This is a genomic window from Paenibacillus sp. sgz302148 (genome assembly GCF_056120465.1).
Genome location: NZ_JBVYOJ010000012.1, coordinates 1 through 57,671, shown reverse-complemented (window position 1 = coordinate 57,671; position 57,671 = coordinate 1). Strand labels below are relative to the sequence as shown.

Below are 57,671 nucleotides of genomic sequence, written 5' to 3'. Positions count from 1 at the left end.
TTCGAACTTGATCGTGTCTTTTTCCTTCAGACCGGCAACCGTCTCGCTCAGCTTATCGTCGATTTGGAACGCCTTGGGACCATCGGCGGTTTCGATTTCGATCGAATGCGTATCGATTTGGCCGTTGTACGTTCCGGTTCCCTGAATGACGTTGTTCTGACCGTTGTCTTTCCCGGTGTCTTGCCCGTCTTTTTGCCCGTTTTCTTGCATATCTGTCGGCGTCGTCGTTTCGCCGGTGCCTTCCGGTTTCGTTTGATTGTCTTCCGTTAACGTCGTTGGTTCTTGAATGCCGTTGTTTTCCGATTTGGCCGCAGGCTGCTCTTTCGTGCATGCCGTGAGTGATAAAGCTAGCGCCAGTGCGAGAGCTGCGTTGATGCCGAGTTTGAATTTTTTCATAGTCTAGCCCCTCCCTTATTTATTTAAACGCCGGAGAAGGGCCAAAAGTTTCGATCCGCCGCGAATTTGTCCGGAATTTGATGCGGGACGCCCGGGATTATGACTCGGGAAACCGCCTCGGACGGCGGGATTACGGACGGGAAAAGCTTCGTTATTTATTCAATAAATTGCGGTACGGCGAGTAGTCGATCTCGTTTTTCTCCAAGAAGGAAACCAAGCTGCGGTAATCGCGTTTTGGCGTCGCCATAATATATCCTTTGATGCAATGATCGCGGGTCACTTCGCTTTCGCCGCTTTCGATGGCGACTTGGCCGATTTTGGCCGCGATGGAATGGCGGGCGATGTCTCGAAACGGGCCCGGTACCGGGGCGACCAATTTCTCCAGGAAGCTCTTGGCATCCTCCGTCCACATGTGACGGCTGGAGTCGACCCAATGATTTTGCCAGTCGAGCTTCGATTTGCCGTCGCTTTTCGGCAGCACTTTTAGAAATTTACGGAACATGAAATACCCGCCGATGGCCATCAGCCCGACGAGCACGAAGCCCCAAAACAAAATAAAATACATGAACCAGTCTGGAGTCATTGTAACGTTCACCTCATTTGTTAAAATATAAGACTTTATAAGTGTGCACCATAATGATCTTATATTTCATCAATAAACGAATGCGCCGGTGAAGACGACGCAAGCCTTTTATTTTAGATTATATCGGATTTGTAGCATTATTTCGAGTTTCAAGTTAAAATAGGGAGTATGTTGAAAATAAGGAGGAAATCGAAGTGTTAAAGATTGGGTCTCACGTATCGTTTTCCGATAAAGGATTGCTTAATGCGGCCAAGGAAGCTATTTCCTACGGCTCCAGCTCATTCATGATTTATACAGGTGCGCCGCAAAATACCCGCCGCAAGCCGGTGGAAGACTTATATATTGCCGAAGGCCGGGACGTCATGGCACAGAACGGGATCGACGAAATCGTCGTTCATGCTCCTTACATTATTAATCTCGGATCCTACAAAGAGGATACGTTCGACCTTGCCGTCAACTTCCTGCAAGAAGAGATTCGCAGAACGAACCATATCGGCGTGAAAAACATCGTTCTCCATCCGGGTGCCTATACGGATAAAGACGCCGAATACGGGATCGCGCGAATTGCCGAAGGATTAAACGAGGTGCTGCGCGGAACCAAAGAAACCGACGTCAATATCGCCCTCGAAACAATGGCCGGCAAAGGCACGGAAATCGGCCGCAGCTTCGAGGAGCTGGCGCAAATTATCGAGAAGGTCGAAGATAACCACCGTTTGACGATTTGCATGGATACATGCCACATCCACGACGCGGGTTACGATATCGTTAACGATTTCGACGGCGTCATCGCCGAATTCGACCGCATCATCGGGCTGGACAAGCTGGCCGTCATCCACATGAACGACAGCAAAAATCCGCGCGGTGCGGGCAAAGACCGCCACGCTCCGGTGGGAGCGGGCTGGATCGGATACAAAGCGATGCGCAATATCGTTCATCACGAAGCGCTGAGCGGCCGTCCGTTCATCCTCGAAACGCCATGGATCGGCAAGGACGACAAAACTCAGCGTCCGATGTACGAGGCGGAAATCGCGCTGCTGCGCGGCGATGCTGCAAGCAGGTTCGGCGACGGCTTCTTCGATCATGTGGAGCGGCTGCATCACTTCTTCGGCAAGCAGGAAATCGATCCTCGCGATTATGTGCTGCAAGTATGGGACGTGCTCAAGAACGACGCCAAAGCGAAGAAGGCCGATCCGCGCGAGCCGATGGACAGGCTGTTCGACCTTGTGGCCGAAGGCGGCGTGTTCACCGACCTGAGCGAGGAGCAAATCAACCACCGGATTACCGCTTGGTTCGCGGGCAAAGAGCTGCTTGTGACGGTATAATCCGCGCGTTAAACCGCAATCGACGAAGATGAATGAATGTTGGGAGCCATAGAATCATGAATTTATCGAACTATCAGTCTACGCATAAAAGAGACGATCGCTCCAGCCGGGCACGTATGCTCATTTCTTGTCCGGACCAGCCGGGAATCGTTGCCGCCGTATCGCAATTTCTGTACGAATACGGTGCGAATATCGTTCAATCCGATCAATATACGATGGATCCTGAGGGCGGAATGTTCTTCATCCGCATCGAATTCGACCTAAGCGAGCTGGCGGACCGCCTTCTTTCACTGGAAAAAGACTTTGGGAAGATCGCGGACAAGTTCTCGATGCAGTATCGCATCTCTAGCGCCGATCAGAAGAAACGTCTGGCCATCTTCGTATCGAAGGAAGACCATTGCTTGCTGGAGCTGCTGTGGCAGTGGCAAGCCGGCGATCTGGACGCCGACATCGCGATGGTAGTTAGCAACCACCCCGACATGAAGGAGCTTGTCGAGTCGTTCGGCATTCCGTACCACCATATTCCGGTTACTGCGGACACGAAGCAAGAAGCCGAACGCAAGCAGATCGAAATCGTGAACGGCCACGCCGACCTGATCGTACTTGCGCGGTATATGCAGATCGTATCGCCGAAGTTTATTGAATTTTATCCAAACCGGATCATTAATATCCATCACTCGTTCCTTCCGGCGTTTGTCGGCGGCAAGCCTTACGCGCAAGCGTACAATCGCGGCGTCAAAATCATCGGCGCCACGGCGCACTACGTCACGGAGGAGCTGGACGGCGGCCCGATCATCGAGCAGGACGTGCAGCGGGTCAGCCACCGCGACAACGTCGACGACCTGAAACGGATCGGCCGACATATCGAACGGATCGTTCTGGCCCGTGCGGTAGCATGGCATGTCGAAGACCGTATTCTTGTTCATCAGAACAAGACGGTCGTGTTCAACTAGCAGCACGTTCGGTATGAACGGCGGGGTTGATTAGCTCGAATACTGTTCTCAGCGGGGGGACGCCGTGAGGCTCCCCTACGGCTGATGTAATACCGCGTAACTTGAGTCAAGATCAAGTCCTTGCGGGTAAGGGCGAGTCAACGGAATAACAGTAATACTGCAGTTAATTCCCACCATTTTGTCTGTTTTGGGCCATTTTGATGGAAAACCTGTAGTTATTTTTACGAATTTCCGGATTTCATGGCGAAATCGAACGATTTACATGGAGTTTTTCCAGTTAATTGTCTTCTAGTCCTGGCTTCCCGTTTATTAACTGTATATTTTCCAGTTAAAAATAGGCGTGGCCCCATAGAACCGACGGAAATTAGGTAAATATCGATAGAAAGAGATTGAGCGTCAGCACGAACTGGCATTCAGTCTCTTTTTTCAAAAATGAGAATAATGAAGTGGCTGCATGGGCTACAGCGCAAGGGCAAAGCGCAGGATTGGGATGCAGCTCGAAGGAGGCGTCAACGATGGCCAGACTATACGGAAACCGCATCATGCTGCGGGAATACCAATACTCCGATTTGGCGGAAATCCGCCGGTGGTGCAACGATCCGGAGATCGTCGACAACCTGTCGGACATCTTCCTGTATCCCCACACGATGCAAGCGAGCGAGCAGTATGTGAACAGCATCCTAGAGGGGACGACGGAGCAAAAAGGATTCGTCATCGCCCACCGCGAAACGGAGCAATATATCGGGCAAATCGATTTGTTCCGCATCGACTGGAAAAACCGCGCGGCGGAAATGGGCATCGTCATCGGCGTAAAGGAGCTGCTCGGCATCGGCTTCGGTTCCGAGGCGATCAAGCTGCTGCAGTCGTTTGTGTTTAACCGGATGAATTTGAATCGGTTGCAGTTGGAAGTGCATGATTACAACGAGCGGGCCATCCGCTGTTATACGAAATGCGGCTTTAAGGAAGAAGGCCGGCTGCGGCAGAAGCATTTCATGAACGGCCGGTATACGGATACAATATTTATGAGTATTTTGAAAAGCGAATACGAGGAATTAACGGCCGCATCGCAACAGTGAATACTGTAAGGCTTAAATAAGCGAATGTCATTCTTTATTGCGAAAATGTTGTATGCAATACAACATGAATGCATGGATCGTCCGATGGAAGCGTAATTGCTGCATGAACTACAACATTTTTCGCCGAAAACATGTTGGATAGCTGAAATTGTTGTATGCAGTGCAACATTCTCGCTCAAAACTGCCGATTTATTTTAAAATGCTGTATGAAATACAACAACACTTTTGTTCAAATATAAGACTTTATAAGTTTGCACCATAATAATCTTATATTTCATCAGTAAACGAATGCGACGATGAAGACGGCGCAAGCCGTTTATCCTCTTGGTTGCTCTTTAAGGTGAATTTCATATGAAAAGAGGCTCACTATGATACTGGAAGTAGCGATGCTGCAGGTGAAGCCGGGCATGTCCGAGGACTTCGAGCGCAGCTTCAAGCAAGCGTCGTCGATCATTTCCCAGATGGCGGGATACCTCGGCCACGAACTGCAAAAATGCATGGAAGTCGACAATAAATACGTGCTGCTCGTCCGCTGGGAGAAGCTCGAAGATCACACGATCGGATTCCGCGGCTCGGCGCAGTATCAGGAATGGAAGCGGCTGCTGCATCATTTTTATGATCCGTTCCCGACCGTGGAACATTTTACCTCCGTCGATTTGACATGATTTCTAGGTAAAATGTGTGTGCCAGGTGTGGAAATGTGTCCGTCTGAGTGGTACAATAATTCAATATATTTGTTTAGGGGGAAATCAACTATGACGGTTTCGAACAAAACGATTGATCAGTTGTCGATCGATACGATCCGCACGCTGGCGATCGATGCGATTGAAAAAGCAAAATCCGGCCACCCGGGCATGCCGATGGGCGCCGCTCCGATGGCTTATGAATTGTATGCCAAAGCGATGAAGCATAACCCTGCCGATCCGACCTGGATCGACCGCGACCGTTTCGTATTGTCCGCGGGCCACGGCTCGATGCTCCTCTATAGCGTACTGCACCTTAGCGGCTACGATCTGCCTCTTGAAGAGATCAAGAACTTCCGCCAATGGGGCAGCTTGACGCCGGGACATCCGGAGTTCGGCCATACGGCGGGCGTTGACGCCACGACGGGGCCGCTTGGACAAGGCGTTGCGATGGCGGTCGGCATGGCCATGGCGGAAGCTCAGCTTGCCGCAACTTACAATCGCGACAATTTCGAAATCATCAACCACTTCACGTATTCGATTTGCGGCGACGGCGACCTGATGGAAGGCGTATCCGGAGAAGCGGCATCGCTGGCCGGCCACTTGAAGCTGGGCAAGCTGATCGTGCTGTACGATTCCAACGACATTTCGCTGGACGGCGAACTGAACTTGGCGTTTTCGGAAAATGTACAGAAGCGTTTCGAAGCGTACAACTGGCAAGTGCTGCGCGTTGAAGACGGCAACGATCTTGCCGCCATTGCGGCCGCGGTGCAAGCTGCGCAAGCGGAAACGTCGAAGCCGACACTCATCGAAGTGAAAACGGTCATCGGTTACGGCAGCCCGAACAAAGGCGGCAAAGGCGGACATGCCGGCCCGCACGGTTCCCCGCTCGGTACGGATGAAGCGAAGCTGACGAAGCAAGTATACGGCTGGCCGGAGGAAGAGCATTTCCTCGTGCCGGAAGAAGTGAAAGCTCATTTTGCCGCGGTAAAACAAAAAGGCGCAGACGCGCAAGCGACCTGGGAGAAGCTCGTTGCGGAATACCGCCAAGCGTATCCGGAACTCGGCAAGCAATTCGACGCTGCGGTTGCAGGCGAATTGCCTGAAGGTTGGGACGCTGATCTGCCTGCGTATACTTCGGCGGACAAACCGCTGTCGACGCGCGTTGCATCGGGCAATGCATTGAACGGATTGGCGAAGAACGTATTTAACCTCGTTGGCGGCTCCGCCGACCTGGAAAGCTCGACGATGACGCACCTGAAAGGGCATAGCGTTTACCGCGCGGGCGAATACGCCGGCCGGAACATCTATTTCGGCGTTCGCGAGTTCGCGATGGCGGCCGCGATGAACGGCATTATGCTGCATGGCGGCTTGAAAGTGTACGGCGGCACGTTCTTCGTCTTCACCGATTACCTGCGTCCGGCAGTACGCCTTGCGGCGCTGATGAAGCTGTCGCCGGTTTACGTGCTGACGCATGACAGCATCGCCGTTGGCGAAGACGGCCCTACGCATGAACCGATCGAGCAGCTCGCTTCGCTGCGCATCATTCCGGACCTGACGGTTATTCGTCCGGGCGATGCTAACGAAACGTCCGCGGCATGGCGTTATGCGGTGGCGAACAAGTCGAACCCGGTCGCGCTCGTCCTGACGCGCCAAAACCTGCCGGTGCTGGAAGGCTCCGCGGAGCTGGCGGCCGAAGGCATCGCGCGCGGCGCGTACGTATTATCCGATGCGCCGAACGGCAAGCCGCAAGCGCAAATCATCGCGACGGGCTCCGAGGTGCAGCTGGCTATTCAAGCGCAAGCGGCACTCGCCGAAAGCGGCATCCATGTTCGCGTCATCAGCATGCCGAGCTGGGATATGTTCGACAAGCAGCCGCAATCGTACAAGGATTCGGTGATCCTGCCTGAGGTGAAAGCCCGCCTCGCGATCGAAATGGCTCATCCGTTCGGATGGGAGCGTTATGTAGGCGATAAAGGCGCCGTACTCGGCATCTCCACATTCGGCGCTTCGGCTCCTGGCGACCGCGTCATCAAGGAGTACGGCTTCACGGTTGAGAACGTCGTAAGCAAAGTGAAAGAACTGCTGTAATCTATAATCTGGTGCGGGCGGGGGCGATCAACGAGCCTCCGCCCTTCATAAAGGGAGAACACGACCGATGTCGCAATTTGCCAATGTATCCGTAGTTACGAAAGCCAACATTTATTTTGACGGCAAAGTTACAAGCCGTACCGTCCTGTTCGCCGACGGAACGAAAAAAACGCTGGGCATCATGCTGCCGGGCGAATACGAGTTCGGAACGGATACGAAAGAAATTATGGAAATTCAAGCCGGCGAGCTGAAAGTGCTGCTGCCCGGCGCAACCGAATGGCTTGAAATCAAAGGCGAGGGCGAGTTCACTGTTCCGGCTAATGCAAAATTCAAGCTTGAAGTAAAAACGACGGCGGACTACATCTGCTCGTATATCGCGGAATAATAGAAACAGTCAAAGAGCCTTTTGCCGGATATTACCGGGCGAAAGGCTCTTTTTTGCGCAATATGGATCGCAAATATGCATTGAACTCTTTCCATCTGTTATATTATAACTATAACAGTAATCAGAGGTGCAGCAATGTTATCTTATTACTTTCAAAAATACAAGCTATGGAATTGGTTGTTACTTTTCGTCGTGTTCGAATCGGGGGCGGTTTCCAAATCGTTTTATCTTGAAAAAAGAGTGATGCAGCCGGCCAAAATATAATATTATTCCAAGGGAGAATGACCGAAGGTTAAAGGGGGGGAGAATCGCATGACGAAGCAGTGGCAGGCCGACTGGCTGACGGACCGCGCTTTCCTGCCGATGCCGAAGCCGTACCTGTTTCATAAGGAGCTGGAGGAGAACAAGGCGGCGGCGCATTTGCCCGAACTGCAGCACCATCATTGGTATGCAAGAACGACATTTACGGTGAATGCAGACGAGCTAGGGGAGATTCCGGTACGCCTCGAGATCACGGCTGACGATTATTACAAAGTATATGCCAACGGTGTATTTGTGGCGCAGGGACCGGCTCAGAGCGACGTTGGCCATTATTATTACAACCGACTGGACGTTCGGGACGTGGTACGGCCCGGTAAAAATTCGATCGCCGTGCATGTATATTATCAAGGACTGCTCAACCGCGCTTACAATAGCGCCGACTACAGGCAAGGCTTCATAGCCGAGCTATGGGCCGGCGATCGGCTACTGGCGAAGAGTGACGAATCGTGGAAAGCGATACGCTCGGAGGAGAACCTGCCCGGCAAGGTCTTTGGCTACCAGACGCAGTTTACGGAACATCTGGATTCCCGCGTTGCGAAAGGAAACTGGAAGGACATCGATTACGACGACACCGATTGGCCTTATGCAACGGTAAACCCGCAAGCCGGATATACGTTTGCGCTTCAACCGACACCTGTGGTCACTGTGTACGAGAAGAAGCCCGCACAGGTTGAACAACTTGCCGCCGGACATTATTTTATCGATTTCGGCGAAGAACTGACCGGTCAATTTTCCATGAAGGCGAAGGGGAAAGCGGGCGAAGAGGTGGAGATCTTGTCGGGCGAGGAGTTGCTTGGGGAGCGGAAGGCCGTTCGTTATGAGCTGCGCTGCAACTGCCTGTATCGGGATACGTGGGTGTTATCCGGACGGGAAGACGTCTTCGAAACGTTCGATTACAAAGGCTTTCGTTATGTGGAAGTGCGTGGGCCGGAGAAGGCGCTGCAGCCTGAATCGTTCCATGCGGTGGTCCGGCATTATCCGCTAAACGAGGACAACTGTCGATTCTCTTGCTCGGACGAGAGGATGAATCGGATTTTCGACATATGCAAGAACGGCGTCAAATACGGCTCGCAGGAAAATTACGTCGATTGCCCAACCCGGGAGAAAGGACAGTATCTCGGAGACAACACAATCATCGGGCATTCACATATGCTGCTTAGCGGCGATCCGAGATTGTACCGCAAAGCCATCGAGCAATTCGCGCACAGCTCCGCCGTTTGCGAGGGACTCATGGCTGTCGTGCCCGGGCACTTCATGCAGGAAATCGCCGACTTTTCGTTGCAATGGCCCATGCAGCTCCTGGAATATTACCGATACAGCGGGGACCGGGCGTTCCTGCACAAAATGTATCCGTACGCTGAGCGGCTGTTGCGTTATTTCCGGCGATACGAGCGGGAAGACGGCTTGCTTCATCATGTCGCAGACAAATGGAATCTCGTCGATTGGCCTCAGGAATTGCGGGACGGGTACGATTTCGAGCTGACCCGGCCGATCGGTCCGGGATGTCACAACGTAGTGAACGCTTTTTACCTGGGGTGCGTGCGCACGGTGGGGGAAATCCGCAATGAGCTCGGAGTCGCTGGCGACGATCGGCTTCCCGAGCTGATGAGAAGCTATATCGCGGCTTTCTACGATGAAACGAGCGGCTTGTTCATCGATGCCGAGCGGAGTACGCACCATGCGCTGCACTCGAATGTGCTCCCTCTTCTGTTCGGCCTGGCACCGGAGGAAGCCGTGCCAAACATCGTCAGCCTCATTCGGTCGAAGAGGTTCTCTTGTGGCGTTTATTTCTCGTATTTCGTGCTGAAGGCGTTGGCGCGGTTAGGTGAACATGCGTTGATCTACGAACTCATATCGTCGGAGGAGGAACATTCCTGGGGAAACATGTTGAAGGAAGGAGCGACAACCTGCTTCGAAGCATGGGGGAAGGATCAGAAATGGAACACGAGCCTATGTCATCCTTGGGCCAGCGCCCCGGTTCCGCTATTGATCGAGGAGATCGTTGGTCTGAAGCCGGCACAGCCCGGATGGTCCGAGATCGCGTTTTCGCCTAGGCTGCCCGCATCTTGGACCTATTGCAAGTTGGAGGTGCAAGTACCTTCCGGTGCGATTCGTCTGGAATACCGAAACGGCGCGTGGGAGAAGAGCTTCCCTCCGGGGGTGAAGGTGACCCTGAAATAAATTTCTTTAAAACCCGATCATGCAACGATACGGACCGTCAGGTAATGCCTGGCGGTTTTTTCTTGCCATAATAAAATTTATAGATGCTTTTCTTATGGAACATCGGATATTACGGTAATGTCGCAAATGTAAAAATCCTCGGAGTCATGTAAAGATCTTCTGTTTCCATGAGCCGCCGCCTTCCTTATGATGGAAGTACGCCGCAAGACGAACGGCGAATCATGACGAAAAGGGGAAACAACGGATGAAGAAGCTAATCAGCCTTCTGCTGTGCGGCATCCTTCTTATCGGGCTGACCGCGGCATGCGGATCCAAGTCCGAGGAATCGCAGCAGAAAGACTCGCAGCAGAACGACTCGAAACAAACGGACACGGATAACACGAAACAACCGGACAACCAAGGCGGACAAACGGACCAAGCGGACCCGGTCGAAGTGACGATGGCTTATTGGGCCAATGCGTCGGAGCAAAAAAACTTCGAATTCATGGTTCAGGGCATCGAGCAAAAATATCCGGGCATCAAAGTGAAAATGCAGCAGTACCCGACAAGCGACGAGTTCTGGAAAGCGGTGCCGGCGGCGATCGCGGCGGGGACGGGTCCGGATATTATCGCCATGTCCGACGAAGGCAACTACGAATATATCGCCAAGCAAATTCTCGAGCCGCTCGATGAATGGATCGGCAAAGTCGGCTTCGACAAAAACCGCATTTCGGCATCGCTGTACAAGGGCTGGAGCGACAAAGATCAGCTGTACGGCATTCCGTACGACTCGTCCACGTCGATGCTGGCCATCAACAAAGACTTGTTCGACAAATCGGGAATAACGAAATACCCGGAAACGATGGACGAATTGGTCGAATTGGCCAAAGCGATGACAAAGGACGGCATGAAAGGCATCGTCGGCAGCATCGATCCGTTCCATATTACGCAATACGTGCATGCGTTCGGAGGAAACTGGAATTTCGGCAAAACGATCAACTCGGCGGAAAATAAAAAAGGCGTGCAGTTTTTCGTCGACCTCTTCTTGACGCATAAGGCAGCGATAGCGCCGATCGAAGTCGGGGCGCCGTGGGACGGCGAAGTGTTCGCCAAGGAGAAAGGCGCGATGTCTACGGGAGGCCCGTGGTATGTCGGATACTTAAAGGAAGCGAACCCGAACCTGAAGCTGGTGGCTCTGCCGATGCCGAAAGGAACGGTGGACGCACAAAGCGCGTATTCGCACGGGTTGTCGATCCTCAAAGGCAGCAAAAACAAAGAAGCGGCGATGAAGGTGATCAACTACGCGCTGCGGGACGAGGCGCAGCTGAACGCGATCGAGGTGGTCGGTTATTCGCCGGCGGTATCGTCATTGCTGCCGAAATATTTGGAGAAATATCCGGAGCTGAAGCCGGTATTCGACAACATGGAAAAAGCGGGCATGCCGTTCGCCTATCCGGAGCAGACAAAAAGCTTCAATGCCGATCTGGTGAAAGGCGTGGAGGAAATCATTTTCAAAGGCGGCAAAAAGACCGTCGAAGAACTGCTGAACGAGCTGCAGGACAAATACGGGCAGAAATAAGTTTGCAGATAGGCGGGGGAGAGCTGCTTTTTGACGGGGCTCTCCCTTTTACGGAGGGAAGCCGCTATGAATCAACGAAAACGACTGAAAGCCGGATTGGCGTCATCGCCTATATTTGTCGGTTATTTGTTTGTCGCCCCGATTTTGTTGCTGATGGGCTTTTGGTTTTATTACCCGCTGCTGAAATCGTTTTTTTACAGCTTCCAGGACATCAGCTTTTTGAATCCGGAGGACGCCCGATTTATCGGGTTCGGCAATTACGCGGAAATTTTGCGCGATCCCGATTTTTGGGACGCATTTAAAAACTCGGCGATATTGACGCTCGTAGCCGTGCCGCTTCAATCGATCGTCGCGCTGGTCATCGCCGTGAACCTGAACCGGATTTTCCGGATGAAAAGCGTGTTTCGTACGCTTTATTATTTACCGTACATTACGTCGACGGTTGCGGTCACGACCGTATTCATGTATTTGTTCATGCAGCGCGATGGCATCGCCACACGATTTTTCGCCTGGCTCGGCTTCGAGGATGTTTCCTGGTATGCGAGCACGACGTATGCGCTTCCGTTCCTCATTCTGATCACGGTTTGGACGTACGTCGGCTTTTATGTCGTCGTTTATTTAGCCGGCCTTCAGACAATTCCCGTTGACGTTTATGAGTCAAGCACCGTCGATGGGGCGGGTGCTTGGCAGCGATTTTGGCACATCACGGTGCCGATGCTCAAGCCAACAACGTTCCTCGTGCTCACGTCGGGCATCATCTATGCGATGCAGCTGTTCGACCAGCCGTATGCGCTGGCGAGAAACGGCAATTTGGGCAGTCCCGCCGGTGCGACGAGTACGATCGTCATTTATTTTTACAGCCAAGCCTTCAACTTTAACCGCGCGGGGTACGGCAGCGCCGCAGCTTTTATTATCTTTGCGGTCATTATCATCTTAACGCTCATCCAGAAGCGGTTTACGAAGGAGGACGCCTAGGTATGGACAACCGGAAGACGCAGTGGCTGCGCTACCTCGTACTCGCGTTTTGTTCGATCGTATTCGTTGTGCCGTTTGGTTACGCCGTATATACGTCGTTATTAAGCAAGGCGGATATCGACCGACTCGTTCCGCTCGGCCGATTGACATTCGAAAATTACCGGGATGTGCTCGTCAATTCCGACATCCCGATCTGGTATATGAATTCGCTCGTCGTCACGCTCGGCATATTGGCCGGCAATTTGCTGATCAACACGATGGCCGCTTATTCGCTCGCCCGCTTGAATTACCCGGGCAAGGGGCTCATCTTCTTCATCATTATCGGGATGATGATGGTTCCTTACCAGGTGACGATCATTCCGATTTACTCCATGATCGTGAAGCTCGGGTGGATGAACAGCTATCAGGGACTGATCCTGCCGTTTTTGTTCCAAGGCTTTTTGGTTTTCCTGATGAGGCAATTTTACATTACGATTCCGAAAGAGCTGGAAGAAGCGGCGGAAATGGACGGCTTAACGAAAATCGGCGTTTTTTACCGCATTATCCTGCCTTTGTCCAAAGGAGCGCTCGGCACGCAAATCATTTTCAGCTTTACCGGCACGTGGAATTCGTTCGTCTGGCCCGTCACGCTTGTTAACGACAGCCGGTGGTATGTGCTGACGGTCGGACTCAACACGTTAAAAAACCGGTATTTCGAATGGCCGAATGTCACGATGACCGGCGTCATTTTACTTACGCTCCCGATCATTGTCGTCTTTCTTATTTTCCAGCGCCAGCTGGTTCAAGGCATTGCGACGACAGGCCTAAAAGGATAAGCGGAAAAAGGGACTACCTGCCTTCTTGATTGTTTGTTAAACTTTTCCTTGGGGACAAAACGATTTGGGGAGCATGCCGATGCGGTGGAAGCGATTCAAGGACCGAAGCATTAGACAAAAGCTGTTTTTGACCTACGTTCTTCTCATCATGATTCCGCTCATTTTCATCAGCTACATTTCCTACTCCTATTCGATGTCGTTTTTGGAAGCGAGGATCGTCAATTCGTTCAAGGAATTGAACCGCCAAATCATCACGAACACGGACGCTTTTTTGACGAATATGATTCATATTTCGGAAAAGCCGTTTTACGATCAAGAAATGCTTACCGTGCTTGAGAAAGACTACTCTTCCTACGAATACCCGGTGTATGAACGAAACAAGGACTACAAGTACGTCACCGAATCGTTTTTTAAAGATATTTTGTTGTTCAATAAAGACATCGATTCCCTTGTCATCTATCCGACCAATCACAGCGTCGTTTACCGTAGAGGGTATGAGGTCGTATTCAACTACAATTACAAGCCGGATGACGAAGCCTGGTTTCGGCAAATCTTGGGTCAAAAGGGCGCTCCCGTCGTTGTCGGGCTGCATCCGGAGCATCAGGTCAGCCTGCCGGGAAAACACGTGGTGACGGTCGGCAGGGTCGTCGTGGATCCCAATTCGTATACGTACAAGAAGCTGGGCGTGTTCGTCATCAATATACGCAGCGAAGTGCTCGGCAAGCTGTATCAAGGAATCAAGCTCGCCCCGGAAGCCAAACAAATCATCGTCGACGAGAACAATATCGTACTGTTCAGCACGAACGAAAACGAGATCGGCGGGCCGTTCGACGCCGCGCTGGGCCGCACATCCGGCGGCGATGCACGTTCGGCTGGACTCGGTTCAAGCGAGGATAACTATGTGAACGTATCGAACGAGTCCAAATTGAGCGGCTGGAAGTTTTACACTGTCATTCATAAGGAGCAATTGTTCCGCGAGCTTGATCAGGTTCGCGATTTTCTCGTTCTCGTCGTCGTTTTATTGGTCGTGGCGGCGTTTTTCGTCGCTTATGCGTTGTCGCGCAGCATTTCGAATCCGATCTTGAAGCTCAGCAGCCTGATGAAACGGGTGGAGAAAGGGAATTTCGACGTGACCGTGGCGATAAGCAGCAACGACGAAATCGGGCATTTAGGCAAAACGTTTAATGCGATGACCCAGGAAATCAAAATATTGATCGAGCGCATCCAGGAGGAAGGCCGGAAGAAGCGAAGGGCGGAGCTCAACGCGCTTCAGGCTCAAATCAATCCGCATTTTATTTACAACACGCTGTCGGTCGTCAAATGGATGGCCGCCGCTCAAATGGCCGACAACATTACGGAGGCGCTGGAATCGTTTATTCGGGTGCTAACGTTTTCGACAAAAAATACGAAGGAATACGTTTCGATCGGGGAAGAAATGACGTTTATCCAGCATTACGTTCAATTGCTGCAGCTGCGCTATTTTAACGCGTTCGAATTTGAATGCGCCATGGACGAGCAGGTTGTTTCTTATCCGACGTTAAAATTTATTTTGCAGCCGTTTGTGGAAAATGCCGTGTTTCACGGTTTTATCGACGAGAAGCGCAAATACCGCCTGCATATCGCAGTCGAACGCTTGGACGATATCGTCCGGTTTACGATCCAAGACGACGGCGTCGGCATGAGCGGGGAGCGTCTCAAGGAAGTGCTCAGCCATGCCAGCGGCGGCGGGGAAGGGATGAATTCCATCGGCATCCGCAACGTGATGGAACGCATTCAGCTGCATTACGGCGACCGATACGGCGCGGAGATCCGCAGCGAGCCCGGGGTCGGGACGACGGTCGATATTTATATTCCGATACTTTCGCCCGTTCAGGAAATAGACCAAGAGGGAGGCATGCCGGCATGAACGTTATGGTCGTTGACGACGAAGCTTTCGTCAGAGTCAATTTTAAGCTTGCCATCGATTGGGAAGGAAACGGTTACCGGTTGATCGGAGAAGCGCGCCACGGGCAGGAAGCGCTCGAGAAGATCGCCGAGCTGAAGCCCGACATTGTGTTTTTGGATATCCGGATGCCCGTCCTGGACGGGATCGAGGTGATGCGGAAGCTGCGGGAGCAAGGCAGCCCATGCAAAGTGATCGTCTTGAGCAACCATAACGAGTTCGAATACGTGAGAGAAGCGATGCGTCTCGGGGCGCTGGATTACATTCATAAGCTGAATATGAACCAGGAAGGCGTTCTCGATACGCTTGGCCGCATTCGGGAAGTCATTATGCGGGAGAGGGAGCAGTCCAACCGGATCGAGCATTTGAGCAAAAACGTGGAAATCGGCAAAAGCAGCATGAAGGAAACGTTTTGCAAGGAATGGGTGGAAGGAGCCGTTCGGCATCCGTGGGAAATCGAAAGCAAAATCGAGCTGTACGGCATCGGCGTCAAGCAACCGAACGTCGCTTGCTTGCTGATGGTCATCGACCAATTCGCTCACGTCAAGAAGCGGTACAAGGACAACATGAAGCATTTGCTCGGATTTTCCATTCAGAACGTTACGCGGGAAGTCATTCGGAAATACGACGAAATCGAATTTTTCCAAATCGACGAAAAAACGTATTGCATCATCAAATCTTATTCCGGGCTCCGCAGCATGAGCGACATGTACGCCGCGAACTGGGAGCTGATCCGCACGATGAAAACGACGCTGAAGCAGTTTCTGAACATCGGCGTCAGCTTCGGGGTAAGCGGGCTGCACGAGCGGTTGTTGAAGGTGCCGGCCGCTTACGCCGAGGCGATGCAGGCGGTTCAATCGCTGTTTTTCGAAGGGGCGGATCGGGTCGCTACGTACGGACAGCAACCGGCGGGAAGCGGGCAGCCTGGCGGCGCGTCTTTGCAAACTTATCGGGAAACGCTTACACAGGTGCGGCTGAAATTGGAGCAGGAGCAATATGAAGGGCTCGAATCGGCCATCGACCGGTTGTTTGTTGGCTTCAAGGAATATCGGGATGTTTGCAGGCACGATATGTTGGACATGACCTTGAACCTCCATCATCTGCTGCATGACCGGAACGTGCACCAAGCGGGGACATCCGCGTCCCCGACGATCGAGCAGTTCATGGAAGCGGAAAATGTGGACCAGCTTCGGCAACTGCTGCTGAGCGAAGTCGAGCCGCTGCGCGGCAAGCCCAAGGATTCAGGCCCTGCGATGAACTACAAGGTCAAAATGGTCCTCGACTATATTCACCGGCATTACGACCGGGATTTGACGCTGGAGGACTTGTCGCGCCATGTCGAGCTGAACGGCAGCTATTTGAGCCGATTGTTCAAGGAGCAGACAGGCATGATGCTCGTTCCATACATCAACCAATACCGGGTCAAAAAATCGGTCGAATATTTAAAAAACAGCAGCATGAAAACGTACGAAATCGCCGAAAAGGTCGGCTTCCGAAGCATCGACAACTATTACGTCGCGTTCAAAAAAATATACGGGCAGCCTCCAAACGAGTATCGAAAAAAATGGGTTTGAGCGGCAGAAAGTAAAAATCCTCGGAATCATGTAAAGATCTTCTGTTTTATCGGGAAATGCCTTTCCTTATGATGGAGTTATGCCGTGAAAGGCCAGCGTAGCGGAGGAAAGGGGGAAACCGATGGACCATCGATGATCGGTTTGTATCGCAAGCAGTTTGCAAGGGCGGCCTGCCGCTCCCATGGAGCTAACGGAAAGGGCGGCTCTCGTTTGTTTTGATGAAAGCGCTTCAACCCTTATGAGAAGGAGGCAATGAAAAGTGGTTCATGCAGTCAAATCGAAAGTTAGCGCAATGCTTGTGCTTCTGCTGCTGGTCGGCTTCCTGACGCCGATCGGCGTTCCGCGTGAAGTTCAAGCCGCACCGGGGTACCTGCAATACCCCGATATGAACGGCGTGTTCGGCTGGGACGGCGACAAGGACGCGCCGATCGCTTACGTCGACGGAAGCTTCAAAATCCGGGACGGCAAAAACATCACCGTTTCGTTCGGCATTCATGATGGGGAGCCCGTGAAGTGGTACAACGACTCGGGTTACCTTCCCAACTTGGTCAGCGAATTCGACAAAAACGGCCTGCTCGTTAAGATCATGAATTTTGCCGACAAAGTTACGCTGAACGGCAAAGATTATGTCGTTGCTTATTCCAGAGTGTCCATCACGAACAACGCCTCGGACATCAAAGAACTTTCCCCAAATCCCTCACCTCAATTGATACCGTTACACACAGCGAACAAACAGATACAACCGGGAGAGACGGTTCATTACGATTACGCAATAGCCGTAGACCGATTCGGAAACAATTACGATTGGCCTTCTATTGAGGATATTAAAATTGCCGGCAGTTGGGACGATCACTACGCTCGCATGAAAGCGTATTGGGAAGATCGAGTATCCGATATCGCCCAAATTCAATCGCTGCCCGATCCTAGGCTGATTGACGCCTACAAAACCGGTTTTATTTATACGCATATTATCAAAGACGGTTACGGGCTCCATGTCGGCGAAAACGGGTATGACGAAATGTGGGACCACGATACGATCGGAATTGTGTCCACATTGCTGACGATCGGCGATTTTAAAGACGCCAAAGCGTTTTTGTCTACCTTGCCTGCCCAACTGCAATACGACGACGCCAAGTGGAAGTATAGCTGGCCTTGGGCGCTGTACCTCATTCGCACCGGCGATATTGATTTCGTGAAGCAAAATTTTGCCGAGATCAAAAAAAATACGCACTACATCGAAAGCGACCGAACCGGCCCGGACGGCATTATGAAAAAAACGATGGCAATCGACAGTCTCGGTTATTGGACGATCGATAACTGGGCGGGACTGATGGGACTGCTCTCGTATAAATACCTTTGCAAACAGCTGGGGGAGACGAACGAAGAAAAATGGGCAGCCGATTTATACGACGAGTTTCTCGGCACGGTGAACAAAAAACTGACGGAAACGATCGTCAAATACGACCTCGACTACATTCCGGTTTCGATGGTGGAACCAAACGACGCGAACCGAACCAGCGAACCGCGGGACGGCAACTGGGCATCGATGTTCCTGTTCGGCCGTTGGGCGTGGGACGGTTATTTGTTCGGCGGCAAGCAAGAAGGCATTATGCTGGACTGGATCGATAAAACGTACGATTACGGATTCGACAGGCTGAAAGGGCTGCTGCCTCCGCATAACTTTGGCGGTTACCCGCATGGCATTTTCAGCTCCTCTTACAACGCAGGTTACGGCAGCGCCGGATTGCGGGGTGAAAAATACCGTTCCGAAGGGATCAAAGCATATCAGTTCATGATCGATCAAACGATGAGCGCGCCGTTTTCCTGGTGGGAGGGCATTTATTACCCGGATCCGAGCAGTATTTGGAACATTCCGCACACGCCGGGCGGAGGCGGCTCGGGTCCGCACATGTGGGGGCAGTCGACCGCGACGAAAGTATTGTTCGACTCGCTGATCGCGGAGAAAATCGACGGCAGCGTCATCATCGGACGCGGCGTGCCCGATGAATGGCTCGTCCCATCGGCTAAGCCGATCGAAATCGGCAATTATCCGATCAGCAACAACCGGAGAATGGGCTATGAGATGAAGATGGATCAAACGGGAAAAGTCGTCACCTTGACGTTGACGGGCGATAAGCCGTCCGGCGACGTAGGGTTCAACCTGCCGTTTTTCAAGAACAATATTCAGTCGGCAACTGTCGGCAAAGTAGACAATAACGAAGGCATGGTCATTCTCCCGGCGGGAACGACAAGCGTGACGGTTCAACTGAAAACTGCGGCGCAGTCCGTCCAGACTCCGAAATTAACGAAAGCGGAGGCGCAGGGGAACAAGGCCAACCTGGAATGGACGCCCGTCGACCAAGCGGAAGGATACACGGTGAAATACGGCATGAAACCGGGCGAATACCCGAACGAAAAAGATGCCAAAACGGCAACAGCTTTTACGGTCGACGGTTTGGAGCCGTTGCAGGACTATTATTTTGTCGTAACGGCCAGGAAAGGCGGGAAAGAAAGCGAATATTCGAATTTTCTCGGGATTCGAACGGATCTGCCCGCGCCGGTAGAGGGCGGCAAGCTGGAGGCCGGTGCCCAGCAGCTGGACAGCCAGCTATCGGTCAATCTAACGGCGGAAGGAACGACAGACTGGATTCAGGCCGGGGGCATCGGGGTCAATAACGAAGTTCGGTTCAACCGCAAATCGAGCGGAAACGGCCAGCTCGAGTTTAACGTCAAAGGGGCGTCTTCCGCCAGCGCCTTCGGCGACAGCCGGGTGGTCACCTCGTGGGTCGACGGGGCTCCCGGAGAAACGGCGGTTAACAACACGACGGGACTGTTCTACTCCGGAATCGGCAGCGGCTGGCAGCTGGTTGCTCCAGCGGGGACAACGGAACAGACGTTAAAAATTTATACGAGCGTATGGAATTCTAAAGCGAAGCTGGAAGCCTACCTTAGCGACAACAGCGCGGCCCTATATACCAATGACAACGAAGGCGTAGGCAATTCCTCTTACAAAGTATATACGATCAAGTTCAAAGCCGGCTCGGAAGGACAAACGTTAACCGTCAAAAATATAGCGCAAAGCGCAAGCGGCAACGTGACGTTTATTGCCGCAACCCTTGCGGCGGACGGACAAAATTCCGGCGTTACGGGCGTTACGCTGGATAAAGAGCAATTGACGATGAACGTTGGAGAGACGGCGGAGCTGGTGGCGACCGTGCATCCCGAAACGGCGCCGGTCAAAACCGTCCGCTGGCAATCGGATAACGAAGCCGTAGCGACCGTGAATAACGGCATCGTTCGCGCAACGGGCCCGGGAACGGCGAACATCGTGGCCACGATTCAAGGACATACGGCAACAAGCAAGGTCAGCGTCATGGATACGGTAGCGGACGGCAATGCTTCGGTGACTTGGTCGGATCCGGCCGACTCGGTTGATCTTACGAAGGAAGGGACCGTCGACTGGATTCACCTGGGAGGGACGAAACGCGCAAGCGGCACCGTGGACCAGGTTGAAATGAACCGCAAGGATATCTCTGAAGAGCAAATTGCTTACCGCAAAATCGGCGACGCGAAAAACGGCCTGCTGCCGAACAGTTCGGCGAGCATGTCCTGGTCGGACGGGAGACCTGCGGCAAGCGCATCCGGAACGCGGCAGGGTGCCGTATTCAACGGCGTAGGCGGCGGATGGCAGCTGGACATTCCGGCGGCGGAAACGGACAGAACGTTAACCGTTTATACCGGGGCATGGAGCGCGAAGTCGAAGCTGGAACTCGAGCTTGACGGAACTCCGGCCTATTCCGAGAACATCGACAATCGGGACGCTTTGCCGATCATGGGCTGGAGCAGCTGGAGCTCGATCCGGCGGGAGCCGACGGAGCAGAAGATCAAAGCGGCGGCGGACGTCATCGCGGAACAATTCAAACCTTACGGTTACGAGTACGTCAATCTTGACGACTTCTACCAGCTGGACTGGTCGACCCATGTCGACGCCTACGGCAGATGGGCGGTAGACCCCGTCAAATTCCCGAACGGCATGAAGGCGCTTGGCGATTATATTCACGGCAAAGGGTTAAAATTCGGCCTGTACGTCACTCCCGGCATTCCGAAAGCAGCCGTGGACCGCAATACGCCGATCGAGGGAACGCCGTATCATGCCGCGGATATCGCCGATACGACGCGCAAGGAAATCAGCTATAATTTCGGAAATATGTATTACATCGATTATTCGAAACCGGGCGCGCAGGAGTATATCGACTCGTGGGCCAAATTATTCGCTTCGTACGGCGTGGACTTCCTGAAAATCGACGGCGTCGGCGAGTGGGATATTCCGGATATCGAAGCATGGTCGAAGGCGCTGAAAAAAACCGACCGCATGATTCATCTGGGCTTGTCGAACAGCTTGAACGTCAATTACGCATCCACCTGGCAGCAGCTCGCCAAAGGCTGGAGAACGCAAGGCGACGTGGAATGCTACTGCTCCACGATTACCGATTGGGGCAAAGTCAGCGAGAGGTTCGTCACGGCGCATACGTGGTCCGAATACGCCGGTCCGCGCGGCTGGAACGATTTCGATTCGATCAATGTCGCGAACGGGGCGGCAGACGGATTGACCGCGGATGAAAAACAAACGCACGTGAGCCTTTGGGCTATCGCGGCGTCCCATTTCTATATCGGCAACGACCTGACGAAGCTGGACGAAGACGGCGTCAAATTGCTGACCAACCCGGAAATCATCGCCGTGAATCAGAGCGGCGTGACCGGCAAGCGGCTGACCATGACGCCGGACTCTCAAGTATTTTATCAGAAGCTGCCTGACGGCACGTATAACGTCGCTTTGTTCGCGACAGGATCTTCGGGCGCGAAAGTGGGCGTTTCGTGGTCGGAGCTCGGTTTCGAAGGAGGCGCCAAAGTCAGGGATTTATGGACGCATGACGACCTCGGCACATTGGACGGCGGATTTTCGGCCGATATCGCTTCACATGCCTCCAGAGTAATCAAGGTGACGCCTGTATCTCTGTTGTCCGATGGATCGAACAGTGAGCCTTCCGAGGGTGCGCTTGGCAACCGGAGCATGCCGGGTTCCGGCTTCCGTGTTTACAAATTTTTCGTCAAAGCGGGACACAAAGCGACGATCCGCAACGTCATCACGGAAAAATACTACGATTACGGCAACGTCAGCCTGATTGCCGCTGCCTTGTCCAACGCTTCCGATCACGAAGTGAAAGCGACGGGAATTCGTTTGTCCGACCAAGCGGTAACGCTCAAGAAAGGCGAAACGTACCGCGTGAAGGCCTACGTTCAACCGGCGGACGCCACGAATAAAGAAGTGACGTGGCAATCGGATCGCCCGCAGGTCGTCGCCGTAGCCAATGGCGTGCTGGAAGGGAAATCGCCGGGAACGGCAATCGTAACAGCCACGACGAAGGACGGAGGCTTCAGCGCGCAAGTCCGCGTTACCGTAACGGATGAAGAGCTGAACGGAGCGCTCACGATCCGTACCTCCTTTAACATGGATGCTCTGGAAGGCGGCAAGCTGCTTGCGGCGGAAGTGAAAATTACGAACGAGCTGCCGCATCCCCAGCAGGTGCTTGCAATAGCGGCGTTATATGACGGAAGCGGCAAAATGGTATCCGTATCGTATGCGTCGAGAAGCATCGCCGGCAGGGAAACGGATACGCTGACGCCGGGCTTCAAGCTGCCGCAGCAGGTCCATAACTACAAGGTGAAGGTCATGGTGTGGGACGGCAAAAACTTGAATGCGACGATGATGCAGCCATTGGCGGATGCAACCATAAAACCATAATGAGAATCGGGAGGAAACGTATGATGCGTTTGAACAGGGTTGGCGTCATCTCGCGGGTCTTGATGATCGTGCTGCTCGCTTACACGCTCTTGGGCAGTCTTCAGCCAACGGGATATGCCGAGCAAGCGGACGTTTCGGCTGGCCAGCCTGCTGCGGGCCAGCCGGACGCCGGGCAGCCGGCACCGGACGATGCGCCGGGGACTCCGATACAGGAAGGCGGCGAAATACCGGTACAAGAGGGCGGCCAGACGCCGGCGGCGCCGGATAGCGTCAATCAGCCGGTGCCCGGAAACACGGTGACGGATAACGCAAGCGGGCCGGAGCTTCAATTGCAGGCACAGGATTTAAGCAGCTCCGTTTCGGTTGATCTTACGCAGGAGGGAAGCATCGACTGGGTCAGCTTCGGCGGCAGCGGCGACATCGGAATCAGGACCAGAAAAAACATCGGCGTGCCGATGATCGGCTTCAGCAAAGTGATTCCTGGCGAAAATGCTTACAATTTCGGCGATTATATCGCCGGATTCAATTGGAATGACGGCAAACCGGTCGGCGCTGGTACCGACGATCATACAGGATCTTTTTTCAAGGAAATGAACGGAGGATGGCAGTTGACCGTCCCGGCTGGTTCCCGTGAAATGACGTTGAAGGTGTACGCGGTCGGTTGGTCTTCCAAAGGCAAGATCGAAGCTTATTTCAGCGACAATAGCGTGCCCGTAGCCGTGGACGAATACGATACGGAAGGCGAACGGCACAAATCGAAGGTATACACGATTACATTCAAAGGAGACGGTGCTGGCCGGTCGCTGATCGTCAAAGGGACGCAAACCGGGAAGCACCATGATTGGGGCAACATTGCCATAGCGGCGGCGACTTTATCGGCTCAAGCCGGCCAAAACGCGCCGAAGTGGCCTGCCGGAAGCACGCTGACGGCAGCAGACGTTACGGGCAGCAGCGCCGTATTGTCATGGACCCCGGCCTCCGATGGCGTCAAAAACTACGTCCTTTATAAGGACAACATAGAAGTTGCCACGGTGGACAGCGGCGTGAACTCGTATGAAGTGTCCGGGCTCGAACCCGGAAAAACATACGCCTTTAAGGTGGAAGCCGAAAACGAACTGGGCGGCCGAAGCGTGACGGGGCCGTCCGTATCCGTGCAAACGACGCGTTTTGCCTACATCGGCAAAGTGACCGGTTACGAGAAGCAAGGCGACAATACGATTATTTTTAACGCGGACCCTGCCAAAGTTTTGATCAAGGCGGTATCGCCGGAAATCGTCAAAGTGTGGGCCGAACCGGCCGGCACGTTCGATCGGAAATATGAATCCGCGGCCATCGTGAAGGACGATCTCGGCCAAGGCAGCTTAACTTTGGATGACAAAGGCGATTATTACGAACTAGGCACGGGCAAATTGCTCATCAAAATTTTCAAAGCTTCGTTCCGTCTGGAATATTACGACCTTCAAGGCAACCTTCTCATGAAAGGCATAGAAGGGAAAAGCATGGGCTGGAATGCGGGCAAGGAAGTCGGCGTATGGAACGAGCTGCAGGAAGGCGAGCATTTTTGGGGATTGGGCGAAAAAACCGAGTCCTTCGACCGAAAGGGCAACAAAATTTACCAATGGGGAGTCGACTTGGGAGGAGTGAACGCGGATCCTTTGGCCCCGGCTGTCGGAGAAGGCAGATGGTATGGCGCGAACCCTCATTTCATGAGCTCAAAAGGGTACTCCATTTATTTCGACAACACGAGCAGAACGTGCTTTGACCTTGGGAAAAGCGACCCGGGAACGTATTCTTTCAGTTCGCTGAACCCGGCTGCGGGAGGAGAGCTGCTATACTACTTCATTTACGGCCCTACGCCCAAAGAGATGGTCAAGAACTTTACGGATATCGCGGGCAAATCGTTTATGCCGCCGATGTGGGCGTTCGGCAACATGCAGAGCCATTGGGGCTACACCCAAGCGGATATCGAAAGAGTGGCCGTAACATATAGGCAAAAGCAAATCCCGCTTGACGTCATGTTTTCGGATATCGAATGGTATGACAAATACTCTTCGCCGGACAAATGGAACGATACGAACTTCCCGGACCGCCAAGGGATGATGAACAAGCTCAAAGCGCAAGGCGTCAGACTGGCGGTGATCGACGATCCGAACATCACGACTTCGGCCGGCACGTATGCGACTGCCGACGGCGCAGGATATTTTATCAAGGAATCGGCGGGCAAAACGAAAACCGTTTCTTGGCCTTGGGGCGACGAATCCGGCGTGATCGATTTCTTCAATCCGGAGGCTCGCGCGTGGTGGGGGCAACAGCACGACCATTTGGCCGATCTTGGCGTGCAGGCTTTTTGGACCGATATGAACGAACCGGCTAGATACAACACGGATTGGCGTTTCTGGAACGATAACGGCAAGGAGCAGGGCGATATCGACGAGCTGCATAACGCGTATGCGCTCATGCACAATAAGACGATGTTCGATTGGTACAAGGAATATACAAACAAGAGGCCGTTTATTTTAACCCGGTCGTTCTTTACGGGATCGCAGCGTTATGCATCTCCTTGGTCGGGCGACATCAACTCCGATTGGGAGAGCATGAGCCAGCAGATCCGGCTCGGCACCGGGCTTTCGTTGTCCGGCTTCAACATGTGGGGCTTCGACATCGGCGGATTCGCGGGTAATCCGACTTCGGAGCAATTCAAGCGCTGGATCGAGCTGGCCGCCTTTACGCCGACGCATCGATTCCATTACGCGAAATGGGGCAACCTCCAGGAAGCGTGGGAAAACGGTGCCGAAGAAGTGGCCAAAACGTATATTTCGCAGCGGCAGCGGTTAATTCCGTACTTCTACTCGTATACGGCGGACAGCGTGATCGGGACGGGAATGGAAGCGGCGCCGGGCGGCGGCGGTTCGGGCATTCCGCTCATGCGGGCGATGATGCTGGAGTACCCGGGCGACAGCAACACGTATAACATGGATACTCAATTTATGAGCGGGCAAAGCTTCCTGGTCGCTCCGGTGACCGATAGCGGCACGAGGAAAAAAGTATATTTCCCCGAAGGAGACTGGTATGACTATTCCGACGGGAAAACCTTATACCAAGGCGGCCAGTACATTACGTACGACGCGCCGGTAGATAAACTGCCTGTGTTCGTCAAAGCGGGCGCGATTATTCCGATGACCCCGCCGATGCAATATGTCGGGGAGAAGCCGGTTGACGTGATGACGCTGGACATCTATCCGCAGCGAAATAACGGGGTTTCGTCGTTTGTATTATACGAAGACGACGGCGAGAGCTTCGGCTTCGAGAACGGACAATACAGCACGACCAAGTTCGAGAACCAGGTCGAGCCGGCTGCGGAAGGCGCGAAACACACATTCACCATTCACGCAAGACAGCAGGGAGCGGCAGGATTTACGCCTGACGCGAGAAGCTACATGCTGCAATTCCGCGGTACGGCGATGCAGGATTCGGCCGTGCGCCTCGATGGCGCGGAGCTTCGAAAATATGAATCGCTGGCTGATCTGGAACAGGCGGCGTCCGGCTGGTTTGCCGACAGCCAGTCGTTGATTACGTACGTCAAGCTTCCGGACACCGGGAAGGAAACGAAGATCGAGCTGGCAGGAAAGTCGGACAACAGCGGGGTCGTTCGCTATTTGCCGGTATATGCGACGACCAAAATCGGCGTTCCGCCGGTATTGCCTCCGATGGTCACGGCCGTATATGACAACGGCTTGCAGCAAGCGCTCAACGTAAGGTGGGCATCCGTGGATAAAGAGAAATTCAGCCAAGTCGGCAGCTTTACCGTGGAAGGAACGGTGGAGGGCATCGACTTGAAAGTGACTGCTTACGTCGATGTTTACCAGACCATCGCTCATGTGGAAGCGGAAAACTATGCCGACAAAAAAGGATCGTTGTCCAAAGAGGTTTGCTCCGAAGGCGGCTTCAATCTGACCGCCATTTCCAACGGCGATTATGCCGTCTACAAAAACGTTGACCTGAAAGGCGGCGCAACGAAATTCGAAGCCAGAATCGCGGCCAAGAACCGGGGCGGCAAAATCGAAGTCCGATTGGATCGCCCCGACGGACCGCTTGCCGGAACATTGGATGTCCCTTCGACGGGAGGATGGAGAAACTGGGAAACCGTACGCACGAATCTTGCCGGCGCTTCGGGCGTGCATGACATCTACCTCGTATTTACGGCAGGATATAACTTGAATTGGTTCCGTTTCGTCGATTACCCGCTTGTCGTTCAATCGATTCCGCCGGTGGACGTCATTACGATAACGGGCGCCGCTCCGCAGCTGCCCGAACATACGGCTGTCGTGTATCGAGACGGCAGCACGGCGGAGCTTGAGGTAACCTGGAGTCCGGTTGATCCTTCTTCCTACGAAAAACCGGGCATGTTCACGGTTGAAGGAACGGTGCCGGGAACGGACCTGAAAGCGATCGCCCATGTCACTGTCGGGGATGCGAAAAATCAGTTTATCGTGGCGGCCGCCTTCAACTTGAACAAGCTGGAAGCGGGCAAAATGCTCAATGCGGACGTAACTGTCAAAAACAACAGCGTTTATTCCGATTCCGTATTGATCGTAACGGCGCTGTACAACCAGAACGATGAAATCGTGAATATATCGAGTCTTCCGAAGAAAATCGGGCAAGGCCAAACCGCCGTGTTCACGTCGGGCTTCAAGCTTCCCGATTCGATTCAGGGCTATCATGTGAAAGTATTCGTCTGGAGCGGCGACAGCCTTCGGACGACGCCGATGAAGCTTTTATCCAACGAGCTTGTACTGCAATAGCACGAAACTTTTGGTTAAAGTGAGATGATGAGATGAAAAAAAGGATACGATGGATCGCGGGCTTGACTGCGGCCGTCATGCTCATGCCTGCGGGCATGGGCATGGCGCATGCCGAAGGCCGTATCGGCATTTCAAAAACGGCGCTGGACCAAACGACGAAAAAGGTTGTGATCGAAGGAACGGTCCAAAGCGGCGCCGGCAAATATATTACGATCAAAGTGGTGGACCCGAAAGGCGACATCGACTACGTCGATCAGACGACAAGCGCGGGCGACGGAAAATTCAGCTTTTCGTTTACGCTAGCCGGCTCGGCCAAAGGAACCTACACGGCGTACTTCGGCGCGGAAGACGTCGTTGAACCGCAAACGGCGAAATTTGATTATAAGGATGACAACACCGGTGAACCCGAAAATCCCGGTCAAGGAAACGGCGGTGGAGGCGGTGCGTGGTCCGGCGGCAATCCGACCAATACCACCCCGGCCAGCACGATCGTATTCCAGCTCCAGACAGACGGCACCGTCAAAGCGGTCATTGCGGCGGAGCTCGAAAAGGACGGTTCAACCGCGGCGGCCGCGGTTACCGATGCAGATGCCAAAAACGCATTGTCCAAAGCGGTTGCGAACAAAGAGGGAATCAAGCGAATCGTTATCGAAATCCCGAAACTTCCAAGCGCCCGCAAATATGCGCTGGGGCTACCTGCCTCGATCGTGTCGGGCGACGCCCATATCGTCGTTGAAATCAGAACGGCGAAAGGTACGGTAGTTTTGCCAGGCAACATGCTGAAACCGGAAGATGCCGGGAAAGGACAAATTCGCTTCGTCATCGGAGACGCATCGCTGGACCCTGCAAAGAGCGAAGCGAAAAACAACATCGGCGTCAGGTCGGTCGTGGAGCTGTACCTGGAGAAGGACGGAAAGAGAATGGCGCCGGAGCTTGCGTTAACTACGATTCTCGTGAAGCTTCCGTATGCGCTGTCCTCCGGGGAATTTGCCGAAGCGATCAAAATTTTGGCTTTGAACGAGCAAGGCGAAGCGAGCATGCTGCCGCAAACAACGTACGACAAATCCGAAGGAACGGCGCAATTCAAGACGGATCGCATGGGCCGATACGCCGTTGCTTTCGCGAAGAAAACGTTCGAAGATATCGGCAAATACCCTTGGGCGCAAAAGGCGATTGAAACGTTGGCTACAAAAGGGATCATCCAAGGCACCTCCGCCACAACGTTTAGTCCGGCAAACAAGGTAACGAGGGCGGATTTTATCCTGATGCTCGTTCGGGCTTTGCAATTCAAAGCGCAAGTCAAGGAACCATTCGCGGATGTGAGCGAGGCGGATTATTATTACGAAGCGGTAGGGATCGCCGAGCAGCTCGGCATCGTCAAAGGGGTGAGCGGCGGCAAGTTTCATCCGAAAGCGGAAATTACCAGACAAGACATGATGGTGATGGCCGCAAGAGCGCTGCAAGCCGCCGGAATGCCGGATGCAAGCGGCTCGCCGGACGATCTGGTCCGGTATAAGGATGCGGGCGAAATATCGGAGTATGCGGCAGCAAGCGTCGCGGGACTAATTTCGAAAGGATTCATCCAAGGCGACGGGGGCCGCATTCATCCGCTTGCGAACGCCACCCGGGCGGAAACGGCAACGTTTATTTACCGAATATATAACGCGGTTGAAGCTGCCGTGAAGTAGTTGAACCGCCATATGGGACCGACTTGAAATGTCGGAGTTGGTTAAGGGGGAACGGCAAGATCGTTCCCTCTTTTCCATTCTCCAAATGTTGAATCCCGCTCACCGTTCCACAGATCGTACGGCTCACGTCCCCGCCTTTATTCTCAAGCAATTGCTTAACATTTGCTTCAACCCGAGCAGATCCTCCGTTTTACAGCAACTTTAAAATTTTTTGACGATAAAATTCCAACACTTCGGCAGGAGAAGCGTTTTGTAAAGTGAAATCAACAATATGATGGGAGCGTGAATGAGATGGAAAACGCGCAGCAAACTGCGAATCAGGAGAAAGTGTTGGAAAATATGGGGGTCCTCGATTTGACGGGGGTGAAGCCCGAGGATTTGGATAACGTTACCGCCATCTGCAACATCGGGGTCGTGATTGCTCCGGAATCACTGAACAAAGTACTGATTAATATTCGCCAAGTGAATGTCGGTGCAACCATTATGGTGCCGGCAACCGCCGGCAAGGTGAAGATCATGTCCGGACAACTCATTGTGGGCAGCGAGTTGTTTGAGAACAGTGCCGGCAAGCCGGAGGATATTCTCGTTATTGTAGGGCAGGTTGTCAGTACCTCGATGATTACGAAATGCGGTTTTAACGAAGTGATGATAGCCGGTCAGCTTATTGTGCCAAAAGGAAGCGAGGCCGCGCTCGGAAGTGCTCTATCGCGTATGATCGGTCAGGTCCTCTATTACAAGAACACAGACAACGTGCGGTATTTTATCGGCGAAGATACGTTTTCGAGCGAATTTTTTGAATTCATCGAAGACAAATTGAGCATGGTGTTCATCGGAGATATCACATTTGAAGACGATGTGACGATTGATGCGGTGAAAAGCAAAGTGTCCGAAATCGTGCTTATTGGAGATATTAGCGCACCCAAAGCGCTAGTTCCGCTGCTGCAATATCTGACAACGACCAAACTGGGAGAAATATCTCCACGAGAAAATGACTGACGAAAGACAACCTAAGGAGAAGCCGGAGATCCTGTTCCAGCGCTTATACCAGGAGCATTCCAGGCCATTGTATTCCTACTTGCTGGGCCGAACGGGAAATCCGGAAACGTCGGCGGACTTGCTGCAAGATGTTTATATGAAAATATGGAACCGCATCGATGCGGCTGAGCGCATTTTGCCGGATGAACGGCTGTACTGGATGTTCTCGATCGCCTCCAATCGGGTCAAGGATTATTATCGCAAAACGCAAAACCACAAGCATGCCGTAACGAAACTGCAGTCGTATGCGAGCGAAGGCGTATCGGGCGATTTGTCGCGAGTCGTAGCGGGCAAAGAGCAGCTTCGGGAACTCGAATCGCATATTCGCGATTTGCCGGAGGAGCTTCGTTCCGTATTGCTCATGAAAACCGTCGGAGGGATGAAGAGCGGCGACATCGGAGCGGCGCTTGGCATTCCTGCCGGAACGGTAAGATACCGGATTTCGCTGGCGCGCCGCCAGCTTGCCGACAAGCTCGGGTTGCTGCATAATGAGAAGCAGGAAAGGAAGGAGAAGGTATGAACAATCATGGGCCGGCGCCGTTGATGTCCGCCGAAGCAGACCGACAGCTGGATGAATTGCTGGATCAATGGGCAAGCTGCGTCAGACTTTCTCCGCAGCAGGAGAATCGCATCTATTCGAATGTGCTAGCCGCATCGGGAAGCCTGAGCTACGAATGGTGGCGTGCTTTATTCGACCGGCTGCCGTTGTATCAGCACCAAAAATTTAACGTCCTTCCAAAGCAGGAGACGCTCTGGGGAAATATAACTTGAAGATGATCATCATGTAAAAAGACCGGGCTGCCTCGAAAAATTCGAAGCAGCCCCTTATTCTTATATTGCTTACCCACGATTCTCCATCTCAATCCGCCTAGCGATATACTGCTCAAGCTGAATGCGCTGATACGGCGGAAGGCCGGACAACGTGCAGCCATAACGGAACAGCTCGCCGCGCGGCTCGATCCGGATGATCTTGCCCGTCATCGGCGGCAGACCGGAATCCTGCGGGAAATGAATGACGATGAACATGTCCCGGGCAAGCGGGTAAGACGATTCGATGAGCAGGCCGGTATCGGACAAATCGTACAGCGTGCCGTTGATCACTTGTCCGGAGAACGCGCCTTCCTGCTCCCACTGGTAAACGGACAGCTGAAGCTCGATGCCCATATGCAGCCTTGCGCTGCGGCGGCGATCCTGGCTGACGGCTTCGGCGCCAGCCGCCTGCTCGTTCTTCGCTTTCCGCTCCACCTTGGCGTTCATCCAATCTTCGTAGCACTGCACGACGGCGGACATGTCGAGATCGCCATAACCTTTGCCGATGCCGGTCTGGAACACGCTTTTGGCCGCTTCCAGCATCGGGGTCGATACCTGCAGATCGCCCGCAAGCGTGGAAGAAAGCTTCAGATCCTTCAGCATCAGCGCCAGCGAAAATTGGTTGCTGAAATCGTGCTCTATGATTTTGCGTCCTTTCAGCTCGGCGGCTTTGCTCTGGGCTCCGCCGGACAATACGAGCTCCAGGAACGGCTCGGGATCGATGCCGGCTTTGGCGGCGATGGCAAAGCCCTCCGCGAGCGCGGCGTTGTTGATGCCGACGATCGTGTTATGCGCGAGCTTCGCAATCGAACCGGATCCGTTAGGCCCGAGGTGGATAATTTTTCGGCCCATGGCAAGCAGCAATTCCGTATGCTCCTGCAGGATTTCCTCGGAGCCGCCGACCATGAACACCAGCGTACCGTCGATCGCCGCCGGTTTGCTGCCCGTTACCGGGGCGTCGAGGAAAGCGACGAAGTGATCGCCGAGATCACGGGCAAGCTTGCGGCTCAGGTCGGGCGATACCGTGCTGCAATCGATCACCGTCAGTCCGGGTTGAATGCCTGCAAAAATGCCGTTCGTACCGTAATACACCTCTTGCAGCGCGGCGTCGTTGCTGACCATCGTAATCAATACGTCGACGGACCGGGCGGTTTCCGCCGGAGTCGGCGCCGTTTCGGCCCCTCGCCGGACAAGCTGCTCCGTCTTTTCGATCGTTCGGTTATAAACCGTGACGGCATATCCATGCTTCAGCAAATTCGCCGCCATCGGCTCTCCCATCGTGCCAAGTCCAATAAACCCAACTGATTTCATTCCGATCACCTCTTATGTTAGGGTCCAAACGCTATAAACGTAGATATTGGTTAATTTTCCAGCCTGTCCATTATATTTTACCATGCTGGCGGCCGCGTGTGAATGAATACTCTTGTTTTCGCATCTAAATTCAAGTATTCTATCCTTAGACTGAAAGGCTGGAGGTAGTTATATCATGGCAAAAAACGTACATTTTGATTACAAGAAAGCGTTATCGTTCGTGCAGCAGCATGAGCTCGATTATTTTGCGGAGCCGGTAAAGCTGGCTCATGAGCAATTACATAACAAAACTGGCGCGGGTTCGGATTATGTAGGCTGGGTCGACCTGCCGACCGAATACGATAAAGAAGAATTCGCCCGCATCCAGCAAGCGGCGAAGCAAATCCAATCCGACTCCGACGTGCTGATCGTCATCGGCATCGGCGGCTCTTATCTCGGCGCGCGCGCGGCGATCGAAATGCTGTCGCATTCGTTCTACAACACGCTCTCCAAGGAGCAGCGCAAGACGCCGCAAATTTTCTACGCGGGCAACAATATCAGCTCCACGTACGTGAAGCATTTGCTCGACGTCCTGGAAGGCAAAGATTTCTCCGTCAACGTCATTTCCAAATCGGGCACGACGACCGAACCGGCGATTGCGTTCCGGATTTTCCGCGAGCTGCTTGAGCGCAAATACGGCAAGGAAGGCGCGCGCAAACGCATTTACGCGACGACCGACCAAGCGAAGGGCGCGCTGAAGAAGCTGGCGACGGAAGAAGGCTACGAAACGTTCGTCATTCCGGACGACGTCGGCGGACGTTATTCCGTGTTGACGGCGGTAGGGCTGCTGCCGATCGCTGCGGCAGGCATCGATATCGAAGCGATGATGAAGGGTGCGGCTGACGCTTCCCGCGAATACGCGAACCCGAATCTGCACGAGAACGAGTGCTACCAATATGCGGCGGCGCGCAACGCGTTGTACCGCAAAGGCAAAACGACGGAAATTCTCGTCAACTACGAGCCTTCGCTGCATTACGTTTCCGAATGGTGGAAGCAGCTGTACGGCGAAAGCGAAGGCAAAGACAATAAAGGCATTTACCCTGCGGCGGTCGACTTCTCGACGGACCTGCACTCCATGGGGCAATTCATCCAAGAAGGGACGCGCAACATTTTCGAAACGGTCATTCAGGTTGCCGACGTGGCGGAACATATTACGATCGAGTCCGACAAAGACAATTTGGACGGCCTCAACTTCCTGACCGGCAAAACGATGGACTTCGTGAACAAGAAGGCGTTCCAAGGCACGCTGCTTGCGCATACGGACGGCGGCGTACCGAACTTCGTCATCACGATTCCGGACATGACGGCGTATTCGTTCGGCTATCTCGTTTATTTCTTCGAGAAAGCCTGCGGCATCAGCGGCTACCTGCTTGGCGTTAACCCGTTCAACCAGGAAGGCGTCGAAGCCTACAAGAAGAACATGTTTGCCCTGCTCGGCAAGCCGGGCTACGAAAAAGAAAAAGCGGAGCTTGAATCCAGACTGTAAAATTTTAATTTTTTGCCTGTCCCATAAGACGAAGCAGCTCATTCCGATGGGCTGCTTTCTTGGCAATATATACGAGGCGAATCCATATGCTTGAACGTTTCCGAACCGTCCGTCAATTCGGCAGCAGCGAAATCGTCATTCGCAAGTCGCGGTTCATCGGTTTTGCGAAACCGGTTGCAACGGAAGATGAAGCGGTTCAATTTATTCAAGAAATTAAAAAACAACATGCGCAGGCGACCCATAACTGCTCCGCTTATATGATCGGCGAGCGGGACGAAATCCAGAAGCAGTCCGACGACGGCGAGCCTAGCGGCACGGCCGGCAAACCGATTCTTGAGGTCATCAAGAACCAAGGATTGAAGAATACGGCAATTGTCGTCACGCGGTACTTCGGCGGCATTATGCTCGGTGCGGGCGGGCTCATCCGTGCCTACACCGACGGTGCCGTCGCTGGAATCGACGCGGCAGGTCCGATCGAGAAGGTGCTTCACCAGGAAGTGTTCGTCGAGATTGATTATACATGGCTCGGCAAAGTGGAGAACGAGCTTCGCAACCGGCAGGTCCGCATGGGAGAAACCCAGTATACGGACAAGGTGATTGTGCATTGCATGCCTCTGTACGCGGGCGCCGATGCTTTCATCGATTGGATGACGGACCTGACGCAAGGCCAAGCGGCCATTCGCCGCGGGGATGCGATCTATCAGATTGAAGGGGATCCGGCGTGACGACATAAGGGGAAGAGGAGGTACTCATGGCTAGAAAAGCGGTCGAGCAGGAATTGACAAGAGAACGAATACTGGAAGTGGCCCGCGACCTGTTCGCGACGAAAGGATACCGCGCCGTTTCGATGCGGAGTATCGGCCAGGAGCTCGGCTACAGCCATGGTTCGTTGTATTATCATTTTAAAGATAAAGCGGAGCTCTTCTACGCGATTGTCGTAGAGGATTTCACGACATTGGACCAGCGCCTGAGCGATATATTGAAGCAGCAGCCGTCCGAAGGTTTCTCTACGCTCGAGAAAGTGATGCTGGAATTTATCCGGTTCGGTCTCGAGAGCCGCCATCATTACGAGATTATGTTTCTAATCAGCGATCCGGAGCTTCAACGTTATTCAAGGCCGGAGCAGACGCAATTATTCTCGCACTTCTCCTCTGTCGTGAGCGAAGCCGCCAGCCATGAGCTTTCGTCCTTTGCAAGCTACGCCAAATTGCCGCTGAGTCTATTCTTTTCGTTACACGGTTTTATTACCCATTATATCCATTCGAACAAATCGTTTATGGAAATTTCCGATGAAGCCCGGGAACATGTCCAATTTTTGTGCAGAGGCTTATGCTGATGCTTCAAAGCTTTAAAGTAACATATTGTTCGAATGCAAATAAAACACCGGAACATCCTCGGCGAGAATTTTTCTCTAATCGAGGACATTCCGGTGTTTTTGCGTAAAGGACTTAGATTAGAACGTGCTTGCCGGCGTCGTTGTCGGGCACCAGCGGGAAACGAGCAAATATTTGAACAATGCGTCGTGCGCTTCTTTGGTGCCGATTCGGTGCAAGGCATCGACGGCGTATGCGCGGACGTAACGGTCGGAATCTTCCAGCGCTTCGATCAGTGCCGGAACGGCTTTCTCCGCCGCGCTGCCGATCCGAAGAAGCGACAAGCAGACGTTGAAGCGAACTTGCTCGTTCTCGTCGCCGAGTGCGCTGACAAGCGCTTCGGTTACGAGCTCGGCCGGCTGTTTGATCAAGCCGAGCGCTTCAACCGCGTGATGGCGGACGCGCCCGGACGAATGCTTGAGCAGCGGCAGCAAAGCTTGAACGGAGTCGCGGACGTCGGCGACGGCGCCGATTTCGCCGAGGGCGAAGGCGGCGAACATTTGCGCCTGCGCGTTGTCGCCGGCCAGCTGCTTCTCGACGGCCGGAGCTGCGGCTCCGCCGATGGCGGCTAATGCGTAAGCGGCATTCCGCGCGATGTCGTCCGACTCGTTGGCGAGCTGGGCGGCCAGCGCTTCGGCTGCAGGCGCGCCGATCGCGGCAAGTTCATACGCCGCGTTGAGCGATACGGATTCCGGCTCGCCAAGCTTAGCGATGAGCGAATCAATCGTTTCCTGCGATGCGGATACAGGCGCGGCTTGTTCGCCTTTCAGCCAATTCCACATATGGCGCCAGATGACGTCGTGGCGTTCTTCCGGATTCTGGCCTTCATAACCCGGCCAATCGCCGCCGCCGTGATTCCAGCTTGGGGCGGTAGGCGCTTCCATGCGCACGAATTGAAATTTCAGCATCGCGCGGTCAAGACCGGACAGGTTGGCGGAGCCGCGATGCCATAGGTCGTATTGAATGAGCGCGAACGTACCGGCTTTGCCGTCGACCATAATGCCGCGTTCTTCCGTATTTGTCGGTAAGCCGTGCGTAAAGGACGAGCCCGGCACGATGCCGGAAGGTCCCATATCCAGCGTCGTATCTTGCGGGAAGTAGAAAATCATCGCCCACCACGGATGATGGTTGCGGATTTTGGCATAACCCCAATAGCTGTCCTTGTGCCAGCTTTGCGGGTTTTTCGCGTTGTGGTGGCAATGGCGGTGCGGATGCATTTTATAGTTTGGTCCCAGAACGCTTGTTAACGCGCCGCGGACAACCGGGTCGTCGAAAAACTTCTGGATTTCCGGAATGCGCGGAAGCACGTTGTTCCCCGGATTGCCTTCAGTCGGGAATACTTCGTTGATTTTGTTTTTAATGCTTTGATGGAAGCTTTCAGGCAGCCCGGATTTCAAAACGACGAAGCCGTCCGCGATAAATTTCTGCATCTGCTCGTCATTCAATAAATATTTGCTGTCGATCATTTTAGGATCACCTCATGAATGGGTTTTGGTTGTAAACTGTACCTTCATTGTAATGAGATCGGCCGCAAAGGAGAATGCAATATATTCACATCGTTTTGCAATATTCTCAGATTGCTGGCATGGACCTGAATCAGCTTCGAAGCCAAGCCCCACTTTGTGGGGCTTTTTTTGGGGGCTTGGATACTTTATTGAATCGTCCATGCATATGCATGTAGAGAAGGAAAGATTCTCTATCGATGAGGAGGAGTGAGGATTGAGCATGAAGTGGTTTGCGCGTTTGATCGGCGTCGCATTTTTGCTCGTCGGCATTTCAGGATTTTTCACCGAGCTATTATTCGGGCTGTTTCACCTCGGCACGTCTCATAACATTATTCATTTGGCGGTAGGCGTGCTTGGCATTTTATCGTCGCTGGAGCTGCGCAATGCGAAGCTGTTCGCTCAAGGTCTTGGGATTTTGTACATGCTGATCGGCGTCTTGGGCGTATTCGTGCCGGATTTGTTCGGTCTGATGCACGTCGGGCTGGAGGATAATTTGCTGCATCTGATCGTTGGCGCCATTGCGCTGTATTTCGGGTTTGTGATCGAGGAGGCTCCTACGCCGGTGCGGTCGGCGCCAAGATCGGCTTGAAGGGAAAAGGCATAGGCGGTTAAGGCAGGCTGTCGATAGGGTCGATAGCCTGCTTTTTTACGTTTCGATATGTAACCAATATTACTGCCCATAATAAATTTTTGCGGTGTACTTTGAGATTGCTTCGTCATAATCCGGATACGGGTATCCGAGACTCGCTGCCACAGCTTTAGAATATTTTCTAAATAACGCATAACAAGTAAATAATGACTTCCACATGTTGGGGTAGCCATTCCCGGAATAGGTCGACAGCAAATCTTCCCAATCTTCACGGGGAAGATAACGATTAATAAATTTATAGTTTTTCCCCACGCTAAACGTATAGCCTTGCGCCATTCCGATTTGCCAAGCCATCATTCGGAGCAAATTCGGCCGGGCAATTTCGTTCAAATGGTCGATCGCGAACAGGATTTCTTTTCTCGCTAATCCTTTGACGACGTAAGTCGAGACCATCCAGAATTCATTGCAGCAATCATCGAATTCGTTTGCAGTCGGCTTTTTAATCCAATACTGTCGGTCGTCTGCGAGCACTTCATCGCGGATAAGCGTGTCCTTATCAAGCAAAACCTGAACCAAACCGTCGCTATTGGTGAAATAATCGTTTGCTTCGTGAATTGGAATAAGGGTCAGGTCGAGTTTATTGCCGTCTTCAAAAAGAATGAGATAGGAAAACCAATTCCCTAATTCTGACGGAAAAAGCTCCATAGCTTCCGGTTTTTGCATCATCATCCGTTTTCCGAAAATGTCGAGCCATTGATCGTTTTCCTTGAAAGAATCCATATCCGTCACAAAATAAGATATATCGAAATCTTGGAATCGATCAGGGGGAATATTTCGGTTTGTTCGCGAACCTTCCAAAGTTACCAATCGGATTCGATGATCATGCATGGCAAAATCTACAAACATATTCATCATTTCTTGCTCGCTTCTCAACGGAACGATCCTCCCTTCATACTACCGGACATTCATCGCGTCAAGCGCATGCTTCAACCGGTCGATAAACAGTCTGGACGCGTTCGTAAAATGTTTTTCCTCCGCACGCAGCCATCCGAGATATATCGGCTTCTGACCTGGAAACTCCAGAGGAAGGGTGAGGATTTCACCGCCTTCGCGTGCCGGAAGGCCGATAAACGAAAAATCCAGTCCCACCGTAGCGGCTGCGCCTTCCATGACGACTTTGCGGATGACATCCGTGTTGTTCGTGGAGAACAGGATGTTAAAGGCGCCGAATTGCGATTGCAGCTCGTCCATATAGGATTGGACGGTTTCATCCTTATATAGGACGAGGGGGTGGCGACCCAACTCCGAAGGATGGACTGACGAGCTTAAAGCGAGCGGAGAGCGGCGGCCGACGGCGACGACCATATGCGCTTCCTTCAGCTTGCCGAACGACAAGCCCGATTGCCTGCTGAAGCCGTCTTCAATTTCTACCGTTAATGCAAGGTCGACCTTGTTGTGGCGGACATGCTCCAGTATTTCGGCGGTGCCCTCTTCGAGCAGTTCAAGGTTGATGCCGGGATAGTCTTTTTTGAAATCCATAATGACATCGATAACGAGGGACAGCGGTCCCGGTATCGTGGCAAGCGCAAGCTTGCCGGTCTGAACCTCGGCATATGCACCGGCCTCGTCTTTCAACTCCCGGACATGGGCTAGAATGTCGATCGCTTTTTTAATGATCCGTTTTCCTTCCGCCGTCGGCACGGATCCCGCTCGGGAGCGGGTGAACAGGACGATGCCAAGCTCCGCTTCGAGACTTGAGACGGACTGGCTGACCGCCGATAACGTAATGTGCAAATTTTGTGCTGCGCCGGTCAAAGAGCCTGTTTTGGCGACTTCGACGACGCACTCCAGTTGTTCCAGGTACATAGCATTTTTCTCCGTTCCATACCGACTCTTAAATGATTCAAACATATCATTTGTGATCGGCCGGGACAAGTTTGGAGGCTTGTAAATGCAAAAAAAGGCCATGACGCAAGCAGTTGGCTGCTCTTCTCACGGCCTTCATATCGTTTATTTTATCGTTTATTTAAATGAAGCATACCCTTGATCCGCCATGACGACACTGCCGTTGATCGCTTCCGCTTCTTCGAGCGAAACGAGGTATACGGTTTTGGCCACGGTTTCGGGTCTCGTTAATTCGCCGCCCATCACTTTCGCTCGCATGCTGTCGAGCATGCCTGCGTTTTTATAGCCTTGGATGATCGGCGTGTCCACCGCTCCCGGAGCGACGGCGACGACGCGAATGCCGTGAGGCGCCAAATCAAGCGCGGCCGATTTGGACATCATAATGACGGCGCCTTTGGTGGCATGATAAGCAAACGTGCCGGGCGAGGCAAGGAATCCGAATACGGAAGCCGTGTTGATAATGACGCCTTTAATGCCAAGCTCCTTCATCTTTCTTCCCGCTGCCATGATGCCGTAGGCTACTCCATGCTGGTTCACGCTAATCGTCCGGTAGTACAAATCCATATTTTGTTCCAAGACCGGACCGGCCCCGCCGATGCCCGCATTGTTGAACATGACGTCGATGCGTCCGTAAGCGGCAACCGCTTGCTCGACAAGCGATTCGACGCTTTCTTGCTTGGATACGTCCACTTGGACGAACATAGCTTCCCCGCCAAGTTGTTTTATCGTTTCAACGGTTTCCCGTCCGCCGGCTTCATTATAATCCGCAACGACGACCCGATCCCCTTTTTTCGCAAATTGCAAACACGTTTCTCTGCCGATTCCACTTGCTCCACCTGTAATGACTGCCACGCGTTTCGTTGTTGTAGACATGACAATTCCTCCTATGCGTGCAATTGATGTAACCACATCTATGATTATAGGCTTGACTATTAATTAAGTAAATTTAAACATAATTAATATTAGTTAAGTTATGTTTAACATTCAATCTTCGTTTGACGAAACAAAGCCCATCATGTTGACATATACCCATTATTTTATTAATATATAACTATGCAAAACATATGTTTTGTATATTAAACAACGTGAGGAAAGGGGATAACATGACAACCCATTATACTTCTATACAACAAATAGCAGATGAACTCAAAGACGAGCTGATTGAAATTCGCAGAGATTTGCATCGTTTTCCGGAGCTGAGCTTTCAGGAGTCCAGGACATCGGGTATCGTGGCGAAAGAGTTGGAGGCTTTGGGAATCGAGGTCCAAGCGGGGATTGGCGGATATGGTGTCGTCGGCGAATTAAAGGGAGCTAAGCCGGGGAAAACCATTGCTTTTCGAGCAGATATGGATGCGCTTCCAATCAAAGAGGAGACGGGATTGCCTTATTCGTCGGCAAGAGAAAACGTGATGCATGCTTGCGGGCACGATGCGCATACGGCGATTTTGATCGGCGCAGCGAAAATTTTGGCTCCATATCGAGAGCAGCTCCACGGAACCGTCCGGTTTATTTTTCAATCTGCGGAAGAAATATTGGCAGGCGCTAAAGCGATGATCGCTGAAGGCGTCATGGATGGCGTTGATGAAATATACGGGCTGCATAACCTCCCGTCACTCGCGGCGGGGAAAATCGCGGTGAAGCCGGGCGTATTGATGGCAGCCATAGATCGAATCGAGATTCAAATCGACGGCAAAGGAGGTCATGGAGGATATCCCGATACTTGCTGCGACCCGATTGTTGCAACTTCCGCCGTCGTTATGGGTTTGCAAACGCTGGTCAGCCGGGAAACGGCGCCGTTTCAGGCTGTAGTCGTTTCGATCGGTACCGTGCAAGGCGGAACGGCAAACAACGTCATCCCCGATCAAGTTTGTCTTACGGGAACGGTTAGAACGATTGATCCCGACGTAAGGAAATCGATGCCCGGCAAGCTCAACAGAATCATCGGCGGAATTGCCGAATCTTACAGGTGCCAGGGGTCCGTAACCTATATCCAACAGGTGAAAGAAGTATACAACCATTCCGACTGTGCGGAAACGGTTAGGGAAGTCGGCGCAAGCATGATTGGAGCCGACCGTTGCGAAACGCCGGTCCCCTTAATGTATGGCGAGGATTTCGCCGAATATTTGGAACATGGCAAAGGATGTTTTTTTTGGCTCGGCTCGGGATGGCAGCACGAAGACGGAACAGATTATGGGCTGCACAGCTCCAAATTTAATTTAAATGAAGATTGTCTTCCTCTTGGATCGGCGCTATTCGCCGGAATCGCAGTTCGACGACTATGTTTTTGATATCGAGACAGGAGGCATGCAGCCGATGAAATGGAACAAAACGATATTCGTTTGCCTAATCGTCATTCTGTTTTCCAGTCTTGCCGTGGCTTGCTCGAAAGAACAGAAGGAAAAGAGCGGCGAAACAGTCGTATTGTCTCTCTTGTACGCGGAGTCGCTGTTTGGCGATCATCCTGATGAATTATTTAAACAATTCGAAAGCAAATACCCGAATATTAAATTGAAGGTGGAGACGCTGCCGCCGAGCAGTATATTCGAGGCTTTGCGAACGCGAATTTCTACCGGAGAAGTTCCGGATCTGTACCAACTGAATATCGGCCATGTGACAACCGATTTGGCCGATGAGGAAGGTTTAATTTACGACTTGAGCGGCCTGGAGGCGAGCAAAAATTATTCGGACTCGATACGCAGCGCTACTTCGTTCCATGACAAACAGGCGATATTCACGCTCGGAGTCGCTATCCTCGGTTTGCCCTACGATAAGGCCATGCTGGCCGAAGTAGGCTACCGGCAACCGCCAAAAACATGGGATGAATTTATCGACGCAGGCAAAAAGCTGAAAGCCAAGGGCAAAGATTTGCTGGTCTACTCCTCAAAGTGGGAAACCGGGATCGGCAACGTATTTCATTGGACATTCGGGACGCACGCGATCAAGGATGAAGCATTTATACAAGCTTATTTGTCCAACTCGGTAGATTGGAGCAAACCGGAATATCGCGAAATATTGGCGGAGGGTTTTCAGCGTTTCAAGGAATTGAATGACTACGTACGCGTCGGGAGCTTTACGAATGAATATGCGATCGCCCAGCAATCGTTCGTAAACGGAGACAGCGCGGCAACTTTGGGAGGCACTTGGGAAGCGGGCACGCTTCGGAAGCTGAATCCGGAGCTGGATCTCGGTTTCATGAATTTGCCTTACGAGCGGGACGAAAGCAATGCCTATGTTTTTGTGCCGGAAGACGGGATCGCGATCAATGCCAAAGGGAAACACATTGAGGAGTCCAAAACTTTTTTGAACTGGCTGTTCAGCAAAGAGACGTATGCCAAAATCGTCGAATCGAAAGGTTCGTTTTCCGCACAGCCGGGTATCGGCCGACTCGACGATTCGTACAAGGAAGTTCCGAAATGGCTCGAAACGAACCGGCTCGTTCCATTTGCCAATACCGGACCGATCTCCAGTTCGACCTGGATTGCTCTAGGCAATGCGGCACAGGAGTATACTTTCAAAGGCGATCTGGATCAAGCGATAGATAAGTTCATTGTAGAATACAACAGGACGAAGGCGAAAGGATAGGAGAAATGCGCGATGAGGTTCGATATAGTAATTAAGGACGGATTGGTGATCGACGGCACCGGCGGCCCGGGGAAAATCGGCGATATCGGCATCGTCGCGGACCGGATCGAGGCGATAGGCGATCTCAACGGCGCGGAAGCGAAGACGGTTTTGGAGGCTGCAGGTAAGGTCGTTTGTCCGGGATTTATCGACGTTCACGTTCATTCGGAGCTTGCTTTGCTGGGCGGAATCGATCAATATGCTCCGCTCCGGATGGGAGTAACGACACAACTCGCCAGTCCCGACGGATTTTCCTGGGCTCCGATGACCAAGGCGAGACTGCGGGAGCAGAAGGCTTATCTTCATGTATTCTACGACGACGCACTCATTGATGAAAGCGGTGACATGCCGCTCGATCGATATTTGGGCATGTTTCGCGGCAAGCTGCTGTCCAACCTGGCGCTACAGGTTCCGCACGGTTCCATTCGAGTCGAAGTGATGGGATGGGAAGGCGGGACGGCTACGGAGGATGAACTCGTTCAAATGGAGCTTAAGGCCAGAGAATGGATGGAAGCCGGAGCCCTTGCCTTTTGCACCGGATTGGAATATGAACCGATGCGGCAGGCAAACTTGAACGAGCTTGTACGCCTTTCCAAAGTGGCTGCGGAATACGGCGGCATTTACGTAGCCCACCAGCGCGGATATGCCGATCGGGTGAGATTAGGCTGCCGGGAAACGTTTGCGATCGCCGAGCAAGCCGATATCCCCGTGCACATCTCCCATCTTGCCGTGGATGAAGCCGCAGCCGCACAGCTGGAAGAGGCGCATGCCCGGGGAATTGACGTCACCTTCGACATGTATCCTTATCCGGCAGGTTGTACCCATCTGCTGATGGGATTGCCGGAAGCGCTTCAGACCGGTTCTCCCGAGCAGGTGATGGAACGAATCGGCCGGAAGAGCATTCGCCGGGAATACGCCGATCAGCTTGCCCGTGCTTTTCCGCAGGACCGGGTTCGATTTGCCGCTGTCGGTACGGAAGAGCCTTCGGGTTGGGAGGGCAAATCGCTTGGCGAAGTCCAGCGGGAACTCGGCATGGATTTGCCGGATGCGATTTGCGAAATTCTGCTCAGAACAAAGCTTCAAGCGCTTATGGTGTACCATTGGCCGGAAGATCGTTATCCGTGCCTGGAAAGCACGTTCAAGCATAAGAGCCACATGATCGGCACAGATGGCGTTTATGTCGGCCGGAGACCTCATCCGCGGGGGTTCGGCACCTATCCGAAGGTGTTGGGGCAATTCGTACGGGAAGCCAAGTGGATCAGCCTGGAGCAAGCCATTTACAAAATGAGCGGATTCCCTGCCCAAACGTTCCATATTAAAAACAGGGGGGTATTGGCCAGCAATCATTATGCCGATATCGTAATCTTCGATCCTGCGGTAGTCGACGGTCCGGCTACGTTTGACGAACCCCGCCAAACGCCGGTCGGGATGGAAACGGTCATTGTCAATGGCCGTGTGGTCGTAAGCAGAGGAGAGATTCGACAGGGCTTATATGGACGGATCTTATAACTCTTTTCATGATCTTCTGCCGATACCGGTATATCCGAGCTGCCGGGATATGTTCAGCGCCGTCGCTTTCACTTGCTCCCCCAATTCACCGATGGCGGAATCCGGAAGGTCGGCCTTGATTGAAGTGGTGCTGATGGCCGCGATGACTTCAAGATCATGGTTGAAGATCGGAGCGCCGACGCAGCGAATTCCGTATTCGGCATCTTCATCATCGATAGCGAAGCCTGTTTTGCGGATCGTCTCCATCGCAGCTTTGAACTCGGCGATCGAAGTGATCGTATTGTCGGTGTAACGGGGCAAGCCGCTTTCTTCCAATATCGGATCGAGCTTGGATTCCGGCATAAAAGCAGCAATCGCTTTGCCGATCGCCGAAGCGTGTATCGGATTTCGCTGCCCGATATAAGTCGAAAATTTAATGAAGCCTTGTTTGTCCATTTTATCGATATAAACGGCTTCTCCTTTTTCGATAATCGCCAGATGAACGGTAAATCCGCATTGCTCCAGAAGCTGTTGCATATACGGTCTGGCCACGTTGCGAATGTCGAATTTATTGAGCATATTGATGCCGATGGAAATGAATTTCGTCCCCAGTTGGTATTTGCCTTCTTGATTTTTAACGATATAGCTCATTTGATCGAGCTTATTCAAAATAAAAAAAACGCTTGTTTTCGGAATATCGAGTTTTTTGCAAAGCTCCGTTATGCCAAGAGGCTGATCGTGCTGCGCGAGAGCTTCAATAATGGCAAACGCTTTATCGAGAGCCGGCACATTGTATTTTTTCGTCGATTCGCTCATTTGAACTACCTCCATGAAATGATGAAACAATTCTTTCGCAATACAAAACTAACGTTTAATATATAAAATATCAAAAATTCGAGGAGGAATCAATCCATGCGAAAAACAGCCATGCGAAGGAAGGTCGGCAAAGCCATCGCATTATTGCTCGCATCCGTACTCGTCTTGTCCGCATGCTCCCGTGGCGATTCGAAAGACGAAAGCCAAAGCAAATCTGTCACCATTTCGATGATGTTCCAGCAAACGCAATTCGGTGGCGCGCACGAGCAATTTATTAAGGAATTCGAGTCGCAGCATCCCGAGATCAAAGTGAAAATGGAAGTGATTCCGGATGCGGGTTACCCCGGAACGCTGCAAACGAGAATTTCGACAGGAGATTTACCGGACCTCTATCAGTTAAACGTTGGCGCAGACAGTGCAAAAATGGCCAGCGAGGCCGGATACATCTATGATCTGAACGAGCTTCAGGCAAGCAAAAACTTTACCCCGTCGATGAAAGCGGCGTCTGCTTTGGACGGCCGGTTCGCAAGCTTCCCGAATGGGGTAGCCGTATTGGGGTTGCTCTACAACAAAGATTTGCTGAAAGAAGTGGGTTACGCAAGCGCTCCCGCGACCTGGGAGGAGCTCCTCGATGCAGGCAAACAATTAAAAGCGAAAGGCAAAGACCTGCTTGTGTATTCGTCCAAATGGGAAACCGCCACGGCGTATTTGTTTCACTGGGTATTCGGCGATTATGCTTTGAAACAGGCTGATTTCAAAAAAGCTTATTTGGCCAGAACCGTCGATTTCGGCAATGCGGAATATGTGAAAATGCTGGAGGAAGGCTTTAACAAGTTCGATGAGCTGAATGCATATGTGCGGCAAGGCAGCTTTACGAATGAGTATGCGATCGCCCAGCAGTCGTTTGCCAACGGGGAAAGCGCCATGCTTGTCGGCGGAACCTGGGATGCGGTAAGCATCCGCCAGTTGAATCCAAAGTTCGAGCTCGGTTTCATGAACGTACCGTATCGTTCGGGTGATCCGGACAACAGTTTCATCGTCATCCCTGAGGACGGGCTTGCACTCAATGCCAAATCCGACCATGTAAATGAAGCGAAGGTTTTCCTGGAATGGATGTATAGCAAGGAAAATTATGCGAAGCTGAATAAGATTCTCGGGAACATGTCGGGGCAAGAAGGAGTAGGAACGCTGGATCCGGCGTATGCCGACGTTCCGAAGTGGCTGGAGCAAACCGACCGCATCGTACCGTTTGCCAATACGGGCCCGGTATCCAGCACCGCGTTTATCGAGCTTGGCAATGCGGCGCAAAAATATACGTTTGATCACGATTTGAAATCGTCCGTGGATATTTTCGTGAACGAATACAATAAAACGAAAACTCGATGAGGGAAGAGAGGATGCAAATTGCAAAAACGTTTACTTGTGACAGGCATCGTATTTTTGCTTCCCGCTACCGCCTTTGTTCTTATTTTTTTGATCGTGCCGATCCTGCAGTCGTTTTATTATAGCTTGACCGACTGGAGGGGAATTGGCGAATACCGGTTTATCGGGCTGCAAAATTATGCTGACATTCTCGGCGACAAGCTGTTTACCGAATCGTTGAAAAGAACGCTTGGCATCGGAATTTCGGCAGCGCTTCTGAGCAACGTGATCGGGCTCGGCTTCGCGATCATGCTGGATCAGAAATTGAAAACGCAAAAATGGCTCAGAGCGCTGTTTTATATTCCGAATGTAATCCCGATTGTTGTGGCTGCGTTTGTTTGGCGGTATATCCTGGATGCGAATACCGGACTATTGAACAAGTTTTTGTCCGAGCTGTCCGGTGCGCAGGTGAAGTTGCCTTGGATCGATTCGCCGGATTATGTCGTATTTGCCATCATCATGATCACCGTCTGGCAGATGATGGGGCCGATTATTATCGTTTACTTGGCGGCTTTGCAGGGCGTTCCCCACGATTTGATCGAAGCGGCTAAGATCGACGGTGCAAAGCGGGTACAGAACTTCTTTCATATAACGCTGCCGATGATTGCGCCCGGGATCACCGTTAACTTGTTGCTCGGACTCGCGAACGGTTTGAAATTGTTCGATCTTCCTTATGCATTGACCGGAGGAGGACCAGCCAACTCCAGCGAAACGTTATCGATCAAAATATACCGTTATGCGTTTAATTCGGGGCAAATTTCATACGGGATGGCGGCATCCTTTACGCTAACCTTGGTCATTCTTGTCATTACCCTGTTTTTCGTCGGATTCAGCAGCAAGTATGAAAGGGGCGCCAGATGATGACGAACAAAAAAACGGGCATGGTTCTGTACGAAACGGTTGCCATCGTACTCGCGCTCATCGTCTCCATTCCGTTATACCTGATTGCGATCAACACGTTCAAGAGCCATCAGGACATCGTGACTAGGCCGCTTGCGCTGCCTGATTTCTCAGTAGGGTTTGCCAATATCGCCAATGCGTTCGAGCGAATGGACATTATCCGCTCCTACGGCGTGAACTTGACCGTTGCCGCAATGACACTGCTTACCGTCGTGCTCGTATCTTCATTGGCTGCGTATTCGGTTTCGCGCATTCAGCATAAATTCATGAAGTGGATGTACTGGTTTTTCGTATCGGCGATCCTGTTGCCCATCGAGTCCGCGCTTGTTCCCGTCGTATTTATTTTAAAAGATTTGCACCTGCAAAATACGATGATCGGACTGTCGCTCATCTATATTGGCATCTTTACGCCATTTTCGGTTTTTCTGTATTCCGGTTTTGTGCGAGGACTTCCGTTTGATCTGGAAGAATCGGCTTACATGGACGGAAGCGGTCCGACGAATACGTTCTTTCAGATTATTTTCCCGCTGCTCAAGCCGGTAACCGCAACGTTGACGATCATGCTGTTCATCGGAATGTGGAACGATTTGTTATTGCCCCTGGTGCTGCTGAACAGCGCGGATAATCCGACGGTCAGCATCAACCTGTATAAATTTTTCGGCTCCAGAGGACTCGCGGATCTCAGCTTATTATTCGGCGGCATCACCTTGACGCTGCTGCCGACCCTGATCCTGTTCGTCAGCTTCCAGCGCTTTTTCGTCAAAGGATTGGTTGCCGGTGCGATCAAAGGATGATACGTAGAAATGGAGGGAATATCGATGGTATTTGATTGCCATACGCATTTATTCGGCCCCGGTCATGTCGGGGGACCCACGTTCGAAGCACTAAACCGGATTTGGGGCAACGGCAAGGAATTAATCGCGACACCCGAAGATCACTGGCATGAGGCTAAGCGATACGACGGAGCCATCGTGCTTGCGGTAGATGCGCCGGCCACCGGCATTGTCGTGCCGAACGAGTATGTAGCCGAATATGTTGCCAAGCACCCGGGCAAGTTGTTCGGTTTTGCCAGCGTGGACCCGAATAAGGAGAACAGCGATCGTTTGTTGGAAGAGGCGATCGAAGGTTATTCCTTATCGGGATTAAAGCTTGGGCCGATTTATCAAAATTTTTATCCCGGTGACAAGGAGCATTTCCCATTTTATGCCAAGGCAAACGAGCTGAACATCCCGATCTTGTGGCACCAGGGAACGTCCTACGTCCCGGAAGGATATTTGGATGCTTCGCGTCCGGTTGATTTGGACCCGATTGCCAGAGCTTTTCCGGATTTGAAGATGATTATCGCCCATATGGGCCACCCTTGGATCGGAGAATGCGTCGCGATCGTACGGAAAAATAAAAATATGTACATGGATTTATCGACATTGATGGCAAGGCCGTGGCAGTTTTACAATGCGATGGCGACGGCGATGGAATACGGCGTTCTCCATAAAATATTGTTCGGAACCGATTTTCCGCTATTCACGGTACAGCAAACGATCGATTCGCTCCGGAAGGTAAACGATATCGTTGAAGGCACCCGATTGCCTCGGATCCCGGAGAAAGCGATCGAAGAAATCATTCACAGAAACACCCCGGAGTTATTGGGGCTTAAATAAACGAGGAGGCGAACGATCGTGCGCTTGCAGGGGAAAAGAGCGGTCATTACAGGAGGAGCCCGTGGAATCGGCAAAGGAATTGCCCGGCGTTTTGCGGAAGAAGGCGCATCGGTATTCATATTGGATCGAAGTGAAGCGGAGCTTAGCGAAACGTGCAGAGAGCTGTCAGAGTTGTATCCGGGCCGCGTGGGCGGCGATTCGTGCGATGTAAGCGACCTTGGGCAGATGGAGCGAAGCATGGCCAAGGCAATGGCCCGCTGGAACGGGATTGATGTGCTGGTCAACAATGCGGGGATCGCGTTCAGGGAATCGTTTGTCGATATTGCGCCCGATCGCTGGGATCAAGTCATGGACATCAACGTCAGATCGATGTTTTATCTTAGCCAACTCGCTTCAAGGCAGATGATCAGGCAGGGAACCGGCGGAAGCATCGTCAATATGAGCTCCAAAAACGGCGTGATGGGCAGCTCGCAATTATGCCACTACAATGCGTCCAAAGCCGGTGTCGTCTTATTGACGCAGTCGATCGCCGTGGAGCTCGCTTCCTACGGAATCCGGGCCAACTCCGTCGCTCCGGGTTTCATCGAAACCCCGATGGATCGCGAGTTGAAGCTGAAGGAGGGCTTGGACCCGTCCTTTATTTCATCCAGAACGCCGATGGGGCGGATGGGTACGATTGAAGAAGTGGCCAATGTTTTCTTGTTTCTGGCTTCGGAAGAATCGTCCTACGTCACGGGAACGACAATCGTCGTGGACGGCGGCCATCTGGCAAATGCCAGCGAAGTTTAATCATAGCGGAGGGAACAGGACATGAACAGCATCGAGGACGATCTTCGGACGGATACGCCTTATATCGCCATTGATTTGGACATCATGGAGCGGAATATCAGCGATATGGCGAAGCTTGCCGAGAAAGCCAACGTGAAGCTAAGGCCTCACGCCAAAACCCACAAAAGTCCCGATCTGGCAAAGCTTCAGCTGCAATACGGGGCACAGGGGATAACGACGGCCAAACTCGGCGAAGCCGAAGTCATGGTCGAACATGGCATCCGCGATATTCTGATTGCGTATCCGATTGTCGGGAGAAAGAAGCTGGAGCGATTCCACGCGCTTCTGAAGCAAGCGGAGCTGACGGTCGGATTGGACGATATGGCCGTCGCCAAAGGAATATCCGATGTAGGGAGCGATCTGAAGCGGAAGATTCCGGTGTACGTCGATATCGATACCGGTCTTCATCGGATGGGAAGGGGGCCGCTGGAAAGCGTAAGCTACATCGAAGAAATGAGCAAGCTGCCTTTTATTGAAGTAAGAGGCCTGATGAGCCATGCGGGGCTTGCCTATATGAAGGCCACCGAGGAAGAGCGAAGACAAGTGGCTGTCACCGATGCCGAGCTCATGTACGAGACGAAAATAAACCTTGCGAAACGGGGAATCGATATTCCCGAAATCAGCGTAGGGGCTACGGCCACGGCGCGGTTTATTACGGAGACGCCCTATGTGACGGAAATGAGACCGGGCATGTACATTTTTAACGACCGGAATGTCATGGCGGCAGGCGGTGCGACCGAAGCGGACTGTGCGGCAACCGTCGTAGCGACGATTGTGGCGCGGCCCGACAACAACAGGTTCATCATGGACGCAGGCAGCAAAACCCTTTCGCAGGACATGTGCAGGCTCGGGGGCCATGGCCATGTCAAAGGTTATCCGCAGGTAACGGTGAAGGCTTTGTCCGAAGAACACGGCATTCTCGAGGCGAATGGAGAGACGGATTTGCAGGTGGGCAGCGTCATCGAATTGATTCCGAACCATATTTGCCCCGTCATTAACTTGGCGGATGAACTGATCTGCTTTCGCGGAGGAAAATTTATCGAGACCATTTCCGTTTTGGCACGCGGTAAAAACAAATAAAAATAACTTTTTCGGAGGGAACTATGAATCGGGAAAAATATGTGGCGATCCAGCAGCAGCTCGGGTGGAAAACGACGGAGGTCGATTTTTCGACCCGGCCGTACTTAGGCATTCGCGTCATTGGCAATCTTGCGTTTGTTTCCGGCAGTTTGGCATTTTCGGCCGGCGAGCTGCTCTACAAAGGAGTCATCGGCAAAACCATATCGATCGAGGATGCCAAAAAATCGGCGGCCTTATCGGTCATCAATTGCTTGGACTTGATCGATACGAGCATCGGCTTGGAGAAGGTCGAATCGGTCGTGAAACTTACCGGCTATTTGGCTTGCTCGGAGGGAGTCGGAGAACATCCGCTTATTTTGAACGCAGGGAGCGAAGTGTTGCTGGACGTGTTCGGCGAAGCCGGCAAGCATGCCAGGGCGGCTCTTGGCATCCATACACTGCCGCTCGGCGGTTCCGTTGAAGTCGAAATGGTCGTTTCATTAAAACCATAATGGAAAAATAGAAAGGGAGAGTATAAAGATGAATCCAATTCATGAAAACATCGTCATTCGCAAGATCGGAGGAAATGACCCGATTCCTTATGATTTGTTAGTATTGGCCGATCCGAATATCGATCTGGTGAATCAATATATCGGGAGGGGCATCACGTATATCGCGGAAATCGAAAGCCGGACGGTTGGCGTTTATGTGCTCATCGATACCCGGCCCGAAACAATGGAGCTTGTGAACATTGCCGTTGACGAAAGCTTTCATGGGAAAGGCATCGGCAAACGGTTAGTGCTTCATGCCATCGAAACGGCAAAAGCGATGAAGGCGAAGACGCTTGAGATCGGAACCGGCAATTCCAGCCTTCCTCAGCTCGGATTATATCAAAAATGCGGGTTTCGTCTAACCGGCATCGATAGAGACTTTTTTATTCGGCATTACGACGAAGAAATTGTGGAAAACGGCATCCAATGCGTGGACATGGTCCGATTGAGCATCGATTTCTAATGGAGGGTTCAGCCGTGTCCGCAAACCTTGTCGTCGTGACGGAGGTTAGAGCGAAGCTGGGCGAAAGCCCGAGTTGGGACAGCCGCTCGAACCGGCTGTATTGGGTCGATATTACCGGACACCGTCTGCATGTATGGGACCCTAGCACATCCAGAACGCATACGCTGGATGCCGGACAGCTGATTAGCGCGGCCGCTCCGCGACAATCCGGAGGCGCAGCCGTGTTGCTGCAGCATGGATTTTATGCCGTCGACGTAAGCGCGGGGCAGTGGGAGCCGCTTTGTCTGCTCGATCATCGGGACCCGCTCCTACGATTCAATGACGGCAAATGCGACCCTGCGGGCAGATTTTGGGCCGGCACGATGGACGTCCACGCCCGGTACGGGGCAGGTACGCTTTATTGTCTGGACACCGATTTGAAGCTGCACGCCGTGCTGGACCATATTACTTGCTCCAACGGAATAACGTGGAGCCCGGACTACCGGACGATGTACTACATCGATTCGACAACGTACAAGGTGGTTGCGTACGAATACGATCTCGGAACAGGCCATCTTTCCCATCCGACCGATGTTATTCGGGTGCCGGAAAATCTAGGATTGCCGGATGGCATGACTTCCGACCGCGAAGGAATGTTATGGATCGCCCAGTGGGGAGGCGGGCAGGTTTCCCGTTGGAATCCCAGGACAGGCCAGTTGCTGGAAGCAATACGGATCCCGGTGAAGCATGTTACTTCTTGCATATTCGGCGGTGAAGACTTGGATGTGCTTTATATCACGACAGCCGAAGATCAGGATGACAACAATCCGCTGGCGGGCGCGCTTTTCCGTTATCATAGTTCGGTTCAAGGCATGCCATCGTTTCCTTTCAAAGGTTGACCAAATTGCATGAGGAGTGAAGCCTGATGATGAAATCATCTTCGTTTATTGAAAGCTTAGGTTTGCCTGTTCGAGACGGTTATGAATTGCTGCCCTCGAACAAAACATTTGCGGATGGCGCCCAATACCGCATCGAAATTCCTTCGGTGGAGGGGCCGGCCGTCATGGAAGCCGTAATCCGTGAAGCGAATCGATATGGCGTCACGATCAACCGGGTATCTCAAGGCAGCGGGATTATGCTGCAAACCGACGATGAAATACGCAGCATGGCAGCGATGGGGGAAGCGAATCATATCGAGGTTTGCTTGTTTATCGGTCCGCGAATGAGCTTCGATACCGGCGCGCTCGCCCAAACGAGCGGCGGCAAAACATTGGGGTGGAGGCACGGGGGGATGGACCAGGTTCTGTATGCGATGGAGGACGTCTACCGTGCCGTTCACTTGGGCATTCGGAGCTTGCTGATCGCGGATGAGGGGTTGCTGTGGTTGATCGACCAGGCCAAGAAAAAAGGCGAGCTGCCTTCGAACCTGGTCTTGAAAGTATCGGCTTCGATCAGTCCGGCGAACCCGGTCAGCGTGAAAGTGTATAACGATATGGGTGGCACTACCGTGAACATCCCCGGCGATCTGACTTTGCCCCGTATCGCTTCGATTCGCCAGACGGTCGCCTGCCCGCTGGACATGTATATCGAGTCTTCGGATGATATGGGGGGTTCCGTTCGTCATTACGAAATCCCGGATATCGTAAAAATCGCCGCTCCGGTTTATTTGAAATTCGGGCTGCGCAACGCCGCGAGCGTTTATCCTTCGGGAATGCATCTTGAAAATGCCTCCGTAGCCCAATGCAGGGAGAAGGTGCGCCGGGCGTATATCGGATTGGAATTATTGAAGCGATATGACAATACGGTGACCCAAACGGTCGGGATTGCGCCCGATCTGGGCATTCCGGTTCTGAAGGGGGATGTACGAGCATGACCGCGGATAAGCCAATCAAAACGTATCTTAATTATATCAACGGAAGCTGGAAGGAAGCCGCCTGCGGCAAACAAAGCAAAAGCATCAACCCCGCCGACCCCGCGGAAATCGTAGGATTTATTCAGGATTCCGATGCCACGGACGTCCATTTGGCGATGGCATCGGCCAAAGCGGCGAAAGATGCATGGAGGAAAAGCTCAGGTCCCGACCGGGGACGATACTTGTATAAGACCGCCGACATTATGGAGCGAAGATGCGCGGAAATCGCCGAGACGATGACGCGCGAAATGGGCAAGACGCTCGCGGAGGCAACGGGCGAAACGATGCGGGGCATCGCCATCCTGCGTTATTACGCGGGCGAAGGCATGCGCAAAATCGGCGATGTCATTCCCGCTTCCGAAGCGGGCAGCCTCATGTTCACGACACGCGTACCGCTAGGCGTCGTTGGGGTGATCTCGCCGTGGAACTTCCCCGTCGCCATTCCGATCTGGAAAATGGCGCCCGCGCTAGTTTACGGCAATACGGTCGTGTTCAAACCGGCGCAGGAAACGGCCGTAACCGCGGCGTTGATCGTCGAATGCATGGCGGAGGCAGGGTTTCCCGGCGGCGTAGTCAACATGGTGGCCGGAAAGGGGTCGGTTGTCGGTCAGGCGTTGATCGAGCATCCGGACCTGAACGGGATCACGTTTACCGGTTCCAATGAGGTTGGGAAGCAAATCGGGCAATCGGCTTTGGCAAGAGGCGTGAAATACCAGCTGGAAATGGGCGGCAAGAACCCGATCATTATTGCCGAGGATGCAGACCTGGACCTAGCCGTAGAAGCGACCATTTCCGGCGGCTTTCGTTCGACGGGCCAGAAATGCACGGCTACGAGCAGAGTGATCGTCATGAAAGGCGTCTATGAACGTTTCAAAGCGAAATTGCTGGAACGAACAAAAACATTAACGATCGGGAACGGCTTGGAGCAGAAGACATGGATGGGGCCTTGCGCAAGCGAAAATCAGCTTCGGCATGTGAAACGTTATGTTCAGACCGCTTTGGATGAAGGCGCCGAATTAGTATGGGGCGGCAAGTCCCCGGAAGGTCCCGAATATGGCCATGGGTTTTATATTGAACCGACCATCTTCGACCGAGTTACGAAGGACATGACGATCGCGAAGGAAGAGGTGTTTGGTCCCGTGCTTGCGTTAATGAGCGTAAATACGGTGGAAGAAGCGATTGAATTGGCCAATGATACCGAATTCGGCTTAAGCGCCTCCATTTTTACGAAAGATATCGGGAACATGATGGCTTTTATCGCGGACATGGACGCAGGGTTGGTGCGGATCAATGCGGAAACCGCGGGAGTCGAATTGCAAGCTCCGTTCGGCGGCATGAAACAATCAAGTTCTCATTCCAGAGAGCAGGGGCAGGCAGCCATCGAATTTTTTACTTCAATCAAAACCGTCTTTGTCAAAGGGTAGCCTTTGAGCTATTCCATGCACCATGAAGGGAGAAACTTCGTGATACGTTCGATCGCAGCAAATACAAGCATTATCGTACGCTTGGAAATGAATATCGAAACGGCTTCCTTCGGCCAGATCGCCACAGCGATCGGCGATGCGGGGGGTGACATCGTCGCAATTGACGTGACACGGTCCCATAATCCGATGACGACCCGCGATATTACGATTCAAATCGTCGATCCGTCGCTTTCAGAGAAAATCGTTCAAGCGATAGGAAGTGTTCCGGGCGTCCGGGTCATCAATGTTTCGGATCAGACCTTTCTTCTTCATCTCGGCGGAAAAATAGAAATGTCCTCCAAAGTTTCCATCAAAAATCGTAACGACTTGTCTCATGTCTATACACCCGGAGTTGCACGGATTTGTATGGCCATCCATGAAGACCCGGCACGCGCCCATACATTGACGGTCAAACGCAACATGATCGCGGTCGTTTCCGACGGGTCGGCCGTGCTGGGGCTCGGAAATATCGGTCCTTTGGCGGCCATGCCCGTCATGGAAGGGAAGGCGATGTTGTTCAAGCAGTTTGCCGGCGTCGATGCGGTTCCGATTTGCCTGGATACGCAAGATCCCGATGAGATCGTTCGAGCGGTTAAAGCGATGTCCCCCACCTTTGGCGGGATTAACCTCGAAGATATTTCATCTCCGCGGTGTTTCGAGATTGAACAACGACTGGTTGAGGAGCTGGATATTCCCGTCTTTCATGACGATCAGCATGGCACCGCCGTCGTCATTTTGGCCGGATTGTTGAATGCGCTGAAGCTGGTGGGCAAGAGGCTGGAGAAATGCAAAATCGTATTGTGCGGGGTTGGCGCCGCAGGCATCGCCTGTACAAAACTGCTGCTGACCGCAGGCGCCACGAATATAATCGGCGTCGATCGGTGTGGGGTTTTGGTACGGGACAACCATTACGAATTGGAAACATGGAATTGGTATGCCAACCACACCAATCCTTACCGGGTATCGGGGCAGCTGTCCGATGCAATCCGAGGGGCGGATGTATTTATCGGCGTGTCCGGTCCGGGGATATTGAAGGTGAGCGATGTCCAAGCGATGGCCGACGATGCGATCGTTTTTGCAATGGCCAACCCTTCGCCGGAAATCAATCCCGAGGAAGCGTCGCCTTACGTACGCGTTATGGCTACCGGCCGATCCGATTACCCGAACCAGATCAACAACGTGTTGTGCTTTCCGGGTTTTTTCCGCGGCTTGTTGGATTGCAGAGCTTTGCGCGTTACCGAGGAGATGAAGCTTGCCGCCGCTCGGGCTATCGCCGGTGTCGTATCGGAAGAAGAACTGAACGAATACTTCATCATCCCAAGCGTGTTCAATCCGCAAGTCGCCGATCGTGTCAAAGAAGCGGTTATGGAAGCGGCGATCGTTTCCGGCGTAGCGAGACGCCGTAAAGAAAAGTAAGGAAGGGGAGACCGGAATGGCCCGATTGCAAGGAAAAATATGCCTGATTACCGGAGGCGCTTCCGGCATCGGCGCAGGAGTGGCAAAGCGATTCGCTCAAGAGGGGGCGACCGTTATGATCGCCGACATCGATGCTGAAGGCGCTGCGCGGGTGGCCGATGAAATTCGCTCCGCCGGCGGACATGCCGAATCGTTCGTTGTTGACGTCGCCGACGAACGCCAAATCATCGGGTGTTTTGAACAGATCGGCCGATTGTACGGCAGACTGGACGTATTGCAGACGAATACATTTTGGGCCGCGGCCAAAAACACCGAGGAAACAACATTGGCCGAATGGAACCGTTGCATGGACGTTACGCTGACGGCTCCATTCTTATGCAGCAAATATGCGATCCCGCTTATGAGAGCAAACGGTGGCGGATCGATCATCCACACGGCTTCCGTCGGCGGCGTCTTAACGTTTCGCAATCATGTCGCTTATACAGTCGCGAAAGCCGGAGTTATCCATTTGTGCAAATCAATCGCCGTCGATTTTGCAGACGATCGCATCCGCTGCAACGCCATATGCCCAGGCATCATCGATACGCCGGCGACCCGCGCGAACGAGACGGATGAACTGCACCGGATCCGAATGAGCAAAACGTTGGCGGGGCGTTACGGGCAGCCCGAAGATATTGCCGCAGCCGCGACATACCTCGCCAGCGACGAGTCTTCGTTCGTTACAGGGAGCTCGCTCACGGTCGATTCAGGCTGGTCGATTATATAGAAAACGTGATTGGAGCAGCATGCCGCTGATATGCTCCCCTTACGGTAGACAGGTGAAATAATAAAACCTGCTACGGTAAGGGGAGCTTTTTCATGCAAAAACGATCCTATTCGGCTTCTGAGAAACTT

Annotated in this window: 45 protein-coding genes and 2 pseudogenes (1 of these 47 running past the window's edge); 38 read left to right on the top strand and 9 right to left on the bottom strand. The window is 52.6% G+C overall.

Translation table 11 applies throughout. The features are described from left to right. Both AC0LWM_RS18665 and AC0LWM_RS18660 read right to left on the bottom strand, forming a co-directional pair. Nucleotides 1–396, bottom strand: partial view of a hypothetical protein gene (locus AC0LWM_RS18665; protein ID WP_474676496.1) — the 5' portion only. It extends 78 nt beyond the left edge of the window; the window shows 396 of its 474 coding nt (coding positions 1–396); it begins with the start codon at nt 394–396; its stop codon lies off the left edge, out of view. 151 nt (nt 397–547) lie between these two features. Continuing rightward, a complete protein-coding gene (locus AC0LWM_RS18660) occupies nt 548–979 on the bottom strand; it encodes a DUF2621 domain-containing protein (RefSeq protein ID WP_474676495.1) in 432 nt (143 codons plus the stop codon). 194 nt (nt 980–1,173) lie between these two features. On the opposite strand from AC0LWM_RS18660, the gene AC0LWM_RS18655 reads away from it, so the two are divergent. From AC0LWM_RS18655 to AC0LWM_RS18570, 18 genes are all read left to right on the top strand, one after another. Continuing rightward, nucleotides 1,174–2,301 carry a deoxyribonuclease IV gene (locus tag AC0LWM_RS18655; protein WP_474676494.1) on the top strand — a complete coding sequence of 376 codons (1,128 nt, stop codon included), beginning with the start codon at nt 1,174–1,176 and terminating at the stop codon, nt 2,299–2,301. Between the two features lie 56 nt (nt 2,302–2,357). Further along, nucleotides 2,358–3,254, top strand: a complete 897-nt coding sequence (gene purU, locus AC0LWM_RS18650) for a formyltetrahydrofolate deformylase (protein WP_474676493.1) — start codon at nt 2,358–2,360, stop codon at nt 3,252–3,254. A 515-nt stretch (nt 3,255–3,769) separates the two neighbouring features. Next, a complete protein-coding gene (locus tag AC0LWM_RS18645) occupies nt 3,770–4,330 on the top strand; it encodes a GNAT family N-acetyltransferase (protein ID WP_474676492.1) in 561 nt (186 codons plus the stop codon). A 368-nt stretch (nt 4,331–4,698) separates the two neighbouring features. Continuing rightward, entirely contained in the window at nt 4,699–4,995 is a 297-nt protein-coding gene (locus AC0LWM_RS18640; protein WP_474676491.1) for an antibiotic biosynthesis monooxygenase family protein, read from the top strand. A gap of 90 nt (nt 4,996–5,085) precedes the next feature. Further along, entirely contained in the window at nt 5,086–7,104 is a 2,019-nt protein-coding gene (gene tkt, locus AC0LWM_RS18635; RefSeq protein WP_474676490.1) for a transketolase, read from the top strand. Between the two features lie 67 nt (nt 7,105–7,171). After that, nucleotides 7,172–7,489: a pyrimidine/purine nucleoside phosphorylase gene (gene ppnP, locus AC0LWM_RS18630; RefSeq protein WP_474676489.1), complete on the top strand. Its 318-nt coding sequence runs from the start codon at nt 7,172–7,174 to the stop codon at nt 7,487–7,489. A 312-nt stretch (nt 7,490–7,801) separates the two neighbouring features. Continuing rightward, nucleotides 7,802–9,991 carry a family 78 glycoside hydrolase catalytic domain gene (locus AC0LWM_RS18625; RefSeq protein WP_474676488.1) on the top strand — a complete coding sequence of 730 codons (2,190 nt, stop codon included), beginning with the start codon at nt 7,802–7,804 and terminating at the stop codon, nt 9,989–9,991. 244 nt (nt 9,992–10,235) lie between these two features. Continuing rightward, the gene (locus tag AC0LWM_RS18620) at nt 10,236–11,549 is read left to right on the top strand and encodes an ABC transporter substrate-binding protein (RefSeq protein WP_474676487.1); all 1,314 of its coding nucleotides are present in this window, start codon (nt 10,236–10,238) and stop codon (nt 11,547–11,549) included. A 66-nt stretch (nt 11,550–11,615) separates the two neighbouring features. Continuing rightward, the gene (locus tag AC0LWM_RS18615) at nt 11,616–12,524 is read left to right on the top strand and encodes a carbohydrate ABC transporter permease (RefSeq protein ID WP_474676486.1); all 909 of its coding nucleotides are present in this window, start codon (nt 11,616–11,618) and stop codon (nt 12,522–12,524) included. A gap of 2 nt (nt 12,525–12,526) precedes the next feature. Beyond that, nucleotides 12,527–13,339 (top strand): carbohydrate ABC transporter permease, encoded by an 813-nt coding sequence (locus AC0LWM_RS18610; protein ID WP_474676485.1) that lies wholly within the window; start codon nt 12,527–12,529, stop codon nt 13,337–13,339. 79 nt (nt 13,340–13,418) lie between these two features. After that, complete coding sequence (locus AC0LWM_RS18605) at nt 13,419–15,245, top strand: cache domain-containing sensor histidine kinase (RefSeq protein WP_474676484.1); 1,827 nt, start codon at nt 13,419–13,421, stop codon at nt 15,243–15,245. After that, nucleotides 15,242–16,855, top strand: coding sequence for a response regulator (locus AC0LWM_RS18600; protein WP_474676483.1), 1,614 nt, complete (start codon nt 15,242–15,244; stop codon nt 16,853–16,855). The genes AC0LWM_RS18605 and AC0LWM_RS18600 overlap by 4 nt, the downstream gene beginning before the upstream one ends. Before the next feature lie 259 nt (nt 16,856–17,114). After that, nucleotides 17,115–22,658 carry an Ig-like domain-containing protein gene (locus AC0LWM_RS18595; RefSeq protein ID WP_474676482.1) on the top strand — a complete coding sequence of 1,848 codons (5,544 nt, stop codon included), beginning with the start codon at nt 17,115–17,117 and terminating at the stop codon, nt 22,656–22,658. Nucleotides 22,659–22,678: 20 nt separating this feature from the next. Further along, complete coding sequence (locus AC0LWM_RS18590) at nt 22,679–27,460, top strand: TIM-barrel domain-containing protein (RefSeq protein WP_474676481.1); 4,782 nt, start codon at nt 22,679–22,681, stop codon at nt 27,458–27,460. A gap of 32 nt (nt 27,461–27,492) precedes the next feature. Then, the gene (locus tag AC0LWM_RS18585; protein WP_474676480.1) at nt 27,493–29,148 is read left to right on the top strand and encodes an S-layer homology domain-containing protein; all 1,656 of its coding nucleotides are present in this window, start codon (nt 27,493–27,495) and stop codon (nt 29,146–29,148) included. A 291-nt stretch (nt 29,149–29,439) separates the two neighbouring features. Then, entirely contained in the window at nt 29,440–30,144 is a 705-nt protein-coding gene (locus tag AC0LWM_RS18580; RefSeq protein ID WP_474676479.1) for a hypothetical protein, read from the top strand. Next, nucleotides 30,137–30,703, top strand: coding sequence for an RNA polymerase sigma factor (locus AC0LWM_RS18575; RefSeq protein WP_474676478.1), 567 nt, complete (start codon nt 30,137–30,139; stop codon nt 30,701–30,703). The genes AC0LWM_RS18580 and AC0LWM_RS18575 overlap by 8 nt, the downstream gene beginning before the upstream one ends. Further along, complete coding sequence (locus AC0LWM_RS18570; protein ID WP_474676477.1) at nt 30,700–30,954, top strand: hypothetical protein; 255 nt, start codon at nt 30,700–30,702, stop codon at nt 30,952–30,954. The genes AC0LWM_RS18575 and AC0LWM_RS18570 overlap by 4 nt, the downstream gene beginning before the upstream one ends. A gap of 69 nt (nt 30,955–31,023) precedes the next feature. On the opposite strand, the pseudogene AC0LWM_RS18565 reads toward AC0LWM_RS18570, so the two are convergent. Both AC0LWM_RS18565 and AC0LWM_RS18560 read right to left on the bottom strand, forming a co-directional pair. Then, nucleotides 31,024–31,362 (bottom strand): annotated as a pseudogene (locus tag AC0LWM_RS18565) (PilZ domain-containing protein); the annotation flags it as partial. A gap of 63 nt (nt 31,363–31,425) precedes the next feature. Beyond that, nucleotides 31,426–32,304, bottom strand: a pseudogene (locus AC0LWM_RS18560) (NAD(P)-dependent oxidoreductase); the annotation flags it as partial. A gap of 175 nt (nt 32,305–32,479) precedes the next feature. Between AC0LWM_RS18560 and AC0LWM_RS18555 the strand changes: the two are divergent. The 3 genes from AC0LWM_RS18555 to AC0LWM_RS18545 all read left to right on the top strand — a co-directional run bounded on the left by AC0LWM_RS18555 (nt 32,480) and on the right by AC0LWM_RS18545 (nt 35,165). Then, the gene (locus AC0LWM_RS18555) at nt 32,480–33,829 is read left to right on the top strand and encodes a glucose-6-phosphate isomerase (RefSeq protein ID WP_474676476.1); all 1,350 of its coding nucleotides are present in this window, start codon (nt 32,480–32,482) and stop codon (nt 33,827–33,829) included. Nucleotides 33,830–33,915: 86 nt separating this feature from the next. Next, a complete protein-coding gene (locus AC0LWM_RS18550) occupies nt 33,916–34,554 on the top strand; it encodes a YigZ family protein (RefSeq protein WP_474676475.1) in 639 nt (212 codons plus the stop codon). 26 nt (nt 34,555–34,580) lie between these two features. Continuing rightward, nucleotides 34,581–35,165, top strand: coding sequence for a TetR/AcrR family transcriptional regulator (locus AC0LWM_RS18545; protein WP_474676474.1), 585 nt, complete (start codon nt 34,581–34,583; stop codon nt 35,163–35,165). 117 nt (nt 35,166–35,282) lie between these two features. On the opposite strand, the gene AC0LWM_RS18540 is transcribed toward AC0LWM_RS18545, so the two are convergent. After that, nucleotides 35,283–36,668, bottom strand: a complete 1,386-nt coding sequence (locus AC0LWM_RS18540; RefSeq protein ID WP_474676473.1) for a HEAT repeat domain-containing protein — start codon at nt 36,666–36,668, stop codon at nt 35,283–35,285. 259 nt (nt 36,669–36,927) lie between these two features. On the opposite strand from AC0LWM_RS18540, the gene AC0LWM_RS18535 reads away from it, so the two are divergent. Beyond that, nucleotides 36,928–37,296 carry a DUF4383 domain-containing protein gene (locus AC0LWM_RS18535; protein ID WP_474676629.1) on the top strand — a complete coding sequence of 123 codons (369 nt, stop codon included), beginning with the start codon at nt 36,928–36,930 and terminating at the stop codon, nt 37,294–37,296. Between the two features lie 81 nt (nt 37,297–37,377). On the opposite strand, the gene ant(6) is transcribed toward AC0LWM_RS18535, so the two are convergent. The 3 genes from ant(6) to AC0LWM_RS18520 all read right to left on the bottom strand — a co-directional run bounded on the left by ant(6) (nt 37,378) and on the right by AC0LWM_RS18520 (nt 40,074). Next, nucleotides 37,378–38,229, bottom strand: coding sequence for an aminoglycoside 6-adenylyltransferase (ant(6), locus tag AC0LWM_RS18530; RefSeq protein ID WP_474676472.1), 852 nt, complete (start codon nt 38,227–38,229; stop codon nt 37,378–37,380). 21 nt (nt 38,230–38,250) lie between these two features. After that, the gene (locus tag AC0LWM_RS18525; protein ID WP_474676471.1) at nt 38,251–39,162 is read right to left on the bottom strand and encodes a LysR family transcriptional regulator; all 912 of its coding nucleotides are present in this window, start codon (nt 39,160–39,162) and stop codon (nt 38,251–38,253) included. A gap of 156 nt (nt 39,163–39,318) precedes the next feature. Beyond that, nucleotides 39,319–40,074 (bottom strand): SDR family NAD(P)-dependent oxidoreductase, encoded by a 756-nt coding sequence (locus AC0LWM_RS18520; RefSeq protein WP_474676470.1) that lies wholly within the window; start codon nt 40,072–40,074, stop codon nt 39,319–39,321. 230 nt (nt 40,075–40,304) lie between these two features. Here AC0LWM_RS18520 and AC0LWM_RS18515 point away from each other — a divergent pair, with 230 nt between their 5' ends. The 3 genes from AC0LWM_RS18515 to AC0LWM_RS18505 are packed head-to-tail and all read left to right on the top strand — an operon-like array spanning nt 40,305 to nt 44,331. Beyond that, a complete protein-coding gene (locus AC0LWM_RS18515) occupies nt 40,305–41,489 on the top strand; it encodes a M20 metallopeptidase family protein (protein WP_474676469.1) in 1,185 nt (394 codons plus the stop codon). Nucleotides 41,490–41,514: 25 nt separating this feature from the next. Further along, on the top strand, nt 41,515–42,783 hold the full coding sequence (locus tag AC0LWM_RS18510) for an ABC transporter substrate-binding protein (protein WP_474676468.1): 1,269 nt from the start codon (nt 41,515–41,517) through the stop codon (nt 42,781–42,783). A gap of 12 nt (nt 42,784–42,795) precedes the next feature. Beyond that, nucleotides 42,796–44,331: an N-acyl-D-amino-acid deacylase family protein gene (locus AC0LWM_RS18505; RefSeq protein WP_474676467.1), complete on the top strand. Its 1,536-nt coding sequence runs from the start codon at nt 42,796–42,798 to the stop codon at nt 44,329–44,331. Nucleotides 44,332–44,337: 6 nt separating this feature from the next. Here AC0LWM_RS18505 and AC0LWM_RS18500 read toward each other — a convergent pair whose 3' ends face one another. Beyond that, entirely contained in the window at nt 44,338–45,126 is a 789-nt protein-coding gene (locus AC0LWM_RS18500) for an IclR family transcriptional regulator (RefSeq protein ID WP_474676466.1), read from the bottom strand. 96 nt (nt 45,127–45,222) lie between these two features. On the opposite strand from AC0LWM_RS18500, the gene AC0LWM_RS18495 reads away from it, so the two are divergent. The 13 genes from AC0LWM_RS18495 to AC0LWM_RS18435 are packed head-to-tail and all read left to right on the top strand — an operon-like array spanning nt 45,223 to nt 57,543. Beyond that, nucleotides 45,223–46,512: an ABC transporter substrate-binding protein gene (locus AC0LWM_RS18495; RefSeq protein WP_474676465.1), complete on the top strand. Its 1,290-nt coding sequence runs from the start codon at nt 45,223–45,225 to the stop codon at nt 46,510–46,512. 18 nt (nt 46,513–46,530) lie between these two features. Continuing rightward, complete coding sequence (locus tag AC0LWM_RS18490) at nt 46,531–47,409, top strand: carbohydrate ABC transporter permease (RefSeq protein WP_474676464.1); 879 nt, start codon at nt 46,531–46,533, stop codon at nt 47,407–47,409. Beyond that, nucleotides 47,409–48,242: a carbohydrate ABC transporter permease gene (locus AC0LWM_RS18485; RefSeq protein ID WP_474676463.1), complete on the top strand. Its 834-nt coding sequence runs from the start codon at nt 47,409–47,411 to the stop codon at nt 48,240–48,242. Before AC0LWM_RS18490 ends, AC0LWM_RS18485 begins: the two co-directional genes overlap by 1 nt. 24 nt (nt 48,243–48,266) lie before the next feature. Beyond that, complete coding sequence (locus tag AC0LWM_RS18480) at nt 48,267–49,106, top strand: amidohydrolase family protein (RefSeq protein ID WP_474676462.1); 840 nt, start codon at nt 48,267–48,269, stop codon at nt 49,104–49,106. Between the two features lie 18 nt (nt 49,107–49,124). Continuing rightward, nucleotides 49,125–49,895, top strand: coding sequence for an SDR family NAD(P)-dependent oxidoreductase (locus AC0LWM_RS18475; protein ID WP_474676461.1), 771 nt, complete (start codon nt 49,125–49,127; stop codon nt 49,893–49,895). 21 nt (nt 49,896–49,916) lie between these two features. Beyond that, nucleotides 49,917–51,014: an alanine racemase gene (locus tag AC0LWM_RS18470; RefSeq protein ID WP_474676460.1), complete on the top strand. Its 1,098-nt coding sequence runs from the start codon at nt 49,917–49,919 to the stop codon at nt 51,012–51,014. A gap of 23 nt (nt 51,015–51,037) precedes the next feature. Then, complete coding sequence (locus AC0LWM_RS18465; protein WP_474676459.1) at nt 51,038–51,505, top strand: RidA family protein; 468 nt, start codon at nt 51,038–51,040, stop codon at nt 51,503–51,505. A gap of 28 nt (nt 51,506–51,533) precedes the next feature. Continuing rightward, nucleotides 51,534–52,007 (top strand): GNAT family N-acetyltransferase, encoded by a 474-nt coding sequence (locus AC0LWM_RS18460; protein ID WP_474676458.1) that lies wholly within the window; start codon nt 51,534–51,536, stop codon nt 52,005–52,007. Between the two features lie 14 nt (nt 52,008–52,021). Beyond that, nucleotides 52,022–52,885: an SMP-30/gluconolactonase/LRE family protein gene (locus tag AC0LWM_RS18455; RefSeq protein ID WP_474676457.1), complete on the top strand. Its 864-nt coding sequence runs from the start codon at nt 52,022–52,024 to the stop codon at nt 52,883–52,885. A gap of 26 nt (nt 52,886–52,911) precedes the next feature. Then, the gene (locus AC0LWM_RS18450; RefSeq protein ID WP_474676456.1) at nt 52,912–53,859 is read left to right on the top strand and encodes a hypothetical protein; all 948 of its coding nucleotides are present in this window, start codon (nt 52,912–52,914) and stop codon (nt 53,857–53,859) included. Further along, nucleotides 53,856–55,322, top strand: a complete 1,467-nt coding sequence (gucD, locus tag AC0LWM_RS18445) for an alpha-ketoglutaric semialdehyde dehydrogenase GucD (protein ID WP_474676455.1) — start codon at nt 53,856–53,858, stop codon at nt 55,320–55,322. Before AC0LWM_RS18450 ends, gucD begins: the two co-directional genes overlap by 4 nt. 39 nt (nt 55,323–55,361) lie before the next feature. Beyond that, nucleotides 55,362–56,777, top strand: coding sequence for an NAD-dependent malic enzyme (locus AC0LWM_RS18440; protein WP_474676454.1), 1,416 nt, complete (start codon nt 55,362–55,364; stop codon nt 56,775–56,777). A gap of 16 nt (nt 56,778–56,793) precedes the next feature. Further along, nucleotides 56,794–57,543, top strand: a complete 750-nt coding sequence (locus AC0LWM_RS18435; RefSeq protein ID WP_474676453.1) for an SDR family NAD(P)-dependent oxidoreductase — start codon at nt 56,794–56,796, stop codon at nt 57,541–57,543. Nucleotides 57,544–57,671 lie beyond the last annotated feature (128 nt).

Excerpts from the sequence above, each read along its gene's own strand:
- AC0LWM_RS18590 (WP_474676481.1), top strand. The coding sequence starts at position 22,679 with ATGATGCGTTTGAACAGGGTTGGCGTCATCTCGCGGGTCTTGATGATC.
- AC0LWM_RS18575 (WP_474676478.1), top strand. The coding sequence starts at position 30,137 with ATGACTGACGAAAGACAACCTAAGGAGAAGCCGGAGATCCTGTTCCAG.
- ppnP (WP_474676489.1), top strand. The coding sequence starts at position 7,172 with ATGTCGCAATTTGCCAATGTATCCGTAGTTACGAAAGCCAACATTTAT.
- AC0LWM_RS18615 (WP_474676486.1), top strand. The coding sequence starts at position 11,616 with ATGAATCAACGAAAACGACTGAAAGCCGGATTGGCGTCATCGCCTATA.
- AC0LWM_RS18535 (WP_474676629.1), top strand. The coding sequence starts at position 36,928 with ATGAAGTGGTTTGCGCGTTTGATCGGCGTCGCATTTTTGCTCGTCGGC.
- AC0LWM_RS18545 (WP_474676474.1), top strand. The coding sequence starts at position 34,581 with ATGGCTAGAAAAGCGGTCGAGCAGGAATTGACAAGAGAACGAATACTG.
- AC0LWM_RS18500 (WP_474676466.1), bottom strand. The coding sequence starts at position 45,126 with ATGAGCGAATCGACGAAAAAATACAATGTGCCGGCTCTCGATAAAGCG.
- AC0LWM_RS18555 (WP_474676476.1), top strand. The coding sequence starts at position 32,480 with ATGGCAAAAAACGTACATTTTGATTACAAGAAAGCGTTATCGTTCGTG.
- AC0LWM_RS18645 (WP_474676492.1), top strand. The coding sequence starts at position 3,770 with ATGGCCAGACTATACGGAAACCGCATCATGCTGCGGGAATACCAATAC.
- AC0LWM_RS18485 (WP_474676463.1), top strand. The coding sequence starts at position 47,409 with ATGACGAACAAAAAAACGGGCATGGTTCTGTACGAAACGGTTGCCATC.
- AC0LWM_RS18480 (WP_474676462.1), top strand. The coding sequence starts at position 48,267 with ATGGTATTTGATTGCCATACGCATTTATTCGGCCCCGGTCATGTCGGG.
- AC0LWM_RS18600 (WP_474676483.1), top strand. The coding sequence starts at position 15,242 with ATGAACGTTATGGTCGTTGACGACGAAGCTTTCGTCAGAGTCAATTTT.
- AC0LWM_RS18505 (WP_474676467.1), top strand. The coding sequence starts at position 42,796 with ATGAGGTTCGATATAGTAATTAAGGACGGATTGGTGATCGACGGCACC.
- AC0LWM_RS18540 (WP_474676473.1), bottom strand. The coding sequence starts at position 36,668 with ATGATCGACAGCAAATATTTATTGAATGACGAGCAGATGCAGAAATTT.
- AC0LWM_RS18465 (WP_474676459.1), top strand. The coding sequence starts at position 51,038 with ATGAATCGGGAAAAATATGTGGCGATCCAGCAGCAGCTCGGGTGGAAA.
- AC0LWM_RS18625 (WP_474676488.1), top strand. The coding sequence starts at position 7,802 with ATGACGAAGCAGTGGCAGGCCGACTGGCTGACGGACCGCGCTTTCCTG.
- AC0LWM_RS18585 (WP_474676480.1), top strand. The coding sequence starts at position 27,493 with ATGAAAAAAAGGATACGATGGATCGCGGGCTTGACTGCGGCCGTCATG.
- AC0LWM_RS18525 (WP_474676471.1), bottom strand. The coding sequence starts at position 39,162 with ATGTACCTGGAACAACTGGAGTGCGTCGTCGAAGTCGCCAAAACAGGC.
- AC0LWM_RS18570 (WP_474676477.1), top strand. The coding sequence starts at position 30,700 with ATGAACAATCATGGGCCGGCGCCGTTGATGTCCGCCGAAGCAGACCGA.
- AC0LWM_RS18580 (WP_474676479.1), top strand. The coding sequence starts at position 29,440 with ATGGAAAACGCGCAGCAAACTGCGAATCAGGAGAAAGTGTTGGAAAAT.
- AC0LWM_RS18510 (WP_474676468.1), top strand. The coding sequence starts at position 41,515 with ATGAAATGGAACAAAACGATATTCGTTTGCCTAATCGTCATTCTGTTT.
- AC0LWM_RS18550 (WP_474676475.1), top strand. The coding sequence starts at position 33,916 with ATGCTTGAACGTTTCCGAACCGTCCGTCAATTCGGCAGCAGCGAAATC.
- AC0LWM_RS18470 (WP_474676460.1), top strand. The coding sequence starts at position 49,917 with ATGAACAGCATCGAGGACGATCTTCGGACGGATACGCCTTATATCGCC.
- AC0LWM_RS18620 (WP_474676487.1), top strand. The coding sequence starts at position 10,236 with ATGAAGAAGCTAATCAGCCTTCTGCTGTGCGGCATCCTTCTTATCGGG.
- AC0LWM_RS18640 (WP_474676491.1), top strand. The coding sequence starts at position 4,699 with ATGATACTGGAAGTAGCGATGCTGCAGGTGAAGCCGGGCATGTCCGAG.
- tkt (WP_474676490.1), top strand. The coding sequence starts at position 5,086 with ATGACGGTTTCGAACAAAACGATTGATCAGTTGTCGATCGATACGATC.
- AC0LWM_RS18660 (WP_474676495.1), bottom strand. The coding sequence starts at position 979 with ATGACTCCAGACTGGTTCATGTATTTTATTTTGTTTTGGGGCTTCGTG.
- AC0LWM_RS18495 (WP_474676465.1), top strand. The coding sequence starts at position 45,223 with ATGCGAAAAACAGCCATGCGAAGGAAGGTCGGCAAAGCCATCGCATTA.
- purU (WP_474676493.1), top strand. The coding sequence starts at position 2,358 with ATGAATTTATCGAACTATCAGTCTACGCATAAAAGAGACGATCGCTCC.
- AC0LWM_RS18450 (WP_474676456.1), top strand. The coding sequence starts at position 52,912 with ATGATGAAATCATCTTCGTTTATTGAAAGCTTAGGTTTGCCTGTTCGA.
- AC0LWM_RS18435 (WP_474676453.1), top strand. The coding sequence starts at position 56,794 with ATGGCCCGATTGCAAGGAAAAATATGCCTGATTACCGGAGGCGCTTCC.
- AC0LWM_RS18515 (WP_474676469.1), top strand. The coding sequence starts at position 40,305 with ATGACAACCCATTATACTTCTATACAACAAATAGCAGATGAACTCAAA.
- AC0LWM_RS18460 (WP_474676458.1), top strand. The coding sequence starts at position 51,534 with ATGAATCCAATTCATGAAAACATCGTCATTCGCAAGATCGGAGGAAAT.
- AC0LWM_RS18605 (WP_474676484.1), top strand. The coding sequence starts at position 13,419 with ATGCGGTGGAAGCGATTCAAGGACCGAAGCATTAGACAAAAGCTGTTT.
- AC0LWM_RS18610 (WP_474676485.1), top strand. The coding sequence starts at position 12,527 with ATGGACAACCGGAAGACGCAGTGGCTGCGCTACCTCGTACTCGCGTTT.
- AC0LWM_RS18520 (WP_474676470.1), bottom strand. The coding sequence starts at position 40,074 with ATGTCTACAACAACGAAACGCGTGGCAGTCATTACAGGTGGAGCAAGT.
- gucD (WP_474676455.1), top strand. The coding sequence starts at position 53,856 with ATGACCGCGGATAAGCCAATCAAAACGTATCTTAATTATATCAACGGA.